Source organism: Moraxella sp. CTOTU47618 (assembly GCF_032017425.1).
Classification (GTDB): domain Bacteria; phylum Pseudomonadota; class Gammaproteobacteria; order Pseudomonadales; family Moraxellaceae; genus Faucicola; species Faucicola tetraodonis.
In genome coordinates, this window is the sequence record NZ_DALZPW010000002.1 from 173,015 (window position 1) to 230,685 (window position 57,671).

General features: G+C 46.3%; 45 protein-coding genes, 1 tRNA gene and 2 pseudogenes (1 of these 48 cut by a window edge). 22 read left to right on the forward strand and 26 right to left on the reverse strand.

Going from position 1 to position 57,671, the window contains the following annotated elements:
* Positions 1-90: 90 nt before the first annotated feature.
* The 13 genes and pseudogenes from urtC to RTS09_RS03065 all read right to left on the reverse strand — a co-directional run.
* Positions 91-1,137: pseudogene (gene urtC, locus RTS09_RS03005) on the reverse strand (urea ABC transporter permease subunit UrtC); the annotation flags it as partial.
* Positions 1,138-1,155: 18 nt separating this feature from the next.
* Positions 1,156-2,826: an urea ABC transporter permease subunit UrtB gene (urtB, locus tag RTS09_RS03010; RefSeq protein WP_409418368.1), complete on the reverse strand. Its 1,671-nt coding sequence runs from the start codon at positions 2,824-2,826 to the stop codon at positions 1,156-1,158.
* A gap of 308 nt (positions 2,827-3,134) precedes the next feature.
* Positions 3,135-4,388, reverse strand: coding sequence for an urea ABC transporter substrate-binding protein (gene urtA / locus RTS09_RS03015; RefSeq protein ID WP_050325667.1), 1,254 nt, complete (start codon positions 4,386-4,388; stop codon positions 3,135-3,137).
* Positions 4,389-4,937: 549 nt separating this feature from the next.
* Entirely contained in the window at positions 4,938-5,594 is a 657-nt protein-coding gene (locus RTS09_RS03020) for a HupE/UreJ family protein (protein WP_312534206.1), read from the reverse strand.
* 27 nt (positions 5,595-5,621) lie between these two features.
* Positions 5,622-6,323 (reverse strand): urease accessory protein UreG, encoded by a 702-nt coding sequence (gene ureG / locus RTS09_RS03025; protein ID WP_051500567.1) that lies wholly within the window; start codon positions 6,321-6,323, stop codon positions 5,622-5,624.
* A 36-nt stretch (positions 6,324-6,359) separates the two neighbouring features.
* The gene (locus RTS09_RS03030; protein WP_312534214.1) at positions 6,360-7,196 is read right to left on the reverse strand and encodes an urease accessory protein UreF; all 837 of its coding nucleotides are present in this window, start codon (positions 7,194-7,196) and stop codon (positions 6,360-6,362) included.
* Positions 7,193-7,753, reverse strand: a complete 561-nt coding sequence (gene ureE, locus RTS09_RS03035) for an urease accessory protein UreE (RefSeq protein ID WP_312534216.1) — start codon at positions 7,751-7,753, stop codon at positions 7,193-7,195. The genes RTS09_RS03030 and ureE overlap by 4 nt, the downstream gene beginning before the upstream one ends.
* A 238-nt stretch (positions 7,754-7,991) precedes the next feature.
* Positions 7,992-10,112 carry an urease subunit alpha gene (gene ureC / locus RTS09_RS03040; protein ID WP_312534218.1) on the reverse strand — a complete coding sequence of 707 codons (2,121 nt, stop codon included), beginning with the start codon at positions 10,110-10,112 and terminating at the stop codon, positions 7,992-7,994.
* A 24-nt stretch (positions 10,113-10,136) separates the two neighbouring features.
* On the reverse strand, positions 10,137-10,439 hold the full coding sequence (locus RTS09_RS03045) for an urease subunit gamma (RefSeq protein WP_036599279.1): 303 nt from the start codon (positions 10,437-10,439) through the stop codon (positions 10,137-10,139).
* A 50-nt stretch (positions 10,440-10,489) separates the two neighbouring features.
* Positions 10,490-11,443 carry an urease accessory protein UreD gene (locus RTS09_RS03050; RefSeq protein ID WP_312534224.1) on the reverse strand — a complete coding sequence of 318 codons (954 nt, stop codon included), beginning with the start codon at positions 11,441-11,443 and terminating at the stop codon, positions 10,490-10,492.
* 129 nt (positions 11,444-11,572) lie between these two features.
* Entirely contained in the window at positions 11,573-12,535 is a 963-nt protein-coding gene (locus tag RTS09_RS03055) for a DMT family transporter (protein WP_312534226.1), read from the reverse strand.
* A 162-nt stretch (positions 12,536-12,697) separates the two neighbouring features.
* Positions 12,698-14,005 carry an MFS transporter gene (locus RTS09_RS03060; RefSeq protein ID WP_312534389.1) on the reverse strand — a complete coding sequence of 436 codons (1,308 nt, stop codon included), beginning with the start codon at positions 14,003-14,005 and terminating at the stop codon, positions 12,698-12,700.
* Between the two features lie 77 nt (positions 14,006-14,082).
* Positions 14,083-15,345 carry an aminopeptidase P family protein gene (locus RTS09_RS03065; RefSeq protein WP_312534228.1) on the reverse strand — a complete coding sequence of 421 codons (1,263 nt, stop codon included), beginning with the start codon at positions 15,343-15,345 and terminating at the stop codon, positions 14,083-14,085.
* A gap of 151 nt (positions 15,346-15,496) precedes the next feature.
* Here RTS09_RS03065 and RTS09_RS03070 point away from each other — a divergent pair, with 151 nt between their 5' ends.
* Entirely contained in the window at positions 15,497-16,447 is a 951-nt protein-coding gene (locus tag RTS09_RS03070; RefSeq protein WP_284035023.1) for a GlxA family transcriptional regulator, read from the forward strand.
* A gap of 59 nt (positions 16,448-16,506) precedes the next feature.
* Here RTS09_RS03070 and RTS09_RS03075 read toward each other — a convergent pair whose 3' ends face one another.
* Positions 16,507-18,438, reverse strand: coding sequence for an acyl-CoA synthetase (locus RTS09_RS03075; RefSeq protein ID WP_312534230.1), 1,932 nt, complete (start codon positions 18,436-18,438; stop codon positions 16,507-16,509).
* A 151-nt stretch (positions 18,439-18,589) separates the two neighbouring features.
* Between RTS09_RS03075 and RTS09_RS03080 the strand changes: the two genes are divergently transcribed.
* Both RTS09_RS03080 and RTS09_RS03085 read left to right on the forward strand, forming a co-directional pair.
* Positions 18,590-18,802 carry a GntT/GntP/DsdX family permease gene (locus tag RTS09_RS03080; RefSeq protein WP_159676802.1) on the forward strand — a complete coding sequence of 71 codons (213 nt, stop codon included), beginning with the start codon at positions 18,590-18,592 and terminating at the stop codon, positions 18,800-18,802.
* Between the two features lie 38 nt (positions 18,803-18,840).
* Positions 18,841-19,983, forward strand: a complete 1,143-nt coding sequence (locus RTS09_RS03085; RefSeq protein ID WP_312534231.1) for a glycerate kinase — start codon at positions 18,841-18,843, stop codon at positions 19,981-19,983.
* Between the two features lie 25 nt (positions 19,984-20,008).
* On the opposite strand, the pseudogene RTS09_RS03090 reads toward RTS09_RS03085, so the two are convergent.
* Positions 20,009-21,553: pseudogene (locus tag RTS09_RS03090) on the reverse strand (ATP-dependent helicase); the annotation flags it as partial.
* 406 nt (positions 21,554-21,959) lie between these two features.
* Positions 21,960-22,035, reverse strand: a tRNA-Gly gene (locus RTS09_RS03095).
* Between the two features lie 377 nt (positions 22,036-22,412).
* Here RTS09_RS03095 and RTS09_RS03100 point away from each other — a divergent pair.
* The 11 genes from RTS09_RS03100 (at position 22,413) to RTS09_RS03150 (ending at position 34,456) form a co-directional block, all read left to right on the forward strand.
* Positions 22,413-23,216 carry a M48 family metallopeptidase gene (locus tag RTS09_RS03100; RefSeq protein WP_227522705.1) on the forward strand — a complete coding sequence of 268 codons (804 nt, stop codon included), beginning with the start codon at positions 22,413-22,415 and terminating at the stop codon, positions 23,214-23,216.
* 277 nt (positions 23,217-23,493) lie between these two features.
* Positions 23,494-23,949, forward strand: coding sequence for a DUF441 domain-containing protein (locus RTS09_RS03105; protein ID WP_007116215.1), 456 nt, complete (start codon positions 23,494-23,496; stop codon positions 23,947-23,949).
* A 203-nt stretch (positions 23,950-24,152) separates the two neighbouring features.
* On the forward strand, positions 24,153-24,488 hold the full coding sequence (locus tag RTS09_RS03110; RefSeq protein WP_284034896.1) for a BolA family protein: 336 nt from the start codon (positions 24,153-24,155) through the stop codon (positions 24,486-24,488).
* Positions 24,489-24,577: 89 nt separating this feature from the next.
* Positions 24,578-24,943: a SirB2 family protein gene (locus tag RTS09_RS03115; RefSeq protein ID WP_076775523.1), complete on the forward strand. Its 366-nt coding sequence runs from the start codon at positions 24,578-24,580 to the stop codon at positions 24,941-24,943.
* Positions 24,944-24,975: 32 nt separating this feature from the next.
* Positions 24,976-25,368, forward strand: a complete 393-nt coding sequence (locus RTS09_RS03120; protein WP_312534232.1) for a hypothetical protein — start codon at positions 24,976-24,978, stop codon at positions 25,366-25,368.
* A gap of 468 nt (positions 25,369-25,836) precedes the next feature.
* Entirely contained in the window at positions 25,837-27,537 is a 1,701-nt protein-coding gene (locus RTS09_RS03125; protein WP_312534392.1) for an AMP-binding protein, read from the forward strand.
* Between the two features lie 88 nt (positions 27,538-27,625).
* Complete coding sequence (locus RTS09_RS03130) at positions 27,626-29,242, forward strand: carboxyl transferase domain-containing protein (protein ID WP_312534234.1); 1,617 nt, start codon at positions 27,626-27,628, stop codon at positions 29,240-29,242.
* 103 nt (positions 29,243-29,345) lie between these two features.
* Complete coding sequence (locus RTS09_RS03135) at positions 29,346-30,140, forward strand: enoyl-CoA hydratase/isomerase family protein (RefSeq protein ID WP_007116221.1); 795 nt, start codon at positions 29,346-29,348, stop codon at positions 30,138-30,140.
* A gap of 110 nt (positions 30,141-30,250) precedes the next feature.
* Positions 30,251-32,335: an acetyl/propionyl/methylcrotonyl-CoA carboxylase subunit alpha gene (locus RTS09_RS03140; RefSeq protein WP_312534237.1), complete on the forward strand. Its 2,085-nt coding sequence runs from the start codon at positions 30,251-30,253 to the stop codon at positions 32,333-32,335.
* Entirely contained in the window at positions 32,332-33,264 is a 933-nt protein-coding gene (locus RTS09_RS03145) for a hydroxymethylglutaryl-CoA lyase (protein ID WP_312534239.1), read from the forward strand. Before RTS09_RS03140 ends, RTS09_RS03145 begins: the two co-directional genes overlap by 4 nt.
* Positions 33,265-33,280: 16 nt before the next feature.
* Entirely contained in the window at positions 33,281-34,456 is a 1,176-nt protein-coding gene (locus RTS09_RS03150) for an isovaleryl-CoA dehydrogenase (RefSeq protein WP_203171203.1), read from the forward strand.
* Positions 34,457-34,552: 96 nt separating this feature from the next.
* Here the strand turns inward: RTS09_RS03150 and RTS09_RS03155 are convergent, their stop codons facing one another.
* Complete coding sequence (locus tag RTS09_RS03155) at positions 34,553-35,566, reverse strand: adenosine kinase (protein WP_312534241.1); 1,014 nt, start codon at positions 35,564-35,566, stop codon at positions 34,553-34,555.
* Between the two features lie 293 nt (positions 35,567-35,859).
* Between RTS09_RS03155 and RTS09_RS03160 the strand changes: the two genes are divergently transcribed.
* Positions 35,860-38,826, forward strand: coding sequence for an insulinase family protein (locus RTS09_RS03160; protein ID WP_312534243.1), 2,967 nt, complete (start codon positions 35,860-35,862; stop codon positions 38,824-38,826).
* 81 nt (positions 38,827-38,907) lie between these two features.
* Here the strand turns inward: RTS09_RS03160 and RTS09_RS03165 are convergent, their stop codons facing one another.
* Genes RTS09_RS03165 through cysM form a run of 3 tightly spaced genes read right to left on the reverse strand, consistent with a single transcriptional unit; the run spans position 38,908 to position 41,447 of the window.
* Positions 38,908-39,612 (reverse strand): fumarylacetoacetate hydrolase family protein, encoded by a 705-nt coding sequence (locus RTS09_RS03165; RefSeq protein WP_312534245.1) that lies wholly within the window; start codon positions 39,610-39,612, stop codon positions 38,908-38,910.
* Positions 39,609-40,487: a 3'-5' exonuclease gene (locus tag RTS09_RS03170; protein WP_050325271.1), complete on the reverse strand. Its 879-nt coding sequence runs from the start codon at positions 40,485-40,487 to the stop codon at positions 39,609-39,611. The genes RTS09_RS03165 and RTS09_RS03170 overlap by 4 nt, the downstream gene beginning before the upstream one ends.
* A 36-nt stretch (positions 40,488-40,523) precedes the next feature.
* Entirely contained in the window at positions 40,524-41,447 is a 924-nt protein-coding gene (cysM, locus tag RTS09_RS03175; RefSeq protein WP_312534247.1) for a cysteine synthase CysM, read from the reverse strand.
* Between the two features lie 378 nt (positions 41,448-41,825).
* Here cysM and RTS09_RS03180 point away from each other — a divergent pair, with 378 nt between their 5' ends.
* From RTS09_RS03180 to RTS09_RS03190, 3 genes are all read left to right on the forward strand, one after another.
* Positions 41,826-45,122: an ATP-binding protein gene (locus RTS09_RS03180; RefSeq protein ID WP_312534248.1), complete on the forward strand. Its 3,297-nt coding sequence runs from the start codon at positions 41,826-41,828 to the stop codon at positions 45,120-45,122.
* A 191-nt stretch (positions 45,123-45,313) separates the two neighbouring features.
* Positions 45,314-46,219, forward strand: a complete 906-nt coding sequence (locus RTS09_RS03185; protein ID WP_312534250.1) for a crotonase/enoyl-CoA hydratase family protein — start codon at positions 45,314-45,316, stop codon at positions 46,217-46,219.
* 38 nt (positions 46,220-46,257) lie between these two features.
* Positions 46,258-47,916 (forward strand): phospholipase D family protein, encoded by a 1,659-nt coding sequence (locus RTS09_RS03190; RefSeq protein WP_312534251.1) that lies wholly within the window; start codon positions 46,258-46,260, stop codon positions 47,914-47,916.
* Positions 47,917-47,954: 38 nt separating this feature from the next.
* Here RTS09_RS03190 and RTS09_RS03195 read toward each other — a convergent pair whose 3' ends face one another.
* From RTS09_RS03195 to ubiG, 4 genes are all read right to left on the reverse strand, one after another.
* On the reverse strand, positions 47,955-48,221 hold the full coding sequence (locus RTS09_RS03195) for a DksA/TraR family C4-type zinc finger protein (protein ID WP_007116234.1): 267 nt from the start codon (positions 48,219-48,221) through the stop codon (positions 47,955-47,957).
* An 89-nt stretch (positions 48,222-48,310) separates the two neighbouring features.
* On the reverse strand, positions 48,311-49,081 hold the full coding sequence (locus RTS09_RS03200; RefSeq protein WP_309593240.1) for a YciK family oxidoreductase: 771 nt from the start codon (positions 49,079-49,081) through the stop codon (positions 48,311-48,313).
* Positions 49,082-49,193: 112 nt separating this feature from the next.
* Complete coding sequence (locus RTS09_RS03205; RefSeq protein WP_312534252.1) at positions 49,194-49,904, reverse strand: HAD family hydrolase; 711 nt, start codon at positions 49,902-49,904, stop codon at positions 49,194-49,196.
* A gap of 40 nt (positions 49,905-49,944) precedes the next feature.
* Positions 49,945-50,679, reverse strand: coding sequence for a bifunctional 2-polyprenyl-6-hydroxyphenol methylase/3-demethylubiquinol 3-O-methyltransferase UbiG (gene ubiG / locus RTS09_RS03210; RefSeq protein WP_312534253.1), 735 nt, complete (start codon positions 50,677-50,679; stop codon positions 49,945-49,947).
* Positions 50,680-51,201: 522 nt separating this feature from the next.
* Between ubiG and RTS09_RS03215 the strand changes: the two genes are divergently transcribed.
* A complete protein-coding gene (locus RTS09_RS03215; RefSeq protein WP_040403627.1) occupies positions 51,202-51,825 on the forward strand; it encodes a thiol:disulfide interchange protein DsbA/DsbL in 624 nt (207 codons plus the stop codon).
* 118 nt (positions 51,826-51,943) lie between these two features.
* On the opposite strand, the gene RTS09_RS03220 is transcribed toward RTS09_RS03215, so the two are convergent.
* Complete coding sequence (locus tag RTS09_RS03220; RefSeq protein WP_312534255.1) at positions 51,944-53,398, reverse strand: phosphohexomutase domain-containing protein; 1,455 nt, start codon at positions 53,396-53,398, stop codon at positions 51,944-51,946.
* A gap of 83 nt (positions 53,399-53,481) precedes the next feature.
* Positions 53,482-54,693 (reverse strand): nucleotide sugar dehydrogenase, encoded by a 1,212-nt coding sequence (locus tag RTS09_RS03225; RefSeq protein WP_312534256.1) that lies wholly within the window; start codon positions 54,691-54,693, stop codon positions 53,482-53,484.
* A 327-nt stretch (positions 54,694-55,020) separates the two neighbouring features.
* Here RTS09_RS03225 and mazG point away from each other — a divergent pair, with 327 nt between their 5' ends.
* From mazG to pcnB, 3 genes are all read left to right on the forward strand, one after another.
* Complete coding sequence (gene mazG / locus RTS09_RS03230) at positions 55,021-55,845, forward strand: nucleoside triphosphate pyrophosphohydrolase (protein ID WP_312534258.1); 825 nt, start codon at positions 55,021-55,023, stop codon at positions 55,843-55,845.
* A gap of 275 nt (positions 55,846-56,120) precedes the next feature.
* A complete protein-coding gene (locus RTS09_RS03235) occupies positions 56,121-56,444 on the forward strand; it encodes a ComEA family DNA-binding protein (RefSeq protein WP_312534260.1) in 324 nt (107 codons plus the stop codon).
* Between the two features lie 236 nt (positions 56,445-56,680).
* Positions 56,681-57,671, forward strand: partial view of a polynucleotide adenylyltransferase PcnB gene (gene pcnB / locus RTS09_RS03240; protein ID WP_312534261.1) — the 5' end (the start) only. 1,232 nt of this gene lie beyond the right edge of the window; the window shows 991 of its 2,223 coding nt (coding positions 1-991); the start codon lies at positions 56,681-56,683; its stop codon lies beyond the right edge, outside the window.

Genomic DNA, 57,671 nt, shown 5'->3' on the forward strand with positions numbered 1-57,671 from the left:
TGCTTCTACGTTTGTTTCAATGTTTGTTTGCATGGCTGTTTCCATATTTTTTACGCTTGGCTCGACCGTTTTTTTGCCATGCGTGATGTTGTCCAATAGACCAATAATGCCTTTGGGTAAAAACAAGGTGACGACCACAAACAACCCGCCCAAAATCAATAGCCAAGCTTCGGGATACGCCACGGTAAAGTAAGTTTTCACCGCATTGACCACACCTGCGCCCAATATCGCCCCAATCAGCGTGCCGCGTCCACCTGTGGCGACCCAGACCGCCATTTCAATCGAGTTGACAGGGTTCATCTCACTGGGGTTGATAATGCCCACTTGTGGCACATACAACGCGCCAGCAATCCCTGCGATAATCGCTGATAACACCCATGCAGATAGCTTGTACCATAGAGTACGATAGCCAAGGTATTGCAAACGGTTTTCGCTATCACGCACGGCGCCCAGTACGCGACCATACGGCTTGTGCATCAAATAACGTAAGCCAAGGTAGGCAAGCATCAGCACGAATGCGGTGGCAAAACATAGCAAGGTACGCGTCATGGGAGCAGCGATGTCCATGCCCAAGATGGTTTTAAACCCGGTAAAACCGTTGTTACCGCCAAACCCAGTTTCGTTACGGAAAAATAGGAGCGATGCGGCAAACACCATGGCTTGGGTGATAATCGAGAAATACACGTCTTTGATTTTTGAGCGAAAGGCAAAAAACCCAAATATAAAAGCCACCACTGCCGGCACTAACACGACCAATATCGCCGCCCAAGCAAAGTTATCTGTGCCTGCCCAAAACCAAGGCATTTTATCCCAGCTCAAAAACCGCATAAACTCCGGCAAGCTGTTGCCTGATGCTTGGCGCATCAAATACATACCCATTGCATACCCGCCAAGGGCAAAGTACAAGCCATGTCCAAGGCTTAAAATCCCCGCATATCCCCATACCAAGTCCAGTGCCAAAGCAACCATCGCCAGACACATGATTTTGCCAATCAAAGTGACCCAATAAGCGGATAAATGCAGCGCCGAATCAGCAGGCAGCAAGTGCAACCAAGGCAACACCATCAACACCGCAAAACAGCCCATAATTGCCAAGCGACTCACTGGTTTATCTGCAAATAATTGTAAAATACGCATTTTTTAACTCTCCAATGATTACTCGACAAAGCGACCTTTAAGGGCAAACAGACCTTGTGGGCGTTTTTGGATAAATAGCACCACCAGCACCAACAAAATAATTTTGGCAATCACCGCACCCATGCCAATCTCAAGCACGGTGCCACTCACGCCTAGACCCAAGGCGGCCAGTACTGCCCCCCAAATTTGACCGACACCGCCGACCACCACCACCAAGAAAGCATCGATGATGTAGTTTTGCCCCAAATCAGGACCGACGTTGCCCACTTGTGCCAAAGCGCAGCCTGCCAAACCTGCCAAGCCAGAACCAAGCCCAAACGCCATCATATCGACACGCGCCGAGCGAATACCCACCGCGCGCGCCATTTGCCGATTTTGGGTCACGGCACGTACAAACAGACCGAAACGGGTGTATTTGAGTAAAAACACCAATAATAACAATATGATAATAGTAAAACCGATAATGGCAATACGGTTGTATGGCAGCATCAAGCTTGGGGTCAAGGCGATAGCACCGCTTAGCCATGAAATATTGGAGACTTCGACGTTTTGTGCCCCAAAAATCATGCGAACTAACTGCATCAGAATCAAACTCACCCCAAACGTGGCAAGCAAGGTTTCTAGCTGTCTGCCATATAGCGGACGTATCACCACCCGCTCAATAATCATGCCAATGACGGCGCTCACCAAAAACGCCAGCGGAATCGCGGCAAGCATGTACCAATCGACATAGCCTGCCAAATGGCTTTTAAAAAAACTTTGCACCACATAGGTGGTATAGGCACCAATCATAATGAGCTCACCATGCGCCATGTTAATGACACCCAATAGACCGTAAGTAATGGCAAGTCCCAACGCCGCCAACAACAAAATACTGGCGGTGCTGAAGCCAGAAAACACGTGTCCTGCCCACTCACTGGCTTTGATACGCGATTTGACTTTGTCTTGGGTTGTTTGTAAGGCTTGTTTGAGCTCGGGTGAATGGTTGGTTTGTTTTGCCATCCCTTCGATATCCGCTAACACATCGGGACTGTTACTGGATGCCAAGGTTTTTAATGCCGCAATCTGGGTCATCTCATCGCCCGATTGCAAATCCATACGCGCTTGCAGTTGCGCCAATGCTGCTTTTACCGTACTGTCTTTTTCATTGGCATAAATATCGGCAACGGTTTTTTTATCGAGTGTGGCGATGTTGTTGGCTAAGATATCCACCGCTTTAAGACGCTCGCTGGCATCGTCGGATTTGAGTTTGGTTTTGGTTTGCCCTAGGGTCAACGCCGAACGCAGCGCGTTATTGAGCGTGACTTGGTTTAGGTCGCTTGGCCAATTGCTTACCAAGGTATGCGCAGGATAGCGGTAGAGTTGGTCGGTATTTTCTAAAGTATAGACATTGCCGGCATCATCACGGTACAGCTCGTCTTTATTAATCAGCTCGACCAGTTTGTCATAGGATTGGCTCGTGCCTGTCCAGTTGTTGAGCATGGCTTGACGCCCCGCAAAATCGGCGGCTACGAATTTTTGAATATCATCGCCTGCGCTGGCTGTGGATCTTGTAGCTGCCGTGCTGGTGTCTGAGGTGCTTGAGGCTGCTGTGGTTACTGTACTGGTTATCGTAGTGGCCGAAGCGATACTTGCCTGTGCATTACTCACGCTTGGCAACGCAATGCCCATCGTGGTCGCTAGCGACATGCTGAGCACAATTTTTTTACTTTTTTGCAAAAACTGCCCGAGAGAATGATTACCATTGAGCATGATGGTCGCTCCTTAGTTTGTATGATTAGTCTTTATGATTAGTCCATCTGTTTGGTGGTGTGACGGATCCATGTTTAAATCAATCAATGTTTAAATCAATAAAAGCTGAAATCGTAAAATTTTGGCAAAAAAATAAGCCATACCAGCTGGGGTATTGATAAGCGGTATGGCTGTCACAACATCGATTGTTAACTTCATTCAAGCTTATTGGAAAGGCTTATTTCGTCATACTTACTTTGGGATGCTCATTTTGGGATATAAGGACTCCAAGGTTCCGCTTTAATGGCATCTTTGGTTTTGTAAACCACATCAAACTGACCATCGGCACGGATTTGCCCAATCATCACAGGTTTATGTAAGTGGTGATTCTCGGCATCCATGGTTAGCGTGTAGCCCGATGGCGCGGCAAAGCTTTGACCTGCCATGGCAGCGCGGACTTTATCCACGTCGGTAGAGCCCGCTTTTTCAACCGCTTGCTTCCACATATTGATACCCACATAGGTGGCTTCCATGGGGTCATTGGTCACTACTTTATCGGCATTTGGCAGTTTGTGATCAATGGCGTATTTTTTATAAGCGTTCACAAACTTGATGTTCACAGGGTTTTTGACCGATTCAAAGTAGTTCCATGCTGCCAAGTGTCCGACTAATGGGGTGGTGTCGATACCGCGAAGTTCTTCTTCGCCCACAGAGAACGCCATCACAGGAATATCCGCCGCTTTGATGCCTTGGTTACCAAGCTCACGATAGAAGGGGACGTTTGAGTCACCATTGATGGTGGAGATAACCGCGGTCTTTTTACCCGCTGAGAATTTTTTGATATTACCCACGATGGTTTGGTAGTTATTAAAGCCAAATGGGGTATATTCTTCCATGATGTCGCTATCTGCCACGCCTTTAGACTTTAAGAACGCCCGTAAAATCTTATTGGTGGTACGGGGATACACATAGTCAGTACCCAGTAAGACGAAGCGTTTGGCACCGCCGCCTTCTGGTGACATCAAGTACTCAACCGCAGGAATGGCTTGCTGGTTGGGCGCGGCGCCGGTATAAAAGATGTTTTTGGACTGCTCTTGTCCTTCGTACTGCACAGGGTAGAACAATAAGCCGTTTAATTCTTCAACCACAGGCAACACAGATTTACGAGAAACCGATGTCCAGCAACCAAAGATAACCGCGACTTTGTCTTGTGTTAGTAGTTGGCGCGTTTTTTCGGCGAACAATGGCCAGTCTGAGGCAGGGTCGACAACCACAGGCTCAAGTTTTTTGCCCATCACCCCACCTTTGGCATTGATTTCGTCAATCGCCATCAACGCGGTGTTTTTGAGCGATGTTTCAGAGATTGCCATGGTACCTGAGAGTGAATGCAAGATACCCACTTTGATGGTATCACCATTGCTAGGGGCAGGCGCGCTACCGGTGGCAGCGGTGGTTGACGTGCCACTGGCTGGTTTGGCGTCACTTGATGATTGCGGTTTTGAACAACCTGTCAACATCATACTGCCCGTTACCGCTAGGGCAACCAAGGATCTGCCAAATGCACGACGGCTTAATTGACGCTCAGTCGTGGTTAGCTCGGTGGTTTTTTTGTCTAACATGTGTCACTCCTAAAATAGATGGATTGCCGTTTTAAGGTAGAGCGTAACGGATAGGCTTTGGCTATCAGTTGCTGGTTGTCTTAACTGACAATAATGACAATTCAATTAGTGTGCCAATCTGCCTGTTAAAAGCTATTTTTGAAAATTTTATCAATTAAATCAAAGGTTTGAATTACTACACTTAAAAAAATTTATTTTAAACAATCGCCTATTGGATAAATGATGTTCCTTGGTAAAAAATGGGCAAACTTTGGCAACCTTAGCGATTTCACCAATCTGATGAGCTGGAATGGTTTTTTGCACTATTACCATTCATCTAGCATTAATTGTCGCTAAACAACGCTTTATCGCCAATTTCTTTATGACATTACCCCATTTGTTGCATAAAAAAAGTGCAAGCCAGACAGCTTGCACTTTTTATCAAAAACGTTGTTAACTCCTAGTTAATCCCTAGTTAGCCAAGACCAGTGCCATGCCCAATGCCGCCATGATTGAAGGTAGCCAAGACAGCTTGGGATGGGCATGGGATTGTGCTTTTACCCAATTCATCACCCCTGCACCCACAGCAAACAAGGCGGACATCGCGGTTATCATGCCTAAGCCAAAGCCTTGACTCACGCTACTGACTGGCATCTCCACGGCATGCGCCATACCATGAAATAGCGTTAAACCAAATAAGCTAATCGCCATCATGAGCGAAAAGCTTTTTTGATTGGCTTGTGCTATCTTGGTGCGCTGCGCCAAAACTGCGAACGCTGTCAACACCACCGATAGCAAAATCGCATCTTCAATAATCGATGAGCCAATCGCCACATGAGATAGTTGCACCAAAGCAAAGCCTAACAGTAAGCTCGTCACCAACAAGCCTAAACCCAGTTTTTTGTGACGGGCAAACACCATGCCCATGCCAACCGCAAGCACCACGTGGTCAAGACCTGAGATAGGGTGCATGAGCCCTGCAGTGACGGCAGCCATTAAATCCACCGAACTTGCACCTGCATGATGGGTTAAACCATGACCGACATGCGCCACTGCCACACTTGAAAGGCTAAAAAGCGCGGTTGCCAACGCCGTTTTTTGGGTTGTTTTTTGGGTTAAAGTTTTCATTATGTCTCCTTGATTTTATCGCATTTTTTACATATTTTCGCTTGAGCTTGGTAAATGTTGTACCGGCTGTGACGGAATCTCTAGCGCTCTTAGCATGCCCTGTTGTTGGATAAATTTGATAATGTCATCCAAACCGTCTTGAGTTTTCATGTTGCTAAACACAAACGGCTTATCGCCGCGCATTTTTTTGGCGTCTTTGTCCATAATCGACAAATCCGCGCCCACGAGTGGCGCAAGGTCGGTTTTATTGATAATGAGCAAATCTGATTTGGTAATCCCGGGTCCACCTTTGCGGGGGATTTTGTCGCCTGCACTCACATCAATCACATAAATAGTTAAATCCGACAACTCTGGGCTAAAGGTCGCCGCCAAGTTATCACCGCCCGATTCAATGATAATCAGCTCAAGACCGTCAAAGCGATTTTGCAAGGTGGCCACGGCATTAAGATTAATCGACGCATCTTCACGAATCGCCGTGTGCGGACAACCGCCCGTTTCCACCCCAATAATCCGCTCAGCGGGCATGGCATCGTGGCGGGTCAAAAACTCAGAATCTTCTTTGGTATAAATATCGTTGGTAATCACCGCCATGTTGTACACATCTTTGAGACGGCGACACAGACTCAAGGTCAAAGCGGTTTTGCCAGAGCCAACAGGCCCGCCAATGCCAAGACGTAACGGGGATAAGCGAGGCTCTTGGGTTGGGGTTTTTTGGGTAAAGCCAGTCATGGGGTTTCCTTGTGAATGATATTAAAGACAGGGGTTTTAGGAACGAAACAGACGACTATATTGTTGTTCATGATGACAGGATAATTCTGCCAACGACGGTACAGACGCTGATAGTTGCAAGTGGTTGATTAAAATCAGTAATGTTTGGGCATGCTGCTGTGCTTGTAAAAATTGTGGCGCAATGTCTTGTAGCTTACCCATAACCGCTTGCCGATGATGGATGGCTGTCAATGCCGTTTTGACTTTGCTGGCTTGCGTTTGGCAAAGCTTGGCAATCGGTTCATCCATCGCTTGCCCCAATTGCCAAATAATACGTTGCCCCGCCATTTGTCCCAGCGGCAAGGTTTTGACAATCGCCAAGGTCAGATTCTCCATTTGAGCAAACGCATAGGTCGTCAGGCTATCGGCTATCGGCAGTTGCCAAAAATACGCCAAGCGGGCAAATAACGGTAAATAGCCTTGCGCTATCCAATCTTGTGGCATCGCAAGGTCGAGCACGCCATCGAGCCAGGCACAAAATGCCTGCGCCAATTGTTGACTCTCTAATAAAAACTCATGGCTATCACGGCTTGCTCCATAAAAATTGGCTAGACTATCCACCAAGCTGTGGTGATTTTTTTGCGCTGACAGCTGCATCATACTTGCCATCAGCGGCAATTCAAAATTGAGTAAGACCTCTTGCTGATACGCCTGCAAAAACGCCAAACTACTGGCTTCATCATGGATAAAGCCTTGCTCAATGGCAGACTCCACGCCTTGGGAATAGGTATAACTACCAATCGGCAAATTGCTCGACGCTAGCATCATCAGCTTAAGCAATTGTTGTGGCGGCGCCGTGTGTGTGAGGTGCGATATTGTTGTCATCGTTTTCATGAAAAAAACGTGGCTTTGGTTAAATCGCCGACGATTGCACTTTGCGTGTCGGCATGGCTTAACCGATTATCATGCCCATGTGAATGCCCGCCATGCCCATATGCCCCTGTTTCGGGTTCAAAGGCGTGCTCGACTTCGCTCACGGTTAAGCCCAATTTCACCAGCATATCGGCAAGCACATAATCAGGCTCAAAATACAGGGCATAATCATTGTCATGCTGAACCAACATCAAAGGCACATGACGGTTGCCCAAATGATAGGCCCCCCGCATCAGTTCAAAAGCATTGTCGGCGGTGACTTTGGTGAGGGTTTGTGGTTTGGCAAAAATTTGTATGATGTCGCCTGACGCATTTTGTACCACATCCCCATCTTTGAGCGTACCTGTGCGTGGCAGGTCGATACCGACCGCTTCACCATTTTGCAGGGTTGCACGAAAGCGTGACCGCTGGCGTGTGTCAAAGTCGAGCTGCAAAAACTGCCCGTTTGCTTGTTGGTTGACCAAATCGGCTTGCTGTTGGTCAGTTAACTGTTGCACCCGCTGATTATAAATTTTCATTACTATCCTTTGTTAAATTTTCTAGCTACTCAGAAGTTTGCCCATGACAACCGAATTGTTGACAGCGACCCTCTTTAAATTGATGTTCACAGTTGTTAAGCCCGTACAGCCAATGCGAACAGTTTGGGCAAAGATTTTGCATTGGCGATACACTGTTAAAAAACTCACTGCCACATTCATCACAGATGAGATTGTTCGGTTCTAGTCATCACATTGGCATTCATGGCTAAAATCACATTTAAAATAAGAAATACCGCTGTGCCATTGGCAACACAGCCGACGGCTCGCAAGTGAGAAGCTGACCATCCGCCCGCACTTCATAGGTTTCTGGGTTGATCGACATCTCGGGGCAATAGCTATTAAACCGCATATCTTTTTTGCGAATTTTCCGAATACCCTGCACAGGGCGAATCACTTTTTGCAAACCAAGTTTGTGTTGGATATTGTTGTCAAAGGCGATTTTGGATACAAAGGTGATACTGGTTTGGTGGGTGGCTTTGCCAAGGCTTGCGAACATTGGACGATAATGCACCGGCTGCGGGGTTGGGATGGAGGCATTGATATCACCCATCGGATAAGCGGCGATGCTACCACCTTTTAAAATCGTGTCAGGTTTCACCCCAAAGAATTTGGGCGACCATAGCACCAAATCCGCCCATTTACCGACTTCTACCGAACCGACTTCATCAGCAATACCGTGGGTAATGGCGGGATTAATGGTGTATTTGGCGATATAGCGTTTGATGCGAAAATTGTCATTTTCTGTCACTGTATCTTCTCTCACTGTATCTTCGGTCACTGGGTCGATGTCATGAAGCTCACTGTTAGACGCATTTTGGCTCACTGTGTCGGGTGCTAAAAATCCGCGTTGGCGTTTCATTTTATCCGCCGTTTGCCAAGTGCGGATAATCACCTCGCCCACCCGTCCCATCGCTTGCGAATCGCTACTCATCATCGAGATTGCCCCCAAATCGTGCAAAATATCTTCAGCGGCGATGGTTTCTTGGCGGATACGGCTCTCAGCAAAGGCAATATCTTCGGCAATCGCAGGGCTCAAATGGTGACACACCATCAGCATGTCGAGATGCTCATCAATGGTGTTGATAGTAAACGGACGTGTGGGGTTGGTCGAAGACGGCAACACATGCGGCTCGCCAATCGCCCGCAAAATATCAGGGGCGTGCCCGCCGCCTGCGCCTTCGGTGTGAAAGGTGTGAATACAGCGGTCTTTAAAGGCATTTAGCGTGCTTTCTAGATAGCCACTTTCGTTGAGCGTATCGGTGTGAATCGCCACTTGCACATCATACTCTTCGGCAACGCTCAAGCAGTTATCAATCGCTTGCGGCGTGGTGCCCCAGTCTTCATGCAGTTTTAGCCCGACCACGCCTGCTTCGATTTGCTCGACAATCGGCTGCGGCAAGCTGACATTGCCTTTGCCTAGTAGCCCAATGTTCATGGGCATATCATCAAGGGCTTTGAGCATGGTTTCGATATGGTATTTGCCGTTGGTGCATGTGGTGGCAAGCGTGCCTTGGGCAGGCCCTGAACCACCGCCAATCATGGTGGTTACCCCAGACATCAAGGCAACCTCCGCTTGCTGTGGCGCGATAAAGTGAATATGGGTGTCAATCCCGCCCGCGGTCAAAATTTTGCCTTCACCTGCAATAATCTCAGTGCTTGCGCCAATAGCAATGGTGACATTGGGCTGAATATCGGGGTTGCCCGCCTTGCCAATCGCCCAAATTCGGCTGTCTTTTATCGCCACATCGGCTTTATAAATCCCGGTATAATCCAAAATAAGCGCGTTGGTAATCACGGTGTCAGCCACTTCGGCAAACGGGCGTTGCCCTTGCCCCATGCCATCACGAATCACTTTGCCACCACCAAATTTGACCTCTTCACCATAGCTGGTAAAGTCTTTTTCCACTTCCAGCCACAGCTCGGTATCAGCAAGACGCAGTTTATCGCCCACGGTTAAGCCAAAATGCTCGGCATACATTTGGCGAGGTACGGTTTTTTGTGATTTTGGTAAACTTGCGGTATCCACAGATGCGGTGGCTTGCCCCATCACCCGCCCAGCAAACCCAAAAATCGCCTTATTGCCACCAAACTCGACCAGTTCGACTGATCGCGCTTGCCCTGGCTCAAAACGCACTGCTGTACCCGATAAGATATTTAAGCGAAACCCAAGCGCCTTGTCACGGTCAAATGCCAGTGCGTCATTGGCTTCGGCAAAATGGTAGTGAGAGCCGATTTGAATCGGTCTATCGCCGGTGTTTTTGACCAAAATAGTTTGGACAGCGCGCCCTTCATTAAGGATAATGGCTTGGTCTTTTAGCTTATATTCGCCAACTTTCATGGTTTACCCCTTATACTGTTTAAATTACACAATCGGTTGGTGAATGGTCACCAGTTTGGTACCATCTGGAAAGGTGGCTTCCACTTGCACATCGTCAATCATCTCGGCGATGCCATCCATCACATCCTCACCCGTTAGCCACGTGGTGCCTTCGCCCATCAACTGTGCCACTGTTTTGCCCTCTCTTGCGCCTTCGAGCACCAACATACTGATATAGGCTATTGCTTCTGGATAGTTAAGTTTTAAGCCACGTTGTTTGCGGCGCTCGGCAACCAGTCCTGCGGTAAAAATAAGTAATTTATCTTTTTCGGCGGGGGTTAAATGCATGGGTTACTCCAATTATTTTTTTAGTGTTAAAAATTAGACCGTCACTGCTATTAGGTTGCCCAAATTCGGGGCAAATGACTGGCTTGTTGCCACATTAAAGTGCGAATTTCATCACGAACTGCACCAAAACTGTCAAAACATTGGCGGACATCATCCCCCAAATAGCGAATAATCATCACCTCCCCTGTCTGGGTGCAAGAGACAGGCAAGCTATGATGGTCGATAAATAATCGTAATTGCTTGACCCAGTCAATCAGCTGTTTTTGCGCATCAACACTTGGCACAACCCATAAGCTGGCAAAGACGGTATGGTTATTTAGACCCACGGGTGAGCCAAACCAATCGTGTTCGGCACAGTGATGTAAGGTATCAGCAAGCAGCAATTTGGGCTGCTCATCCACGCGCCAAAATAGGTTTGATAACCGCATCTCGCCTGTACTGTAGCGCTCGCCATGATGCTCTCGCCCTAACAGGTTAATTTCCCAAGCGATAACACTGGCAGCTGGGCTGATAAAAAACTGATTGGTGGCATGGGCAAAACTTGCGTTATAAAAACAGTTTTCTTGCGGTAGCCATTCAAAACGGCTGTCATCTTGCAGATAAACCGTGACATTTTGTACAGCATAACTATTTGAATTCTCTTGAGTTTCTTGGTTTTTTTTGGTTTCTTGGGTTTTTCTGGCTGATGGGCTATCATCGGTTTGCTTGTTAGCGGTGTAACTTGGTAAATTGCCGTACCATTTATTTGCCCCGGGCGTGGTAATCACGGCGTGGGCGTGATGTTTTACGCCAATGTCAATATCGAGTTTATCGCCTAAGGCGATGCCAGCAGGCGGATACAGCATGATGACATGACAAATACCTTGTTGTTCACCGCTTTCAGGATACAAGGCTTTTTGTACCCGCAAGGCGCCTTGGTGATGGCGTTGTACCAAATTGGTGCGCGCATGCTCACCCGCATGTTGGGCGTCAAAAGCTAAGGTAAGGACTGAGTGCCAAGCCATATCTATCTAACTATATGAAAAATATATGGTTTTATAGAATGCAAGGGCTGTGCCACATTGCGGCAGTGAGCCTTGATACCAGCATGGTAAAGCCCAAATTAGGGATATTTACAGAGTGTTGGGCTATTATTAGACTTGAGCGTCGACTTCTGTCAGTTGCCGATGACGCTGCATGGGCAATTTGATAGAGTTTAGGAGGGTGGCTAAAAGAATTAATATCATCCCTGAGTACTGCATGCCATTGAGCGATTGGTGCAGTAATACGATCGACAATACAATTGCGGTAAACGGCTCAAACACGGTGAATACCGAGGCTTTAGTCGCAGGGAGTTTGTGCAGGGCTGACATATACAAGAAAAACGGAATCACGGTACCCACTAGGCTGAGCCCCATCACCCACAACCAAGTGATGACAGGCATGCTGAATGCTTTGGCATAGGTTTGATAGGTCATCGGTAGGAATAATAAAGCCATGGCACTAATCACCACCGAACTAAAAAACACCAAGGTCGGTGGATAGTGTTTGTGTAAGGCTTTTTTTCCTAAAATGCCATACAGTGAATAGCACACCCCAGATAATAGACCAAACACAATCCCCCAACTCAATGTAAAATTTTCACTCAGCGTTGTCAGTGCCACGCCTAATACCGCGATGCAAGCTAAGGTAAAGGATTTTTTTGTTATGGGTTCTTTTAATAAAAAAAATGCCAATACCAAACTAAAAATCGGCGCCGTATATAGTAGCGATACCGCAATGCCCGCGCCCACAAAATTGACCGCGATAAAATAGCAAACCGTCATGCCTAACACGCCAATCAACGATTGCAGGCTCAACTGTAATATCTCGCCGACTGATAACTGCCTAATAGACGTCCACAACGATGGCAATAACATCAGTAGCATCATAGCAGCCGTCACCACTCTTAAAATGGCAATTTGCACACTATCAAAACCCAGTTGATGTAGATAGGTAGTAAAAATACCCAGCGTGCCCCAACAGATAGCCGCTACAATGACTTGCAAGCCACCCATCGTCGCATTATTGAGCGTGTTAGGGGATTGGTCGGTAGCGAAAGCGGGTTTACGAGTCACTGGCAATTCCTAAAAAATGGGGGATAAAAAAAGTGATTCTAGCAAACAAGGTTGGCTAAAACCACTTTGGGAAAAAACTTAAATTAACTTCATGGGGTTATTGATAACCGTGGTTAATCAATTATTTTTCTAACATTTTTTTAACGTTTTTCTAACGTCTTTCTAACCTTTTTCTAAAATAGACACACTGTCGGATTTTTTATACATCACCGTTGCTACCAGCGCAATTACGCTTGCTATCATCAATAACCAAGCTGGCGCGATTTGACTGCCTGTTTTGCTCATTAACCAAGTTGCCATCAATGGGGTTGTGCCACCAAGTAGGGCATTGGCTGAGTTAAAGGTGAAAGCAAAACCTGAATAACGTACCTCGACTGGGAAAATCTCACTTAAAAACGCCGGTAGTGTACCGTCATTGACGGATAATAACAGCGAGAACACCAGTTGAATCAACACAATGGTTAAAAACCCACCCATGCTTAGCATATGAAACAAAGGCACTGTCAACGCGATAAACAATACAGATGCGATGATCAGCATGGTTTTGCGACCGTATTTGTCTGACAGTTTACCCATGGTAAAAATCATACCGATATAAGCAACTAATGAAATGGAGGCAGCTAGCAGCGACTGCGTTTCATTGATGTGCATTTGGGTCGATAAATAAGTCGGCATATAGCTTAGGATTAAGTAAAAAGCCACCGCATTCAAACTACATAACATAAACGCAATGCACAAGGTTTTTTTATGGTTGGCAAACAAATTTTTGATTGGCACCGGTTTTTCAATGGTGCTTTCTTCAAACGCCTTAAAAGCCGGGGTTTTTTCAAGATTCAACCGCATATATCGACCTACCAAGCCCAGCGGTGCAGCCAATAAAAACGGAATACGCCATCCCCAAGTTTGTACAAAGTCAGCATCCATAAAGGCGGTCATAGCTGCCGCAATCAGTGAGCCCAGTAATAGACCGGCCGATGTACTGGCAGGTACGATACTGGTATAAAACCCTTTTTTGTCGGGCGGCGCATACTCTGCCATAAATGCTGATGCCCCTGCATACTCTCCCGAGGCTGAAAAACCTTGAATCATGCGTAACAATAACAACAACACAGGCGCTAAGATACCCACGGTGGCATAGCTTGGCAACAATCCGATTAAGAAAGTAGCACCCGACATAATCAAAATCGACCAAGATAAAGCCGCTTTTCGACCGTATTTATCGCCAATATGTCTCCAAAAAATACCCCCAAACGGACGGACAATAAAAGATAGCGCAAAAATTGCATAAGTTGACATCAATGCGACGGTTGCATCGGTTTTAGCAAAAAATACGCTGGCGATGACAGTGGCAAAATAGCCATACGATGCGTAATCAAACCACTCGACAAAGTTACCAATAAAACTGGCTTTGGCGGCTTTTTTGAGTAACACAGGATCTTTAACATATGGCTCAGCAGCTGGTTGTTGCATTGCTACGGCAGTGGGTGAAAGTGCAAAAGTTGTCATTTAGTTTCCCCTTGGTTGGTAGTAAGTCATGCTAAAGTAAGCTAACTGATAATGTTATGCGCAGGACCATAGGCGAAGCCTGTGATGTTGTCAGCGCCTGTTTCAGTTAAAACCAAAATATCATGTTCACGATAACCGCCTGCCCCTGCCATGCCTTCTGGAATCATAATCATCGGTTCCATTGAAATGACCATATTTGGTTCAAGTACCGTATCAATGTCTTCACGCAGCTCTAACCCTGCTTCACGACCATAATAGTGTGACAACACGCCAAATGAGTGCCCATACCCAAAGGTGCGGCGGTCTAAAATGCCATATTCGGCATAGATTTTGTTGAGCTCTAAGGCGATATCACAGCAACGAACGCCAGGTTTGATGAGTTTTATGCCTTCTTCATGCACTTTGCAGTTAATTTCCCAATAGTTGAGCGTTGCCGCATCAGGCTCACCAAAATACAGCGTACGCTCCAGCGCCACATAGTAGCCTGCAATCATCGAAAAGCAGTTTAAGCTTAAAATATCATTGCGCTGCACTTTGCGATTGGTCACAGGATTGTGCGCGCCATCGGTGTTGATACCTGATTGAAACCACGTCCAAGTATCCATGAGCTCGACATGCTCAAAGCGTTGCCCGATTTCTCGTACCATCGCTTGCGTAGAGGCTAACGCTACCTCATACTCAGGAACCCCTTCATGCACGGCGTTGACGAGCGCTGCCCCACCAATGTCACAAACCTGTGCACCTTGCTTGATAAGGGCAATTTCCTCGACTGATTTCACCATCCGCATTTTCATGCAAGCTTGGCTGATATCGACAAATTCGACGTTGGACAAGGCGTTTTGTAGTTTTTTCAAACGTTCAATGGGTAAGTGATCGTATTCAATCCCTACTCTGCCTTTATTTTTGATTTGACTTACCACGGCTTTAAAGTAATTATCACGTTGCCAGTCGGTATAGACGATATTGTCATCGCCCATGGTACGTCGCCAAGGCTGTCCACCGTCGATATTGGCGGAGATAGTCACTACTTTGTCTTGGTCGATGACCAGACCATAGAAGCGTCCAAATGAGCAATATAAGAAGTCTGCATAGTAGTTGATATTGTGATAGGAGGTGAATAACACGCTATCAATGTCGCTTTTTGCCATATAGGCTTTAAGCTTTTGTTGGCGGTTTTGGTATTCTTGGGCGCTAAAAGTCGGCTTGACCTTCTCGCCATTTTTGATTTGGATTAAGCTTGGCATGCTAAGTGCAGTATCCAGGCTAGCCGCTTTATTTATCATATGTTCAACTGACTGATTCATTGTTTGCGCCTCACGAGGTTTAGGTTGGTGTTAAGAAAATCTTTGCTCTCCACATCCCTCATCATACGTAAATTTAAAAAATCAGTTTTTCACAAGACGACATTTTTTTGACTAATTACGACAACACGGCTTGTCCATTCATACTTTATTTATGACAGCGAATATTAAAAAAATTGGTTTTTTATTGATTGATGGCTTTACCATGATGGCTTTTAGCAATGTCATCGAGCCGTTACGAATGGCAAACTATGTCAGTAGCCAACCACTATATAGCTGGATTATTAGTGGTTTTGCAGGTCATCAGACCAGTGCCAGTAATGGGGTACAAGTCACTCATACCGCTGAAATCAAACATCTATTTGATTGTGAACTCGTGTTTATTTGCGGGGGCTATGAAGCCGAAAATTTAATGACAGACGCGCTAAAGGGGATTGTGGAGCGTTTAGCCGTTCGGGATATTGCGTTAGGCGGGCTTTGTACGGGGGCAATAGCGCTTGCGAATGCAGGGTTGTTAGCCAATCAATCAGCCTCGCTGCATTGGGAAAATGTTACGCTGGCTCAGGAACAATTTGGCAATGTAAAATTCTTAAACCATATTTTTACCATTGGTGATCGGCTCTACACCTGCTCTGGCGGGGTATGTGCGCTTGATATGACCCTGCACATCATCAAGCAGCACTTTGGGCGAGAAATCGTTGAAAAAATTCAAGACATGTTTGTCATCACGGCTATCCGAGAGCCAGCGAGCATCCAGCATTTACCCAAACCAAAGAGCCTCAGTCATAGCTATGCCCATGTCATCGATGCTATCACGTTAATGAAAACCAATATCGAAGAACCGCTCACGCTAGCGGACATTGCTAAATACGTCGGCATTTCTGAAAGACAACTACAGCGGCAATTTGCCAAACAGCTAGGGGTCTCACCCCAACAGTATTATCTTAATTTACGATTAGACCATGCTAAAAATCTACTCCAACATACCACCATGCCAGTGACCACCATTTCAATGGCAACTGGCTTTTTTAATTTGGCATCTTTTTCCAGAGCCTTTCAACAGCAGTTTAATATGTCAGCCAGTGATTTTCGAAAAACGCTATAAGGGTTAATGCGTTTTGTACCACCGCTTAATTTAGTAGTTGCCTTAATTATTTAAAAAACTTATTCAGCCCACTGCCAATGAATCGCCAATTGATCCAGCACGGTTTGGGCTTGTGGTTGATGTGACGCATCGCCATCTAGCTTGACTAGCACAACAAACCCATAAGTAGGGTCGTCTTTGCTGCTGACGGTAGCATTGATCTGATGGTGTTGCAGTAATTCACTGACAGCCATCACGGTCGCTTGACGTTTTAGTGCAGGTTTAAATACTTTACCCACTGCCGTTAAAGGTAATGCATCAATCACGTAGATGGCTTTAGGAATCGCCGCTTTTTCACCAATGTTTTGTTGGCAAAATTGCATGAGTTTGTCAGTGTCTAAGCTGACACCCGGCTTAGGGGCAACGAATAAAACAGGTAACTCGCCTGTATAGCTATCAGGCTTACCAATGGCAGCACAGCCGACTACCCCGTCATATTGATAAACCACCTCTTCTATCATTTTTGGGTCAATATTGTGTCCCCCACGGATAATTAACTCTTTTTTTCTACCCGTCAAGAAAAAGTAGCCGTCTGCATCTTGATAGCCCAAATCGCCTGAATTAAACCAAGTTTGATTGTCCGTGTCAGTTACCCAAATTCCTTGATTTTGCTGCGCCAAATAATAGCCGACAAACATATTATCGCCGCGAATACAAATATTGCCCACCTCTTCTGTGTTGGCAACTCGCACAAACTTGCCATTATCATCAAGCATCATCACTTGCATAGGCTGATACGGGAAACGTAGCCCCATTGAACCAATTTTCTTCTCCCCAAATCTTGGATTGGCTGAACTACCACAATTACCTTCAGTCATACCGTACGCTTCAATGATTTGTACCCCTGTTTGTTTTTCAAATTGTTTAAATACTTCTATCGGCATCGGGGCTGCGCCACACAAACAATGCTTTAAACTCGCAATATCATGGTCGCCAACGGGTAGATTTAATAATCCAGCAAACAGCGTGGGCACACCACTAAAAAAACTCACGCGATAATGCGCAATAATCGCCCAAAAATTTGCCATCACCCCATCGCCGCGATAGCCCTCTGGCGAAACCAGCAAAATTTCACCACCCATCGATAACGGTAATAATCCTGTAACCATGACGGCATTGACGTGAAATAAGGGTAGTCCGCACAGCACGACATTGCCCTGATTTAGCATGTCATCACCAAACAATGCGCGTGCCTGTAAGACATTGGCGACTTCATTTTTATGATTACGCATGGCGATTTTGGGCATGCCAGTTGTACCACCGGTTCCAAAGAATGAAGATAGCTCCTCAGGCGCAATCGTACGGGGGTTAATTAATCTATCTTTGGGCTGGTTTGCAATTCCCGTGTAAAAGTCATGATAGGTGATGGTCTCTGGTAATTGCTGTACAAATTCTCTACTTGCATCTGGCAAGGTTATATTAAGTTGATGGGCGAAATGATGAGCCATCGTCACCCCAATGATATGCTGCAAACTTGGGGTAAGCTTGGCAACCGCGACCGCCTTGTCCCAAAGCTGTGGCTTATTATCTTGATTGGGTAATGGCGCAAGCGTGATGAGTAGCGTGGCTTTGACTTCATTTAATAAGCCGGCAATCACAGAAGGTTCAAGCAATGGGTTAATGGGAAAAATAATACCCATTGTCTCACCGCCCCAGATACAAAAATGGGTTTCGGGTAAATTTGGCAATAAAATCGCAATGACCGTATTTTTATCCGCGCCCAATGAATAAAGCATATTGGCGGTTTGACGTATATATGCCAATAAATCCCCATAGCTATAGCTTGTGCTGTTTTGATACTGCGTAGCATTTAACACAAAGGTAAGGGCTTTTTTATCGCTAAACTGAGCTTCGCTATCACATAACATCTGATAGGTGCTGCTAGGCAGGTTTAAAGGAAAATTTTGTTCATACTGTTTAAGGTCGTGCTGATTTTTTATTTGCTGGTTCATCGTATCAAAGTCCTTTTTACGGTTAAATTAAGTATCGCAATACTTTGAAATCATCTCTAGAAATAATACGGTATGTCAGTCAAAAGTTCTGATATTATTTCGTACATATTTGCTACAGTTAGCTGATGTGATGGATAAACTCAGTTAACTCATGAAACTACGGGAAAAAGGATGTTCCGATGATTGTACTATTGGGGCAGGCGCGATGACCGTATCACATGCCAACGATAGCTATTTTTGGGTTGTCAGTCAGTTTAGTCGTATGAGTGTACCACAAGCCTATAAAGCACATACTGTCGCTACAGGTATCCAAGGGGTCGTCAGTATGGTGTTTATCTGGTTATTATCGATTATTCTACTTTAAGTCATACCCTGTCATAAAATAACTTTAGGAAAAGCACCGTGAAAATTGTCATTGCCCCAGATTCATTTAAAGAAAGTCTCACTGCCAGTGAAGTATGTGATGCCATTGAGACAGGATTTGCCACTGTTTTTAAAGAGGCTGACCTCATTAAAATCCCAATGGCAGATGGTGGTGAAGGCACGGCTGCCGCGCTTAAAGAAACGCTGTCTGGCGAATGGCAACGTATCATTGCACATGACCCTTTGATGCGCGCGATTGAGGCAAGCTATGTGCTACTGCCCAATCAAACCGCCATTATCGAGATGGCAAGCTGTGCTGGCTTGCACCTGCTGACACAGTCAGAGCGAGACCCAAGTATCGCTACGACTTATGGCGTGGGTGAAATGCTACTTGATGCGATTGATAAAGGCGCAAAACATATTATCCTGGGTATCGGTGGCAGTGCCACCAATGATGCAGGTACAGGTATGCTAAAGGCCTTGGGTTATCGTTTCTTGGATGCACAGCATCATGAGCTTGCGCAAGGCGGTAAAGCATTAGCGGCATTAGCGTTCATTGATAACCATGCAGTTAACGATAAAATCGCTGATATTAGTATTACTGTCGCCTGTGATGTGACTAATCCATTATGTGGCAAACTCGGTGCTAGCCATGTGTATGCCCCGCAAAAAGGGGCGACGCTAGACGATATCGTTATTTTAGATAATGCCCTTAGCCATTTTGCCAATATTGCCAGCCGTCAAAATTTCCCCGATAATCGTAATGAAGCAGGCGCAGGTGCCGCAGGCGGTTTGGGTTTTGCGTTAATGACGTTTTTATCGGCAACACTGACTGGCGGATTTCAGCTGGTAAGTGAATTTAGTAATCTTAAGCAAATGATTCAGCAAGCAGATTTGGTCATCACCGGTGAAGGGAAGATGGATTTTCAAACCTCCATGGGCAAAGTGGCATCAGGCGTGCTATCACTTGCCAAAGCAGTTAATGTGCCCGTTATCGCCATTTGTGGCGTGGTCGATGACCCACACCGCCATTGGAAAGACGATGGTTTTACAATCGCGATTCCCAGTATTCAAACTTTAGGCTCGCTTGATGAGGCACTTGCTTTAGCAAAACAGAATGTTGAAAAAACTGCCTATAATATCGCGATGGCGATGCACTTGGGTCAACAATTAAACCGTTAATATTTAGCCACATAGTGATAAACCCCGACTTTTGCAATTGGTCACTTAACGCATCAAAGGCGATATCAATGCTTTTTTCAGGTAGTTCTTGCAGGTCTGACAGTTCTCTAAGCGCGTCAAGCGCAGGTTTTGGTACTTTGCTTTTCTTATCAAGCACCTCAATGCAAGCATTCAAGTCTGGTAAGGTTAAAAACTCATTAACGAGCTTCCCTGCCCCAGCATCGCCAATGCCATCCCAAAGCGTTAAAAAGCGAATCCAAGCGAGTTCATCAAGATGGTTGACCGTCACTCTAAGCATACTGATGAGATCTTTAACATGCGCCGCTTCAAGCAATTTGGTACCGCCAATAAACACATACGGGATATTTGCAGCAATGAGTGCGCTTTCCACTTGGCGACCAGAAAACGCAGAACGCAGCAAAATCATATGATGATGCCACGGTGCCCCTTTGTCATAACGTTTTTTTAAGTCACTGACGATAAAGCGAGCTTCATCAAATTCATTTCCAAAGCTGTGTAAAACTGGCTTAATGCCTTCACCGCGATGTGCGGTAAGCCGTTTTTTATAATCAAGCTCGCTTCGATCCAGTAGCCAGTTGGATAAATCCAAGATTTCTTGAGTTGAGCGATAGTTTAAATCGAGTGTGAGCACTTCGGTATCAGGCACGCGCTGTTTAAAGCTATGAATATTTTCAAAGTCTGCTCCACGAAAGCCATAAATCGACTGGGCATCATCCCCAACACAAAATAGCTGCGTGCGTCCAATAAAAGGCTGCAGTAGTAACCATTGCAATGGATTGGTATCTTGCATCTCATCGACGAGCAGATACTTGGTATTTTCAGTGACCCGTTCAAGGAGCCAATCATCGGCATTTAAGTAGCGTGCGACATACTCCAAGATATCATCATAGTCGAGATAATGACGTTCTTGCTTTTGCGCTTCATAGCCTTTCATAACTACTTTGATTTCATCATACGCAGGCTGAAAATCTGGCAGCTGCTTGTATAGCGCGTCTTTAAGTGAGATTTGGGTATTACGCGAGTAGGAATATAAATCAACAAGCTCTTTAGGCTTGGGTAATATCTCACTGATAGTTGGCACAGCTTTGCTGCGTTGGAAGGTGACGGTTTTGCCTGTGGATGTTTGATTAGCCTTAGCCGCTGCCTCTTTAGCACGTTTATCTTCGAGCTTACCGCGTAGCAGTTTGAAGATCATGATTTGATCATCACGGTCGATGACGTTAAAACCTTTTAAGTCAAACACTTTAGGGTAACGACGTAAGATACTTAGACAAAAGGTATGGAAGGTGGAAGCGCGCAGTCCTTCTGCTTGCAATCCTAAATGACTTTCGACACGGGCAACAATCTCGCTAGCCGCACGACGGGTAAAGGTGACGATTTGGATTTCGTTGGCAGGCACACCTTTATCAATCAAATAGGCAGCGCGAGCGACAATGGTCTTGGTTTTACCACTGCCTGCTCCTGCCAACACCAAAGTGTTTTGAGCATTGGTGGTGGCAGCTTTGCGCTGGGCGGGGTTAAGTTCTTCAAGCAAGTTATTGATGGTCATAGTAAAGGAAATTGGCTAATAAGCATTGGTTTAGGCTAGCAAACTATATAGATGTTGTCTAATTATATTCTTAAGGTGTTAGATTAATAAATGACAGTTGAAGGCTTATTCGTATTGGATTTTTGTTCTACTTAATAAATATGTGTTATTTATATTTATTTAAAAAAATATTGAATTTCATTAAATATCCAAATTCACGGTCGGGGTCAGTTTAAAAATTTGTAAAAAATGCGTGGTCACAAAATGGTCACGTTTTGGTCACGGTCTAAATTTTTACAAAAAATTGATTAGTTAAATTAACAAAGCATTTTTAGTAAAAAAATGGGCACAAAGCTTGAAAGCCTTGATACAGGCTGATTTATAGACAATAAAAAAGCCTAACTATTAAGTTAGGCTTTCTTGAATTTGGAGCGGGAAACGAGATTCGAACTCGCGACCCCGACCTTGGCAAGGTCGTGCTCTACCAACTGAGCTATTCCCGCATTAGGTAGTCAACTAGCAATTTTGAATGTTTGTTGCGTTGTTGTGGATGCGTATTATAAGGATTTTTGACACCGCGTCAAGCGTTTTTGCAAAAAAAATTTAAAAAAATACGTTTTTTTAATTTTAACTATTTTTTTATTGCAAAGTAGCTTTTTTATCTGTCTATTCTCTATTAATTTTTTCCTTTCTATCCATAGTTATTAGCTTGTTTTATCACACTCTGAAACACACCACGTATCTATCGTTACGCAATTACTGCAAATCTCAGCAGATTGTTTTTTAATGACTTCGCTATAATGCGTTTAAACTTCCTATTTCTCTTGGTCCTTTTGCTGTATTTGGAGATAACGATAAGATGAAAATTTCACAAAAACTCATGAGGTCAAGTTTGGCGGCATCGGTCATTGCGGTAGGTGCCACCGGTTGCTCGACCACCACTGATACGGGTGCAATTGGCGTCGACCGTAATCAGTTGTTGGTAGTATCCGATCAGCAGGTGCAACAACTTTCCAAACAAGCTTTTCAACAAGAAATTGCCGCCGCCCGTGCCAAAGGGCTGCTTGATACCAATCCGGCACAGTTGGCGCGTTTACAGAAAATTTCTCAGCGTCTGATTGCGCAGACAGGTGCCTATCGCAGCGATGCAAGACAATGGTCTTGGGAAGTGCATGTCATTAAAAGTAATGAGCTCAATGCACACGTATTACCCGGCGGTAAAATTGTCTTTTACTCAGGTATTATCGATCGCTTGAATCTAACCGATGCTGAGATTGCTGCGATTATGGGTCATGAGATGGCGCATGCATTGCGTGAGCATACCCGTGAGCGTCTATCGCGTGACGTGGCGACCCAAACAGGGATTGGTATTGCCGCAAGTGTATTAGGTTTATCTCAAGGTCAGGCGCAGTTAGCAGGCTTAGCTGGGGATTTGGGTATTTCCCGTCCCAATAGCCGTACTCAAGAAACGGAAGCTGATTTGATGGGGCTAGAGTTGATGGCACGGGCAGGTTACGACCCTAATGCAGCAGTTAGCCTATGGCGTAAAATGCAGAGTGCGGGCGGTCGCGGCGAGCCACCTCAGTTTTTAAGTACCCACCCGGTGAGCTCAACACGTATTGCCACTATTCAATCATTATTGCCACGTGTGATGCCGTTGTACCAACAAAGCCGTTACCGTTAATTTTAACTTCGTAAGTCATAAGCCAATATCTAGCTGATATTGGCTTTTTTAGTGAGCAAATTTAGTGATCAAAACCTGGGGTTGATTAAAAATTTGCTTATCCACAATAATCCATTGCCCATCAATTTACTCAACAATTTACCTACCCATCAATTTATCTAGCAAGCCTAACAAGTTGTCAAAAAACCGATTGATTGAAGTTTTTTAAATATCTCAACAGCACAGCGGCATTGTCAGTGGCATAATAAGCGTTTGGTCACAGCTATAGGGTAAATCCATGAATCAGCTTGATATTAATTTGCTAGTCTTGTTCGTCATTTTGGGCTGCGGTATTTTTGTGCACAATCCCACGATTTGGGTCAGTGCGACTGCGCTAATTATCATCAAATTTTTACCCAACAACCAACCTATCTTTTCTTATATTCAACAATATGGACTCAACTTGGGTATTTTGCTGCTCACCATTGCGGTCATTGCGCCTATCGCCTCCGAGCAAGTCAGTAGCAAAGCCTTGATGACCTCTTTTGCCAGTTGGCGCTCATTATTGGCCATCGCTGTGGGATTGCTAGTGACTTGGCTGGGCGCAAGAGGGGTGAATTTAATGAAAGTTGACCCCAATGTGGTCACTGGGCTGATGATTGGCACAGTAGCAGGGGTGGTATTGTTTCGCGGGGTGGCGGTGGGTCCGTTAATTGCCGCCGGGATTTTATCCTTGCTATATTGGTCCAAGTGAGCCATAGCAGCTAGTGAGTCATCAAACATAGAGAAAATTTGAGCGGTATTAACACAAGATTATTTTTGCCAGTCGCACCAATTTGATAGATTAGGCTACCTTAAAACTGTGCTAAAATGGCTAAAATGCGGTAAGTGGTGACCAATTAGGTTTGTCATTGACTTCCCATTTTCGATAAATAAAATCAGTGAACCGAGGACGACATGAGTCAACTTGCTACCCCGATTGCCGATGCCGTGACGGCGCGTTTGCAGACGTTACAGCCCAGTGTCTATCAGCTAGAAAACGAGTCGATGCGCCATGCTGGCTATTTTGAAGGCAAAGAAACCCATTTTAAACTGACCATTGTCAGTGAGGCATTTGCAGGCAAACGCTTGTTACAGCGTCATCAGTTGGTATATGGACTTATCCATGCGTTACTGTCACAAGGCGGTGGGCAAATTCACGCGTTTTCAATTCATGCTTATACACAAGCAGAATGGCAAGCGGTTGGACAATCTCCCGAAAGTCCCAATTGCGCAGGACAAAACGCAGGGTAATATACAGATAAAAAAGAGTGTCAACATAAGCTAAAACCACAGACCTCTTGAGTTAATTTACGCTATATTATTATAAAAAAGGTTGATGTATGAAACACGCACATATGCTGATGGCATTGATTTTAATTGCCTTATTCTTGTGGCAAGCCGTGTTGGTATTTACCGCACCAAAAGGACAAGGCTTGCCAAAATCTGCCAAAATCGGCGCACACCTGATGTATGCCTTGGTGATTTTAACAGGCGCGGTGACGGCGATGCCATTGTTTGGCGCAGGTATAGTGCCGCACTGGTTGATTGCCAAGATGGTATTACTCATTGTTGCCATTTCGGCGACTGTCAAAGCCACGCGCCAGACGACTACGCCCAATCAAGCCAAAATAGGTATGTTGATTGCTTTTATTGCCTATATGGGTATTTTGACGCTGGCGTTTGTTAAACCGCTCAACCTATTTTAAGGCTAAAGCAGTGAACATAAGGGAGTAGGATAATGAAAAAATTAGCTATCTCAATACTTTTAGCGACGGCCGCCACGGCAGGTTTGACAGGGTGTATGACCACGCCTACCCCTGAATACGTATCCGCCAACAATTACCAAAGCTATGACTGTGTTGCGCTTGCCAATGAATACACGCGCCTCAATCAATACATTGATGCCAATGCCAACCAGCGCACAGGCTTGCAAGCTTCAGGCATTGGGATTGGCGTATCGGGCAATCGCCATGGTATTTATCCTACCGTGAGTGTCGGCTTAGGCTCAATCAATGGCGGCAACCGTCATAATCTATCGATTGCTATGGGACAACGTGATGCGATGGTACAAGCCGCTCGGTTGAAACAATGCCCCTTTGCTACCGGCATCAAACTCTATAGCGAAAAATAATTTATCCCATTTTACCCTGTTGAGTATAGAACCCATCTTTCATAGTGAGATGGGTTTTTTTATGGTGAGCCAAATCAGTGGCTGGATTAGGGGTAGTAAGTGTCATTGAATACTTATTGAATATTTTTTTAGCCCAAAGATAATTTTTATTTCGATAAAGATTGTCTCGTTTTAGATTGACAAGTCCATAATTTTTTGATTAATATGTCACATATTGATGGTTCAACACGGTAAAAATTTTAAAAAAATGAATTAAAATGCGTGTGAGAACAATACTTTAAGTCAAGGAATACTTGGGTATTAATCAGTGGGTAAAAATTTTTACTCAGGTAAGCACGAAGTTTTCACTAGCTTTCGTCAATACCTTTAGTAAACACCCCCAAAAAATTGATAGAAAGACACGATAAAAAACACGATAGTAAGGATGCTACTATGACCAAAGACGTGCTAACCCTGCCACGCATTGTAATGGGTGCGAAGTCTGCCAACGCCCCACTCACCCAAAGCTATGATAAAGGACCGGTCACACCACTGATAGAACTGACCATTGGTGATTTTTTCGATCAGATGGTGGAACAAAACCCCGATAAAGAAGCCTTAGTTTCCGCGCACCAAAACATTCGTCTCACCTACCGCGAACTACAGCGTAAAGTCAATCAGCTAGCCAGCAGCATGATTCGTATGGGTCTGCAAAAAGGCGATCGCGTGGGTATTTGGTCACACAACAACGTTGAATGGGTCATCATGCAATTGGCGACTGCCAAAGCCGGTATTATACTGGTCAACATTAACCCCGCTTATCGTATCTTTGAGCTTGAATACGCCATCAACAAAGTCGACTGCCAAGTGCTGGTATTGATGCGCCACTTCAGATCTAGCGACTATGCGGTGATGCTTCAAGAGCTTGCACCTGAAGCGCGTCACCAAAGCTACCAAAATTTAGAGCTCGTGCAATTACCCAATCTCAAACGGGTCATTTGGATTGATAGCCCAGAGTCTACTGAGGATTTTAGCTATATGCAAAAATTCTCAGCGTGGATTGCCGAAGGCGATGCCGATGATCCGGCAGTGGCGGAACGTGCCAAAAAGCTCAACCCCAATAACCCCATCAACATCCAATTTACCAGTGGCACCACAGGCACGCCCAAAGGCGCGACGCTTACCCACCACAATATTTTGAACAACGGTTATTTTATCGGTGAAGCCATGAGCCTCACTGCCGATGACCGTTTGTGTATCCCTGTCCCGCTCTACCATTGTTTTGGCATGGTACTGGGCAACCTTGCCATCTTGACTCACGGTGGCACGATTGTGTATCCCAATGATGGCTTTGACCCCATCAGCGTACTCGAAACCGTGCAAAAAGAACAATGTACAGGTCTGCATGGGGTACCGACCATGTTTATCGCCGAGCTTGACCACCCAGACTTTGCCAATTATGACTTATCGACTTTGCGTACCGGCATCATGGCAGGCTCAAGCTGTCCGATTGAGGTCATGCGCCGCGTGATTGACCAAATGCACATGAAAGAACTCACCATTGCCTATGGCATGACCGAAACATCGCCGGTATCTTGTCAAACCAACCAGCACACGCCACTTGACAAACAAGTCTCAACCGTAGGTCTGGTACAGCCTAACCTAGAAGTCAAAATCGTCAACCCAGAAACGGGTGAAACGCTTGGCATCGGTGAGACAGGTGAGCTGTGTACCAAAGGTTACTCAATCATGCTCGGCTATTGGAATGACACCAATAAAACGGCGGAAGCCATTGTCGATGGCTGGATGTATACCGGTGACTTGGCAACCATGGACGAAGAAGGCTATGTCAAAATCGTCGGACGTAGTAAAGACATGGTGATTCGTGGTGGTGAAAACATTTACCCTGTTGAAATCGAAAACTACCTATATCGCCACCCAAAAATCCGTGACGTCCAAATCGTGGGCGTACCCGACAAAAAATTTGGTGAAGTCCTCGCCGCTTGGATTATCCCCAAAAAAGACAGCAACTTAACCGAACAAGACATCCGTGATTTCTGTAAAGATCACATTGCACACTATAAAGTACCGACTTACATCAAGTTTGTCGACGAGTTCCCAATGACCGTCACGGGTAAAATTCAAAAATTCAAAATCGTGGAAGCGATGAAACAAGAATTGGGACTCTAAATTTTCAACTTCAGCAAAAACTTAACATAAATACAAAGGGTATCTGATAGCAATTTAGCTGCACCCTTTGACAGAATTAGGATTTACAATGACGGTTATCCAAAGTAAATTAAGCCCAAATGGCGCGGAGTTTCAAGCCAATGCCGCTGCCATGCAAACTATCGTTGATGACCTCAAAGCCAAGCTTGCGGTCATTGCTCAGGGCGGTTCAGCGGCTGCACGCGCCAAACATGTGGCTCGGGGTAAGCTATTGCCGCGTGAACGTGTCGAGCGCTTGCTAGATGCCGGTACGCCATTTTTGGAAGTCTCACCGATGGCAGCGTATGGCATGTATGATGCCGATATCCCTGCCGCAGGCGTGATTGCTGGCATTGGTCGTGTCGCTGGCATTGATTGTATGATTGTGTGTAACGATGCCACCGTCAAAGGCGGCACTTACTATCCGATGACGGTCAAAAAACATTTACGGGCGCAAGAAATCGCGCGAGAAAACCGCTTGCCATGTATCTATTTGGTCGACTCTGGCGGCGCGAACTTACCCAACCAAGATGAAGTATTCCCAGATAAAGATCACTTTGGTCGCATCTTCTTTAACCAAGCCAATATGAGCGCCGAAGGCATTCCCCAAATCGCCGTCGTGATGGGTAGCTGTACTGCAGGTGGTGCCTATGTACCCGCCATGAGTGACGAGTCGATTATCGTCAAAGATCAAGGGACGATTTTTTTGGGTGGACCGCCGCTGGTCAAAGCTGCCACAGGTGAAGAAGTGACCGCGGAAGACTTAGGCGGTGGCGATGTGCATACCCGTCTGTCAGGCGTGGTTGACCACCTTGCCCAAAACGATTTGCACGCGTTATCACTGGCGCGCAACATCATCGGCAATTTAAACCAACAAAAAACACCCATCCACCACGCTACCGCGCAAAAAACCCCGCGTCCACCCAAATACGACGCCAAAGAATTGTACGGCATCATCCCAACTGACACCCGTAAGCCCTTTGATATCCGTGAAATCATCGCGCGTATCGTCGATGGCAGTGAGTTTGATGAGTTTAAAGCCCGTTTTGGCACGACGCTGGTGTGTGGTTTTGCGCATATTGAAGGTATGCCAGTGGGTATTATCGCTAACAACGGTATTTTATTTAGCGAATCAGCCCAAAAAGCCACCCATTTTATCGAGCTATGCTGCAAACGTAAAATTCCGCTTGTGTTTCTACAAAATATCACAGGCTTTATGGTGGGGCGCAAATACGAAAATGAAGGGATTGCCCGTCATGGTGCCAAAATGGTGATGGCGGTTGCCAATGCCAAAGTGCCGAAGTTTACTGTGATTGTCGGCGGTTCATTCGGCGCGGGTAACTACGGTATGTGTGGTCGTGCGTACAGTCCACGTTTCTTGTGGATGTGGCCTAATGCACGTATCTCGGTGATGGGTGGCGAGCAAGCGGCGTCGGTATTAGCAACGGTCAAACGCAGCCAGTACCATGCCAAAGGTGAGCACTGGTCAAGCGAGGACGAAGAAGCGTTCAAAGCGCCAGTGCGTCAGCAATTTGATGAGCAAGGTCATCCGTATTATGCCTCGGCTAGACTGTGGGATGATGGCGTGATTGACCCAGCCGATACCCGTCAAGTATTGGCACTCGGCTTAAGTGCGGCCTACAACGCACCGATTGAACACACCACCTTTGGTGTATTTAGAATGTAATTTTCAGCGTGTAAAATCGGAAGTCTTGGTTGGTTGTTCTATCACCATTGAGCAAGCATCAAAAACGCTTCAACTTTACCCAACAAGAAAAAGGAAAAACACGATGAAATTACCGACTTATGACAGCCTACTGTTAGACATTGACCAGCACGTAGCGACCATTACCCTCAATCGCCCAGACAAACGCAATGCCTTTAATGACGATGTCATCCAAGAACTGACCGATGTGTTTCAATTTTGCGCTGCGCAAGACGAAGTGCGTGTGGTGGTATTGACTGCCAATGGCAAAGCCTTTTGTGCCGGGGCAGACCTAAACTGGATGCGCGCGATGGCGGATTATAGCCACGATGAAAACTTGGCAGACGCTGGCAAGCTTGCGCAAATGCTAGCCACCATCTACCACTGTCCAAAACCCACGGTTGCCGCTATTCAAGGCGATGTGTATGCCGGTGGTATGGGTCTAGTCGCCGCTTGTGATATCGCCATTAGCGTCAAAAACGCCAATTTTTGCTTAAGCGAGGTCAAACTTGGCTTGATTCCTGCGACCATTAGCCCGTATGTGATTCGTGCGATGGGTGCACGAGCCGCGCATCGGTACTTCTTAACCGCTGAAGTATTTGATGCCAAAGAAGCCAAAAAAATCGGTTTTATCCATGAGCGGGTGGATGAAGAAGAGTTTACACAAAGCCTTGATAATTTGGTCAAACACTTGGTTAATGCTAGCCCAAACGCTGTTAAAGTGTGTAAAAAACTGGTGCAAGATGTGGCATTTGCGGAGATTGACGAGCAGTTAATCAAAAATACCGTTGCAGGCATTGCTGATATCCGCGCATCTGATGAAGGTAAAGAAGGCGTACAGTCATTTTTGCAAAAACGTAAACCAAGCTGGCTTGAATGACGCAGGTAAAATAACTGAGGTAAAAAGCTGGATTTTATAAGCCAAATTTTATAAGTATGCCAAGTTAGATTCGCGGTGATGCGGTCTTGAAAAAATAAAAAGGGACGATTATGTTTTCAAAAATCTTAATAGCCAACCGGGGTGAGATTGCTTGCCGCGTGGCAGCCACCGCCAAAAAACTGGGCGTGCGTACCGTTGCGGTATATTCAGACGCTGACCGCTTTGCCAAGCACGTAGCCGTGTGTGATGAAGCCATTTATATAGGCGGTTCTGCGCCCAAAGACAGCTACCTGCGTTGGGAGCGCATTTTGGAGGCTGCCAAACAAACAGGCGCACAAGCGATTCACCCTGGCTATGGGTTTTTGAGTGAAAACGACGAATTTGCCCAAGCGTGCGTGGATGCGGGTTTGGTGTTTATCGGTCCCCCTGCGTCTGCCATCACCGCCATGGGTCTTAAAGCCGAGTCCAAACGCTTGATGGAAGCGGCCAATGTACCACTCATTCCAGGGTATCATGGCACCAACCAAGACCCTGATTTTTTACATAGCGAGGCCGACAAAATTGGCTACCCTGTGCTAATCAAAGCCAGCTCTGGTGGCGGCGGCAAAGGGATGCGGTTAGTTGAAAAAACCGAAGATTTTATTGATGCCTTAGGCTCATGTCAACGTGAAGCCATTAGCAGCTTTGGCAATGACAGCGTATTGATTGAAAAATACGCCCTACGTCCCCGCCATATTGAAATTCAAGTCTTTGGCGACAGCCACGGCAACTATGTGTATTTATTTGAGCGTGATTGCTCGGTACAGCGCCGCCATCAAAAAGTGCTCGAAGAAGCCCCTGCCCCCGATGTCAGCGTGGCAATGCGGGAGGCGATGGGCGCAGCGGCGATAGCGGCGGCAAAAGCGGTCAATTATGTGGGGGCGGGTACGGTTGAATTTATCGTAGAGCAACGTGAGTGTTCACCCGAAGATAAATTTGGCGGCATGAATTTCTACTTTATGGAAATGAATACCCGCCTGCAAGTAGAACATCCTGTCACCGAGGCGATTACTGGTACTGACCTTGTCGAGTGGCAACTGCGTATTGCTAGCGGCGAGCCGTTACCAAAACAGCAAGCAGACTTGACCATTAACGGTCATGCGATTGAAGCACGTATCAATGCTGAAAACCCAGACAACAACTTCTTGCCCGCCACAGGTACGCTAAACGTTTACCGCACGCCAACTCACAGCGAGTTTAGGGTGTCAGATGTGCGTATAGATGATGGGGTACGCGAAGGCGATGTCATCAGTCCTTACTATGACTCGATGATTGCCAAACTCATCGTCCATGCGCCAACCCGTGAGCAGGCGCTTGCCAAACTAGACAAAGCCTTATCAGAAACCCGTATTGTCGGTTTGCCAAACAACGTGGCGTTTTTGCGTCACGTGGTGCAATCAGATTCGTTCAAATATGCCAATCTTGATACTGCATTGATTGAACGTGAAAAAGACGTACTGTTTGGGCAGCAGCGTGGTGAGCTACCTTGGCTGGTAGCCACCGCGATTGTCAAAGAGCTTGCCCAAGAAGCGCAAATCCAAAACCACGACCCCTTTAGCAAAACCGATGCATGGCGCGCGTATAGCCAGTATGAGCGTCCGTTTGATTTGGTGTATCACGATAAGCCATTGCGGGCGGTTATCAGCCAAATTAACGAGCAAGCATTTCATCTAACGATTAACACCATTGCCAAAGCGGAAAAACAAGGCGAGGACGTTGTCACGCCCATCTATCAAGGCGATGTTCGTTATTTGCCCACTGCCGATGATACCTTCACGCTATGGCTAAATGACGGAGAAACAGCCGGCAAGCGCCAACAGATGCAGGCATGGCGACATAATGAGCAAGTATATGTGTTCTCAAATCATGCCAGTGATGTCATCACCTTGGTGGATAGCATGGCGCATGTGGGCGAGGAAGCCCAAGATGGCGGTAGCCTCAAATCACCCATGCCAGGTCAAGTGGTGGCGTTTCGGGTCAATGTGGGCGATGAAGTAAAAAAAGGTCAAGCCTTGGCAGTGATTGAAGCGATGAAAATTGAGCATACCATCAATGCCCCTAGTGATGGTACGGTGGCAGAGTTGCTGTTTAAAGCAGGGGATTTGGTATCCGATGGCGATGAGCTATTAAAACTTGATACGGGCAGCCAATCATGAACTATCCAAATTTTGTCAAAATCATCGACGTGGGCGCAAGAGACGGACTACAAAACGAAAAACAAACTGTGCCAAGCGACGTCAAAATCGAGTTGATTAACGGCTTGATTGATGCAGGGGTGCGCAAGCTTGAAGCCACCAGTTTTGTGTCGCCAAAGTGGGTACCACAAATGGCGGACAATGATGCCGTATTAAACGGCATTAGCAAACGCGATGACGTGGTATATTCGGTGCTGACACCCAATATGAAAGGCTTTGATGCCGCCCTTGCCCATCGTGACCAATTTGCCAATTATGAGGTGGTGATTTTTGGCTCAGCGAGTGAAGCTTTTAGCCAAAAAAATATCAACTGTAGCATCGCTGAGAGTATCGAGCGTTTTGCCTCGGTGGCTTACGCCGCCAAAGCGCATGGTATCAAAGTGCGCGGCGTCATCTCTTGTACCGTGGGCTGCCCGTATGAAGGCGATATTTCAGCCGATAAAGTCGCCTATGTGACAGAAAAACTCGTTGCCATTGGCGCTGAACATATTGGTATTGCTGACACCATCGGCGTGGGCACACCTATCATGGTGCAAAAAGCGTTGGATGCTGCCTTGCGTTATATTGACATTGACAATATCTCTGGGCATTTTCACGACACCTATGGTCAAGCGCTTAGCAATACTTTAGCGGCATTACAAATGGGTGTTTGGCAGTTTGATACCTCGGTAGCAGGGCTTGGCGGTTGTCCGTATGCCAAAGGCGCAACCGGCAATGTTGCCACTGAAGATGTGGTATATCTGCTACATGGCATGGGCATTGAAACGGGCATTGACCTCGACAAACTGGTCGATGTCGGACAAAAAATCAGCGCGTTTTTGGGCAGACAAAACGGCTCAAAGGTGGCAACAGCGATTTTAAATAAACGTAAATCTTTAACAGTCAGTTAATAAACAAGGAATGACTATGAACCTAGGACTCGATTACCAACTTGGCGATGACATCAACGCCCTACGCGAAACCGTCAGAGCCTTTGCTGATGCTGAAATCGCCCCACGCGCTGCCGAGCTTGACCGCACCGACCAATTCCCGATGGACTTGTGGCAAAAAATGGGTGAGCTTGGGCTGCATGGCATCACCGTACCCGAAACTTACGGCGGCGTGGACATGGGCTATGTGGCGCACATGGTCGCCATGGAAGAAATCAGCCGCGCATCAGGCTCAGTGGCGCTAAGCTATGGGGCACACTCCAACTTATGTATCAACCAAATCAAACGCAACGGCACAGAAGCCCAAAAACAAAAATACTTGCCAAAACTCATCAGCGGTGAATTCATTGGTGCCTTGGCGATGAGTGAGCCCGGTGCCGGCTCAGACGTGACCAGCATGAAACTACGTGCCGAAGACAAAGGTGGCGTATATGTATTAAACGGCTCAAAAATGTGGATTACCAATGGACCGGATGCCGATGTGATGGTGGTGTATGCCAAAACCAACCCAGAGCTTGGGGCAAAAGGTATCACCGCGTTTTTGGTAGAAAAAGGCATGAAAGGCTTTTATACTGCGCAAAAACTTGACAAACTCGGTATGCGCGGCAGCCACACAGGCGAGATGGTGTTTGACAATGTCGAAGTCCCAAGCGACAACATTTTGGGTGGTCTTAACAACGGCGTTAAAGTATTGATGAGTGGCTTGGACTACGAGCGTGCGGTACTTGCCGCAGGTCCTATCGGGCTGATGCAAGCGGTGATGGACAATGTCATTCCCTACATCCACGACCGCAAGCAATTTGGTCAAGCCATCGGTGAATTCCAGTTGATTCAAGGTAAAGTGGCGGACATGTACACCACCTTACAGGCAGGACGCAGCTTTCTTTACACCGTGGGCAAAAACTTGGATATGCTAGGCTCAGACCATGTGCGCCAAGTACGTAAAGACTGCGCCAGCGTAATTTTGTGGACAGCGGAAAAAGCCACTTGGATGGCAGGAGAAGGTATCCAAATCTTCGGCGGCAATGGCTATACCAACGAGTACCCACTAGGGCGTATTTGGCGTGATGCCAAGCTATATGAGATTGGCGCAGGTACTAGCGAGGTACGGCGTATGCTGATTGGTCGTGAGCTGTTCAACGAAACCGCTTAATTGATTAGCTTTGTCAGCACCAGCCCTAGCTAAAACTAGGGCTTTTTTATTATATTGTCAAAATAGGTTGTCAAAATCCGCCTGATCAGCTGTGCGCTATGTTAAGGTTGATTGTAAAATCGCTTGGTATTGCGCCGGTTTGAGACGGGGTCCGAACTGCTGAATGATTTGGCTTGCAACGCTACTGGCTAATTTGCCACAATCTGCCAACGCATGACCGTGCGATAGCGCGTATAAAAAACTGCCCGCAAAATTATCCCCTGCGCCATTGGTATCTAGCACTTGATCAACGGCTAGCGATGCCACATCAATCAGTTTTGTTTCACGTGAAACATCGTCTCGCACGGCAATGATTGACCCTGCTGCACCATTAGTCACCACTGCCATATTGGCAACTGACAATAACGCTGATGCCGCTTGTGAGTGACTGCTTTGGTTGGTAAATAGCTGCGCTTCATCGCAGTTACAAAACACCGCATCCACGCCACCTTCTAGCATGACATCAAGTCCTTCGCGACCAAACTTGACCACGGCAGGGTCGGCAAAACTGACCGCGATTTTAGCGCCTTTGGCTTTGGCTTGTTGTTTTAGCTGAGCAATCGCCTGTTGTGCTGAGGGTGACATGGCAAGATAACCTTCAAGATACAACCAATCAGCATCATTGAGCGCATCAAAGTCAATATCGGTTTCACTGATTTCTGCTGAAGTGCCCAAATGTGTTTGCATGGTGCGCTCGCCATCTGGGGTCACCATCACCATACAGCTACCTGTGGTACCATCAGCAAATGACTTGGTAGATGTCTTGATACCTGCGGCATTTAAATCAGCCAAATAAAAACGCCCTGCCTCGTCTTCGCCTACTCGGCAAGCGTAAAAAGTATCGCTACCGAGGCTTGCAGCGGCATAGATACTGTTGGCAGCCGAGCCGCCACCGGCTTGTTTAGTCGCGGTGATATTTTGCGTGGTGAGCGAGGCGATGAGGTCAGCTTGCTCACTGTGACTGGCTAGGGTCATGTTGCCTTTGGTCAAGCCTGTGGCGTGAAGCTGTGCATCAGTGACGACAAATTCACTGTCGACTAACGCATTGCCGATGGCGACGATTTTTGCCATTGTGGTTCCTTTTTAACGATTTTGGAAAAAATAGATGAGTTAAATTCAACGTGGTGTCATTGTAAATTAAAACTGTCAAAGTTAATATCTGAAAATTGGCTAACACGGGCAAATGAGTGGCGCTGTATTATCTGTAGTATCTGTAGTATCTGTGTTTTTTTGCCTTTATAAAGCAGGTTTTGACCCCATTTAACTCAAAATAAATCCGACAAAACTGCTATACTTTCTGTTTTTTTACAGTTGGTTTTGCTGATAAATTCTGACAAATATTATGATGACACACAGGTAACTTCATGCCCGCAACTTCTCACGACTCTACTTTAGATTTGACCCTGCACCCTGCTTTTACCCTACGCTCTCATGAGCGCATCGATGCGCTATCGCTTGATGTGCTGGTGAGCGAGCATAACGCCACTGGGTTGATTCATTATCACCTCGCCCACCCGAGTGATGAAAATGCCTTTATGATTGGCTTTCGCACCCAGCCGATGACCGACCGCGGTGAGGCGCATATTTTGGAGCATACCAGTCTATGTGGCTCTGAAAAATATCCCGTGCGCGACCCGTTTTTTAGCATGATTAAGCGGTCGCTCAATACGTTTATGAATGCGTTTACCGCGGCAGATTGGACGGCGTATCCGTTTGCCACCCAAAACCGTCAAGATTATTTTAACTTGTTGTCGGTGTACCTAGATGCGACATTTTTCCCAAGTTTAAATCCGCTCGATTTTGCCCAAGAAGGGATTCGTGTGGAGCTTGATGATGACGGCAAACCACAGTATAAAGGCATTGTATTTAATGAAATGAAAGGCGCGATGAGTGGCGAGATTGACCAGTTGTATCATACGCTGGCGCGTCATTTATTCCCCACAACCACTTATCACTACAATTCTGGCGGTGAGCCCGCTGCCATTACCGAGCTGACTCATGCTGATTTGGTCAAGTTTCATCAAAGTCACTATCACCCAAGCAATGCGGTGGTGATGAGCTTTGGCAATATCCCTGTGGCAGAGACCCAAGCCCGTATCCATGAGGATGCATTGGCGGTGTCAGGCAAAGCGTTTGCTAAAGGGCAAAAACACGCCTCACGACTCGAAGAATCATTGACCGCGCCAATCAGCGTGACGGACACTTACAGTGTCGATACGGTGAAACCCAAACAAACCCATCACGTCATGGCATGGTTATTACCATCGATTTTAGACGGTAAACAGCGCCTGGCTATGCGATTACTTGAAGGCGTATTGGTTGAACATGCAGGTTCGCCGCTGCGGGCGTATCTTGATAGCCATCCGCTGGCATCTGCCCCAACGCCGCTACTGGGCTTGGATGACAGCCATTATCAGATGGTGTTTTATGCCGGGGTTCGTGGCTCTGAGCCTGAGCATGGCGATGCCATTGAGCAAGGAATTTTGGACTTACTCAAACAAGTGGCGGACCAGCCTGTGGACAGTGAAGCGATTGAAACCATTTTGCACCAAATCGAAATCGACCAACGTCATATCGGTGGCGATAGTATGCCATATGGTCTAAATTTGATGCTTGAAGGCTTTAGTACTGCTATCCACGACGGTGACCCCATGCATGTGTGGGACATCGATGAAAACCTAAACTGGCTACGTGAACAAGTACAAAATCCTGATTTTATCGCCGATTTGATTCGCAGCTTTTTGCTCGACAATCCGCATCGCGTGCGTTTGACACTCATCCCTGATGCGAGCAAATCTGAGCAACAAGCCAAGGATGAGCAAGCCAAACTTGACACCATCGCAGCGGCACTGACCGATGACACGCGTAATGCGCTCATCAGCCAAGCCAAAGCCCTTGCCGAACGCCAAGCTACGCCTGATGATGTGGATTTGCTACCCAAAGTGGGATTGGTGGATATTCCTGCCCAAATTCAATTTAAAACAGGTACAAAACGCGATATCACTTTAAGTGGTGTGCCAAGTACGTTGTATGAATATGAAGCAGGCACCAATGGTCTGTACTATTATCAAGTGATTATGCCCCTAGAGGGTCATGAAGCGCTCATCAATCACTCAGATTTACCAACGTATCTGAGCTTGATCAGCGAAGTGGGCACGTGCAAACACGATGCCTTGGCATTTCAAGCGCGGCAAGCACGCCATTCAAGCGGTGTGACGGTCAGAATCAGCCAGCGCACGTCACCTGACAATCCCGAAAAAATGGATAGCTTCTTGGTGGTCGCTACCCGCTCATTGTCACGTAAATTTGAAGCGATTGAGCTGCTTAAAGAAGTACTCAACGACACTATTTTTACCGAATATGCGCGGATGGAAGAGCTACTGACCCAAAAACAAATGGGCTGGCAATCGCGCCTTGCCAATGCAGGTCATGCGTATGCCATGCAAACAGCGAGCCGTAACACCAGTAAAATCGCCCGTCTTGAATATGTACGCGGTGGTTTGCCTGCATTAAATAGCTTAACTGAATTTTTGCAGCAAGCGGAGCAAGATAGCAGTGCGTGGCAAAAGCTGGGAGAGCGCTTAGCCAATTTACATCGCTACATCAAAGCCCTGCCAAAACAAGCACTTATCATCGCCGAAGCAGAGGTATTACCGACGCTGCAGCAAGCAATTAGCGAGAGCTGGCAAACGCCTGTTGAAGAGCCTACCGCTACCTTAATCGAATCGCCCATTACCACTGACGGTAGCGATATCGCGTGGCTTGCGCAAACCAATGTATTTCATCATGCGCTTGTCTTTGATGCGGTGCCGACCAACCATCCCGATGCCCCTGCCTTGATGGTGCTGTCAAGCGTGCTACGCAACAACTATCTGCATCGTACCATTCGTGAGCAAGGCGGCGCGTATGGCGGCGGCGCCAGCTATGATAGTAACGCTTGCTCTTTCAAGTTTTATAGCTACCGTGACCCGCGTGACCAAGCCACGTTTGATGATTTTTTGGGTAGTATTGATTGGTTACTCGCGCAAACTACAGGCGAAAAAACCGATGCTTGGATTGAAGAAGCGATTTTAGGATTGATGGCAGGCATGGATAAGCCCGCAAGCCCGGCGGGTGAAGCGGTCAAGGCGCTGTTTGCTGAGTTACATGGTCGCGGCAAAGACTGGCAACAAGCAATGCGTGCCAAAATCTTGGCGGTCAGCCTTGATGACTTACAGCGGGTGACAACCACCTACCTCAAAGACAAGCCTTACACACGCGCAAGCCTTGCACCGTTTGATAAAGCTGAACTCATGCAAAAAATGGGTTTTCAGATTGAAAAAGTGCTATAACAAACGTAATAATAAAATTAATCATCTTAATAAAAAAGGCGCTATTATTAGCGCCTTTTTTCATCTTTTACACTACCTGTTTTACACAACCAGCAACTCAATTTTACCCAGTCCATCAATTTGCGCGAGGATGGTATCGCCTTTCACCACCGCACCGACGCCCGCTGGCGTGCCTGTAAAAATCAAATCCCCTGCTTTGAGCTCAAAAAACTCAGATAAATTGGCAATGGTCTCTGCCACATTCCAGATTAACTGATTGATATTGCCTTGTTGTTTGGGCGCGCCATTCACCGCTAGTGAAATATTCGCTTGTTGTATCTCAGCAACGCTAGCAACGGGATAAATTTCGCCAATGGGTGCCGAATAGTCAAACGCCTTGCCAATCTCCCACGGGCGACCGTTTTTCTTCATGGCGTTTTGCAAGTCGCGGCGCGTCATGTCGAGCCCCACGGCATAGCCAAAAATCAGCTCATGTGCCTGTGCTACACTCACATTGGCGCCATCTTTGCCAATCGCAACCACCAATTCTACTTCATAATGTAGCGCTTGCGTTTTAGTCGGATAAGGCAATTGGGCAACGCTATCGGGTCGAACCGCAATAATCGACTCGCTGTCACTGGCTTTACAAAAGAAAAATGGCGGCTCACGGTCTGGGTCACTGCCCATTTCTCGGGCGTGGTCGGCATAGTTGCGCCCCACGCAATACACGCGGCGGACAGGAAAGGTTTGTTCAGATTGATGGATGGGCAGTGCCACCACTGGCCTGGGTGGAAAAATGGTATTCATGGTGATTCTACTTGGGTGGTTGGGGTATCAGATGGCGGCTGGGTGATGGCAATATCAGTGACATGAGTGACATGTTGGTCAGCGGCTAAATTGCTAGCAGGTTGCCACGCTTGCAAAAACTTATCATGCCGCAGGCTATTGTCTTGATTGGTGAACGATTGCAGATAGTCTCGGGTGGTGGACTCCCATTGCTCACTTTGTTCAACTGAAAATTGTCCCGTCAATCGTTGGTAGCGCAAAAAAATCAGCCAAGTATTGAGCACATCACTTTCACAATAGGTGGTGAGCTTATCCCATGCTTCTGCTTGCACCATAGGCACCACATCATAGCCGTCCAACGTTTGCTTGCCTGCAAAGCCGCATAAGGATGCCACGACATCGAGTTTTTGCGACGTGCTATTCATGGCAAGCTTTACCATCAAATCGGTATGACGGTCATGATAGCGGTTGATATAGTTGTTGTATCTCATCTCACCGCTTTGGCTAAACAGCTTGGGCGCGGTTAGACCATGCTGTAACGCCCGATATACCATAACAGGTATATCAAAGCCCTTGCCATTCCAGCTCACCAACAACGGATTTTTTTCGATGGCATTAAAAAAAGTTTGAATCATTTGCGCTTCGCTATGCTCAGCCAGCGACAGCGATTTGAGTGTCATTTTGCCGCCCGCCACCCACAACACCGAAAGACAAGCGATTCGGTGCAAAGGCAGTGGCATAAAAGGATGCCCAACATCTTGCTCACGCAGTGCCATAAGCTTGGTCATGGCATCGTTATCCGATAACCCAGCCAACTCAGGGTATAGCCGCTTGCCTGTGGCAACATCGGGTATGGTTTCGATATCAAATACTAAAATCGGCGCTGGCGTAGCCATAATACTTCCTTGTTAGTTTCTTTAGGTTATTGGGTATTAAGCGTCATCTTTAACACCAAACAACCCTGTTGATAGATAACGATCGCCACGGTCACAGACGATAAATGCAATCACCGCATCCGGGTGTTCTTTAGCGATTTGGTACGCTGCCCACGCCGCACCACCGGATGATACCCCCGCAAAAATCCCTTCTTCGCGGGCAAGCTTACGCATAAACACTTCCGCATCGTGCTGATCGATGTCCATCACCCTATCCACCAAACTTGGCTCAAAAATCTTTGGCAAATAAGCGGCTGGCCATCTACGAATTCCTGCGATATTAGCACCTTCAGCGGGCTGTAAACCGATAATTTGCACGTTTGGGTTTTGTTCTTTTAGGTATTTGGACACGCCCATGATGGTGCCTGTGGTCCCCATTGAGCTAATAAAGTGGGTAATCGTGCCATTGGTTTGCTGCCAAATCTCAGGACCTGTGGTCAGATAATGCGCTTGTTTGTTGTCAGGGTTGTTAAACTGATCGAGTACGATGCCTTTGCCTTCTGCCTGCATTTGCTGAGCAAGGTCGCGTGCCGATTCCATGTTATCGACTTCAATCAATGTCGCCCCATATGCTGCCATCGCGTCTTTACGCTCTTGGGTAGAGTTGCTAGGCATAATCAGCGTCATGGCATAGCCGCGCATTGCCGCGACCATGGCAAGGGCGATGCCCGTATTGCCACTGGTGGCCTCAATGATGGTGTCGCCTGGCTTGATAGTGCCACGCCTTTCCGCTTGATAAAACATATTGTATGCAGGGCGGTCTTTCACTGAGCCCGCTGGGTTGTTGCCTTCAAGTTTGGCAAGCAGGGTGGCTGTGCCTTGGTCGGTTTGCGGTGCAAATCGCGCTAGCTTAACCAGTGGCGTATGTCCAATGCAGTCATTGAGCGTGGTGGTTTCAGTGATAAAATTATTATGGGTCATAAGACAACCTTAGTTTTTGGCCATGAACTTTTGATAATACGAGTTTTGCGCAGACGCATTTAGTCTAGCTTATAGATTAGTTAGCGTTGATTAGTTTTTTTAACAGTAATTTTTTTGAATTGCGCGCGTAGTTTAGCAAAATTCGTATCACCCGTCAGTTGCGAATCATGATTATTGTGCCAGTCATTTTTCAACCGCTATCCCATCTGATTTTATCTCGATTTTTTGCTAGGGTATAGACTTGTCAAAAATTTACTTGCGACAAAAACCCCAGCGACACAAGCAAAATTGGCTAAAATCCTATAAAATGAAACGCTATACCCCAAAACCCTGATAAAAAATCTGATGCCTAAATTAGGCTGATGCAAGGCTAGCAATGTGAGCAAACGATTTCACTTGGATTTTTCCACCGCTTATGGACAGTTGATACTGTTGGTGTTTTTGCCGATTAGCGCACTCGCGTTGACGGGTGGTTTTTTGGTGTTATCGGATACCAGTCGTGCTGCGCGTACCATTCAGCAATCAACCGCCGATAATTTGCTGGTGACTCTGCAGCCAGTCGCCGCTTCCATGCAGACGAATCTGATTAAAATCAACCAAGCACTATCTACAACTAGCACTCAGACTAATGACTTAAACAAAGACAGTGCAAATAAAGCTGAGCTGTCACCCAAAGAACTGGCGGCGCTACAAGCCAGTGTGAAATTTGCCCTACAAAATGCCATCAACGACAAACACTTGCAAGGCGTGGCGATTGTCAACGAACAAAGCAACGTGTTGGTCAGTTTTGGTGATTTGTCACAACAGCCCAATCCGCGCTTGTTGCCTTTTTTGGGACGCCACCTTGAGGCGCAAAGCAATACACAGCAAACTTATTTGCTCACGCAGCTCAACACCCAATCCAACAGCCTATTTAATAGCAAGGATAGTAGTTTATTTGGTCGAAAATTGGTATTAAGCCCGCCCGTCAATGCGACTGCCCCACTACCGACCTTGTGGCTTATTGTCAATATTGATAATGAGCCGCTACAAGTGGCTCGCTATCAAGTGATGTTGGCGTTAGCGATTACCGGACTCTTTACTATTTTACTGCTGCTATTGACCACCCACATATATGCCAGACGCTGGATTGCGCCGATTTATGAGATGCGGTTACATTTGCAGCGCACCAACGCCAACAACCTGTATAAACCGATGACCATCAACGCCAGTGGTGAAATCAACCAGCTGCAACAGGACTTGGTCAAGACCTTAAGACGTCTGCATAAAAGTTTCCAAGAACTCAAAAATCACGCCGAACAGACCGAAGATGATTTGCGATTGGCTTTTGACGAGATGGAAATGCAAAACATCTCCATTCGCAATGCGCGTGATGCGGCGGTTTCAGCCAGTCAAACCAAATCAGCATTTTTAGCCAATATCAGTCACGAATTACGCACCCCACTTAACAGTATTGACGGCTTTATCAACCTATTATCCCGTCATGGCGGCTTAAATGCCGAGCAAGACTTGTACGTGCAAACGATTCGTAAGTCTTCAGCGCACCTATTAGCACTGGTCAATGACGTGCTTGATTTTTCTAAGATTGAAGCCGGCAAACTGGTACTGGATAGTCATGAATTTGACCTGTATGCCAGTATCTACGATGTGGTGGATATGCTATCGCCACTCGCGGCAGAGAAAGATTTACGGCTGGCGGTGTTCTTCTATGACGATGTGCCGCATTATCTAGTAGGGGATGCGTTACGTACCAAGCAAGTGTTGACCAATCTTGTTAACAACGCCATCAAATTTACCGATGATGGCGAGGTTATTGTGCGGGTCAGTCTGGATGATGACATCGATGATTTAATTCATATCAGTGTGCAAGATACAGGGCGCGGGATTTCGCCTGAGCATCAAAAAGTGCTGTTCCAAAGTTTTTCGCAAGGCGATCCTTCGATTACTCGCCAGTACGGCGGTACGGGGTTGGGGTTGGTGATTTCAAAACAGCTTACCTATCTGATGGGCGGCAATATTGGTTTTTATGACAACGCCACTGAGCAAGCGGGTGATGCGAGCCAATCGCACAAAATCAAAGGCACGACGTTTTGGTTTACCTTGCCGATGAGCATCAGTAACCAAGAGCAGCAGCGGCTGCTTATCCATGACCCCATTTGGCAGTTACCCGCCATCGTCCCGCCAAAAACCGATGCCGGTTATGTGGCGGCTGATACCACTGCTGCGGTAAATATCTTGGTATGGATTGACCATCCTGCAAGCTTACAAGTGTTAAAAGGCTCGCTGCGTGACTTGCCGATTGCCATTACTACCGCAAGTACGCTAGCCAGCCTACTTGAATCGCTCAAAGAAACAGGCAATCATTGGGATTGGGTCATCGTGGACAATGGTACCACTGAGGACACCACGTCGCTGCTCAAACAAGTACGCTTACATTATGCCGGTAAATTGCTACTATTTGGCTATCAGGTCAATCTTGAGCCAGAATTGTTGTCGCGTTACCAAGCACAAGCCTTGTATCAGCCGCTCGATCGTCGCCAGCTTTACCAGCTGCTCGATAGCAATTCTGCCAGCAGCCAAGAGCCCACACTGCCGCAGTGGCATGGCTTTACTGTGCTTGCCGTGGATGACCATCTGCCCAATTTGTTGGTACTAGAAGCGTTATTGGCTGAGCTGAGCATTAATGTGGTGACGGTTAATAGTGGGTTTGACGCCATTGAATACATCACCACCCACCAGTCACAAAGCGATACCGCCGTGGATTTGATTTTTATGGACATTCAAATGCCAAGAATGTCAGGCAGTGAAGCCGCCATCCAAATCCGTAAGGTTGAAACGCAAGCAGGACATCAACATATTCCGATTATTGCACTGACCGCGCATAGTCTATCGGATGAACGCGATACATTATTGGCATCTGGGATTGATGACTATGTGGGCAAACCAATTAGTCAAGCCCAGTTATTGCAAATCCTGCAACGTTGGTTGGGTAAACACAGCACGTCCGTGTCCGCTGATGTGACTTTTGACTCAACCGCTGATGTGGCTTCTGACAAATCTGCTATCAACTCACCTAGCTCGGCGCGCTCGATAGCGCCTATAGCGTCTGGGGCAAATAACCTGCGTACTGCACCTGCAACCCCCAAAGAGAGTGCCGTATTTGCTCATACGCCATTAGCCGCCTCAGCGACTACCACCGATGACAACGCTAATCTACCAAGCCTACCATCGGTCAGCAGTCAGCATAGCGCTGAGTCACTAGCAAGTCTTGCGGTCATTGATTGGGATGATGCGGTGATGCGGGTAGCAGGTAAGCCTGATTTGGCAGCCAATTTAATTACCCTGCTGATTGAATCGATTGAGCAGGAAAAAAGTGACTTGCAGCAAGCTTGGCAGCGCCACGACAGGCAAGCCTTGTCCCACGCGGCGCATCGCATTTTAGGGGCGAGTCGTTATACGGGCGTACCACAGCTACGTCAAGCTAGCCAAAATCTTGAAGACAAGTGCTTGCTAAATATCAACAATAGCTCACCTGCGCAATTTGCCATTTTGGCACCTTATTATGAGCAAATGCTACAAGCGCTTGATAACTTGGCACAGGCTGATTTGAGTCAATTCCCTGCACTCAAATATGCCCAGCTCAAAGAAAACGATATGACTTGGAAGATGATTTGATACCCATCACCACAATGCCGCCTAGGTTTAGCACACTTGCCATTTCACGTTACCTTTCTTAAACGTATCGTCTGATATCGCCTCTTGTGCCCAACCAACAAAATCAGTAAAGTGAGATTAATGATTGCAAATCATTGCGTTTTCGCAACATTTTTTAAGTGTATTGGGTTGGTCAAATTTTAAGGATGCGTATGTCAGTTTTGTCGGTATCGAAAGTATTGCCGGGTGTAGGGTTTTTGCCATTTTTTCAGCGTGCTACTGCTTCATCTTTAGCGCAGCGTATCAAAGCGGCAAACGATAACCTTGCGCCCGATGTGCGTTTGGAACTTAGCGGTGATGATAGCGTCATTGTTTGGCTGACACGGATTGACAAGCGCAATGCGTTAAGTTTTGCGTTGATGGATAAACTCATTGATTTAGCCCACCTGCTCACCACATGGACGGACGTGCGGGCGGTGATTTTGGCAGGTGAAGGTAAAAGCTTTTCTACCGGCATTGATTTGGCGGATTTAAACAACCCAAAAAATCTAAAACAAGTCGCTTGGGAGCTTATCAAACCGTTTCAAAGTAAATTTCAAAAAGTGTGCCTTGTGTGGCGAGAACTGCCGATGCCTGTCATCAGTATATTGCATGGACATTGCCTTGGCGCAGGACTACAGTTGGCACTGGCGACCGATATTCGTATCGCCACAGCGGATTGCCAATTTGCCATTATGGAGGCCAAATGGGGACTGGTAGCGGATATGGGACTGACCCGGTCTGCGATGGGGGTGCTACGCGCCGATATCGTCAAGGAATTAGCGATGACGGCACGGATTTTTGACGGTCAGCAAGCCTTTGACTACGGTGTGGTCAGCCATCTAAGCGACACACCGATGGAAGTTGCGAAGATTTTGGTCACAGAATTAAGCAGTCGCTCCCCAGATGCCGTGCTGGCGAGCAAACGCATCATCAATGCCATGTATCACACGCCTGCAACAACCTTGTATCAAGAAAAACTGTGGCAAATCAAATTACTGCTGGGACAAAACCGCAAGCTTGCCGTCAAAAAAGCCAAGGATGAAACCGTCAAATTTATTGGGCGTCAATTTAACTAATTTAACCCATGGCTTAATTGACCTTGGTGGGTGCCATCATGCTAAGACCCCTGTTCAAACGTCGTCTTATTTTTTTAGCCAGCCTGTTTTTGGTGTGTATGGCGATTTTGTTTTTTATCGCATGGTGGGGTCGTCTGCCTGTCAACACGGGCAAATCCAGCACCTATCAAACTGCCGTCATTACCAAAGACCATCAAAAAACGGTGGCAACGGATATGCCACCTGATGAGCCCTCCAGCCGTTTTCGCCAATTTGGCTCGCAAAGCATGGCCGATGGCATCGCAGAGTTGGTTAAAAGCAATCCACAAAAAACGGGCGTTTATCCCTTGCCTGATGGCATGGATGCGTTTGCCGCACGTATGCTGCTCATTAGCACCGCAGAGAAAACGCTAGATGTGCAGTATTATATTTGGAATAACGATATCACTGGCAATCTAATGTTTCAAGCCATCAAAGAAGCGGCAGAGCGCGGTGTGCGCGTGCGATTATTGATAGATGACAACAATACCCGTGGTCTCGACCCAACACTGTGGGTACTCAATGAACACCCCAATATTGAAGTGAGATTGATGAACCCCAATCGTTTTCGCTCGTGGCGCTGGCTAGGGTTTGTGGGCGATTTTGAGCGGCTCAATCATCGTATGCACAATAAATCCATCACCGCCGATAGCCAAATCACCATCACAGGCGGGCGCAATATCGGGGATGAGTATTTTTCTTTAAACCAAGAGATGGTATTTTCTGACCTAGATGTGCTGATGGTTGGGCATATTGTGCCGCAGATGTCACAAGCGTTTGACCAATATTGGAACCATAAACTGGCTTTTCCTATCACCGATTTGGTCAAAAAACCTGAGCCATCCGCCCTAAACCAAGTGTTTACCCCAAAAACCCAAAAAGCTGATAAACCTGCGTCGCAACAACTCGACCCTGTGCTAAAGCTGAAAAACGACTATCTAAAGCGCTTGGTGGCAATCGACTTTGTCAACCAAATCAAACAACAAAAATTGCCGCTCTACTGGGCAAGCGTCCAGCTATTGACGGACAATCCTGACAAACTCGGCAGCAAAGCTAACACCCAAGGATTAAATATCAACCAAAGCTTAGGTAAAATCAGCCGTGAACTCAATTTAATCTCTGCGTATTTTGTACCCACGGAGCAAGGCAAAGACTATTTTATCAACCTTGCAAAAAAAGGCGTAGCGGTGAATATTTTGACCAATGCCATGAGCGCCACCGATGTCAAGCTTGTGCATTCTGGCTATGCCAAACACCGCAAAGACTTACTCAAAGCTGGCGTCAAGCTATATGAACTAAAACCCAATGCCATTAAAGACAATCTGCGTGATTCATACTTGACGGGAAGCTCTGCAACCAGCTTGCATGCCAAAACGTTTGAAAGCGATGGTGAAAAGGTGTATATCGGCTCATTCAACTTTGATCCGCGTTCAGCCTTGACCAATACCGAACTTGGCGTTGCCATCGCCCACCCTGTACTTGCCAACAAAATCCGCAATGAATTTTTGCAGGCCTTGCCAACAACCAGCTACACCTTGTCGCTCAAAGATGACAGTATTCAGTGGTCAACGCTCGAGAACGGTCAAATCGTCACGTATGATGAAGAGCCACAAACTAAGGCTTGGCAGCGTACGCTAGTATGGATGCTATCGCACCTGCCGCTTGAAAAATTTTTATAAGCTGTCATTGTTATGAACTACAGCATTCGCCAATACGCTTAGCGCAATTGGCTATCCTTACTACCACGGCGATTAAACAGCTCGACTTTTTGCTGATGCTGTTCTAGCGATTGTTGACAACGCACGCACAAGCGCACCCCAGGCATCGCAAGACGCCGTGCTTCGGGGATTGGGGCATCGCACTCCTCACAATGAGTTAGGCTCTCGCCCTGTGGCAATGCCCGTTTTGCCCGTTCAATCGCATCATTAATAGTCGCTTCAATTTGCTCGTTTTCTGCGCCATCCGCAGCCCAACCACTTGCCATATTTTTCCTTAGGTTTTAATAGGTTAACCATAATATGGTAGTGGTTTTGTCAAATTTCAATAGCGTATTAAAGCCGTCATCGCGCCATTTTATTGTGGCTGTAAATCAATTACCTGACCTTTGATACCTGCCGCCTCATCACTCATCAAGGCAACATACGCACTCATCAAGTCTTCGGGCGCAAGCAAGGTGTTGGGGTTTTCGCTCGGATAGGCAGCAGCACGCATTTGGGTACGCGTGGCACCGGGATTGATGCAGTTAAAACGCAGGGTGGTGGTTTTTTGGGTTTCTTGGGTGAAAATATCGCTCATCCCTTCTACCGCCAATTTTGACAGCGCATACGCTCCCCAAAACGCGCGTGGACGGCTGCCGACACTGCTAGAGGTAAACACCACTGAGCCACTTTGCGCAGATTTGAGTAGCGGTAGCAAAGCTTGGGTAAGGGTAAAGGTGGCATTAAAATTGACTTTCATCACCTGCTCAAAAATAATCGGGTCATACATTTCAAGTGGGGTTAATACACCGAGCAACCCTGCATTGTGTAAAACACCGTCCAAATGCCCGACTTCACGCTCAATCAAAATTGCCAATTGCTGCATTTCTGTGTAGCTTGCGCTCTCTAGATTCATTGGCAACAACGCAGGCTGTGCACCGCCTTCTGCTTCAATTAGGTCATACACAGCTTCAAGCTTGCTCGCGGTTTTGCCAAGTAGTAGCAGGGTCGCGCCATATTTTGCATAGCTTAGCGCTGCTGCTTTACCGATGCCATCACCTGCCCCTGTGACCAAAATATTTTTACCTTTTAGACAATCGGCAGGTGGAATAAAGTTACGGATATCATCATGCGTTGCTAAAGTCATAGTTTCCTCAAAATTTTTCTCAAAAGCTTGCTAAAAAATTCCCTAAAAATCGGTCAAATTGTTAACACCTTGTCTATGAAACAAGCGCCTAGTCACTTGTTCAAGTGTCCGCTCAAGCATCCGTCCAATCGCGAAGCAAAGCGGTCAATTCAGCGACGCTATGGATGATGTTATCTGCGCCCCAACTGCCCAAATCCGCTTGGTCTTCAGGGGGAATGTAGCCATAAGCTGCCAAAATCGTGTGCATATTCGCCGCATTGCCCGCTTGAATGTCACGAATATGGTCACCGACATACACACAATCTTCAGGCTGTAACTGACGCCCGAGTTGTTCATTCAAACGCGCTACTGCCAAATACATGGGCTCTGGGTCAGGTTTGGTGTGTTTGACATCATCAGGGCATACCAGTACCGCACAGCGCTCAGTTAGCTCAAGTTTCTCTAACAAATTTTCCGCCAAATAACGCGGTTTATTGGTGACAATGCCCCATACAATGCCACGTGATTCCAAGTGTGTTAACAGCGAATCAAGTCCATCAAACAAGCGGCTATCGACACAGATATCGGCCTCATAGGTGTCCAAAAACTCTTGCCGATAAGCCAGCAAAGTTGAGTCATCCTCAGTCACATTGGCAAGCTCGCCAAACATCAGCTTGACCATCGCTCTGGCGCCCGCAGAAACTTGCTCGCGAATGGCGGTATCACTGGGCGCTGGGTGTTGGTGTTTGGCGCACATCACCTTAATAATCCGAATAAAATCAGGCGCTGTATCAATCAAGGTACCATCAAGGTCAAACAATACAGCTTGGCATTTTTCAGTCATTTTTTGCTCAAATCAACGATTAATATTTAAGTAAAGTCAACTACTGAGGTTTGTAGACTGCCATCATGTAGTTAACGTCAACATTTTGTGCCAGCCAATAGTGCTTGATCAGGGGATTGTAATGTAAGCCAATTAAATCTTGACGCTTGCAGCCTGCACGCTGAGCAAAACGATCTAGCTCGGCTGGGGTGATGAATTTTTCATAATCATGTGTGCCGCGTGGCAGCAAGCGTAATAGGTATTCAGCGCCAATCACCGCAAACAGGTAGGATTTTGGGTTGCGATTGATGGTCGATAGTACCAATACGCCATTGGGTTTGAGCAGGGTAAAACAAGCATTGATAATAGACTGCGGGTCTGGCACGTGCTCGAGCATTTCCATACAAGTCACCACATCAAACTCACCAGCGTGCGCTTTGGCAAAATCTTCTACAGCAACACAAGCAAAATTAATCGCTTGGCTAGTTTGCTCGGCATGGATTTGTGCTGCCTTGATATTGGCTTCTCCCAAATCAATACCCGTCACCGTGGCGCCGCGCACTGCCATGCTATGTGACAAAATACCACCACCACAGCCGACATCTAACACTTTTTTGCCTGTTAAACCTGATTGCTGGCGGGCGATGGTTTGCTGTTCAATCCAGTTTAAGCGTAGCGGATTGATTTGGTGCAAGGTGGCAAACGCACCTGATTTGTCCCACCATTCATTGGCAAGGTCGGTAAATTTTTGTACTTCTTGTAAGTCGACGTTTTGCTTTAGATTCGGTTGTGTCATGATGATAGTTCCGTTTGATTTTTACTTCGCTATTTTTTTAATTCGATACTTTTTACTTTAATAGCGTTACTTCAATAGCGTGTTATCGCGTTTTTTGAAATGCGGTTGCTTGCTAACCACAATTGCCATCAAAAATAGCCTTATTCTAACAGTTTTTAGCCCGTGCGCTGTAGAATTTATGTGGCAGGCTGATAGCGTAAAACTGTAGGATAAATTTGTGGGGTAAAATAGCTTATTACTGCATAATCCCATACCTGTCCAACTTTAAATATGACTGATAAATTAAACTTAAAAAATATTATTTTTACTTTAGAAAATTTAACTAACATATTGCTTATGTTTTTCGCCAGTGTAGTTTTTTTTAGTTTACAAAGTATTACACTTAGGCACGTCCTCAATTTATGATAGTATAACGCGCAGGTATTTTCGTATTTTGAGCCCTACTAGCAAGCGATTTTCTATAAGATACTATAAGATATGAGCCGTGCTAGACCCTATGATTTGACTGTTAATGAGGCAACCATGAAAAAATTAGCAATGACCGCAATCGCCGCCGCTATCGGCTTAACCAGTTTATCCACCCAAGCTGCAGATTTTGTAGCGGGTCAAGACTATAAGGTGCTTGCAAACCCAGAAAAAATTGAAGGCAATAAAATCATTGTTCGCGAATTTTTTTGGTACGGTTGCCCTCACTGCTACAAATTAGAACCTTACATGGCACAGTGGTCAAAAAAATTGCCAGCTGATGTGGTGTTTATGCAGACCCCAGCTGCGATGAACCCTGTGTGGGAACAAAACGCGCGCGGTTTTTATGCCGCACAGTTGTTAGGTTATCAAGGCAAAACCCACCAAGCGATGTTTGACGCGATTCAAAAAGACCGCCAAAAATTGTTTGACCAAGCCTCTATCGGTCAATGGTACGCATCAAAAGGCGTGGATATCAATAAATTTAACAGCATGTACAATTCTTTTGCGGTGAATACCCGTATCGCGCGTTCAAAAGATGCGGCGCAGCGCTTCCAACTGTCAGGGGTGCCTGCGGTTGTCGTTGATGGCAAATACGTTGTGGAGGGTGAGGATGGTAAAGTGCCACAAGTAGTTAACTATCTCATCAATAAAGCCCGTGCTGAGCGTGGTGGTAAATAATCCGACAGCCATTTGCTGAAGATTAATAGTTTTAGCCCAGATGGTTTTAGCTTAAATAGTAAAAAGCCGTTTCAATGAATTAACGTTGAAACGGCTTTTTTATGGTAGTTAATAAAACCTAGTGGTCGGCTGGCGTGCCGCCTTGTGCCACAATCCAATTTTCTAGCTGTTTGGTTTTTTCATCCAATAGCATTTTATCACCGCTTGCTTCGACATTGAGACGAATCAGTGGCTCAGTGTTGGAAGCGCGGACATTAAAGCGCCAGCGTGGAAAATTGACCGACAAGCCATCGAGTTTATCAAGGGTCGCCGTTTGGCTATCAAATTGTGGGTAGCTATCTTCAAGTTTTGCCAACACCGCAGGCGCAGTGATACCGTCTAATTTAAAGTTAATCTCACCTGAGATAGGAAAAGCGGCAATCATCTCATCAACCAGTTGCGACAGTTTTTTTGGCGCCTCTGTTTTACCTGATTTTGATAGCAGCTCAATCACCAATAACCAAGGAATCATGCCACTATCGCAGTAGTTAAAATCGCGAAAATAATGATGCGCAGACATCTCACCGCCATACACTGCGTTGTTTTCACGCATGACTTGTTTGATAAAAGAATGCCCTGACTTACTGATGGTCGCTTTGCCACCGGCCGCCGCGATGACGCTTTCGGTATTTAAGATATTGCGCGGGTCATAGACAATCGCCTCGGCAGGATTTTTATCCAAGAAAGCTTTGGCAAGCACCCCCACTACATAAGTGCCCTCCAAAAATCGGGCGTTTTCATCAAAGAAAAAACAGCGGTCAAAATCGCCATCAAACGCAATCGCTAAGTCCGCTTTCTCTGCCAACAGCGTGTCTGCCGTCACTTTACGGTTGGCAATAATCATGGGGTTGGGAATACCATTGGGAAAACTGCCGTCAGGCGCATGATTGATTTTGATAAAATTAATAGGCGCGTTGGCAGCTTGTAGACGCTGCTCAAGCAAATCAATCGTTGGCGCAGCACTACCATTACCACAGTTAACAACCACTGTCAAAGGTCGTAACGCGTTGACGTCAATATAGCTTATCAGGTGGTCGATATAGGCGGTTTTGTCTTCTTTTAACTGATACTCGCCTTTACTGGCTGCCGCTTTGAACGCGCCTTTTTCTGCGATTTGTTGAATGTCTGCCAAGCCGGTATCCGCGCTAATGGGTTTTGACTGTTCACGCACCAATTTTAGCCCGTTATAATTGATGGGGTTGTGACTGGCGGTTACTTCAATACCACCAATCGCGCCATAGTGGCTGGTGGCAAAATACACCTCTTCAGTGCCTGTCATGCCCAAATCAATCACATCGATGCCCGCATCTAATATGCCTTGAATGGTGGCTTTTTTAAGGGCTTCACTACTGGGCCGAATGTCACAGCCAACCACAATCGCTGATTTTTGCTGATTTGATAGCGGTTCACTTAAAAATTGGGCGAAAGCACGTCCGATACGGTAGGCGATGTTCTCGTCAAGGTTGTTACCGAGTTCGCCGCGGATGTCATAGGCTTTAAAAGACGAAATTGTGATGGGAGAAAAATCATTCATATACGTGGCTCATGGGATTAAGAATTAAGAATGTCATTCAATTAACTGTTAATTATTCACAATCAGTTATTCACTGGCAATGATCAGCTATCACCAAACACATCGCGGCTATACACTTTTGTCTTGACGTGCGCTAATTCGGGATGTAATCGGTTCGCGACAATCACATCGCTCGTTTCCAAAAAACTCGCTAAATCATTGACTACGGGACAATCCATAAACTGCGGTGACGACAGACTGGGCTCATAGATTTTTACATCAATGGCATGTTGTTTGAGCAGTTCAATAATGTCCAAAATTGCAGAATCTCTAAAGTTATCGGCATCTTTTTTCATGCTCAAGCGGTACACACCCACGGTATTAGGCTGCTTGGCGATAATTTGACGGGCAACAAAGCGTTTGCGGGTATTGTTGGCATCCACCACCGCATGAATCACATTGGCAGGAATCCCTTCATAATTGGCTTTGAGCTGTTGAGTATCTTTGGGTAGACAATAGCCACCATAGCCAAATGATGGGTTGTTGTAATGCATGCCAATCCGCGGGTCTAAGCTCACACCGGTGATAATCGACTCACTATCAAGCCCCATGCTTTCGGCAAAGCTATCTAACTCGTTAAAAAATGCAATACGTGTGGCAAGGTAGCTATTGGCAAATAGTTTGACCGCCTCCGCCTCGGTGGGCGGCATAATTTGGCTTGGTGTTTGGCTTAGCGTGTCAGTTTGTTCGCTGGCAGTTTGGTATTGGACGATTAGTTGGTGGCAAACATCTTGCAGCGCTGGCACATGGTTTATATCACAGCCAACGATAATACGTGACGGATGCAGGTTGTCATATAACGCTTTGCCCTCCCGCAAAAACTCCGGCATAAACAAAATACGCGTATCAAATTTTGCCTGCATGTCAACGGTAAATCCAATCGGCACAGTCGATTTGATCACAATCGGCACTTGTACGTTGTGAGCGCGTACCGTTTGGATACTGGCTTCCACCGATGAGGTATCGAATTTGCCAGTGGCGACATCGTAGTTGGTCGGTGTGGCAATAATCACCAAATCTGCGGTTGAAAAATCCGCCTCACTTACCAACTGCGCCGCTAAATTCAAGGACTGGGTTGCCAAGAACTGCGCAATCAACGCATCGTCAATCGGCGACGCTTGCTGTTGTAATTGGGCAATCTTTTGGGCGTCGATATCGACCAAGGTGACTTGGTTAGCAAGTTTAGGCTGGGCTAATAAGACAGCATTGGACAGACCGACATAGCCTGCCCCAATGACAAAAATAGTTGTAATCATGGGTGATGGAACCTTACGAATCGCAGCAAAAATTAGCGACACCGTCGCTTATTTTCAGCATTGATATTTCTTATATTTTTAAATTAGGTAAGTTTTTGCCAATATCACTATAGTTTGACAAAATGGCATAGCGATGACAACGATTATTTTGCAGCCTCTGTGTTTTAGGTATTTGTATTTAAAGCCTCTGTATTTTAGGCATCTAGACTGTCAAGGCAAATACTTACCAATGGACTTAGATTGCCATGTCAAATGCGCTAAAATAGCTAGGTCAATTATATTGTGAATTTTTCATCATTTACTATCAATCACCCTTTAGAGATAACGATGCAACCAACTTCCAATTTTGCCGACCTCATTGCCTTAATGGCACGACTGCGCCAAGACTGCCCTTGGGATAAAAAACAAACCAACGACAGCCTCATTCCTTACGCCCTAGAAGAAACCTATGAGCTTGTCGAAGCCATACAATCGGGCGACATTGACGACATCAAGGGTGAGCTTGGCGATGTGCTGCTACAAGTGGTTTTTCACGCTTGTCTATATGAAGAACAGCAGCAGTTTGATATCAGTGAGGTGATTTTCACCTTACAACAAAAACTCATTCGCCGTCACCCGCATGTATTTGACAAAGAAAATCTAAAAACCGATGAAGATGTCAAAAAACGCTGGGATGAAATCAAAGCCTTGGAAAATGCCGAAAAAGCCAAACAGGGTAAACTGGCAAACCATCGCCGCACCCTTGATGCGGTCAAGGCAGGCTCAGCGTTGATGCAAGCGCAACAACTACAAAAAACTGCCAATAAAGTCGGTTTTGATTGGGACGTGGTGTCGGGTGCGGTGGACAAATTGGATGAAGAAGTGGCAGAGCTCAAAGAAATCTTACCAATCGATGGTCAAAAACCGACGCCTGAGCAAAAAGCGCTGCTAGAAAAAGAACTGGGGGATTGTTTTTTTGCCCTAGTCAATATTGCCCGCAAACTGGGCATTGATAGCGAAAAAGCGACTTTGACCACCGTGCATAAATTTCGCTCTCGTTTTGGCTTTATTGAAGATGAGCTCGCTAAAATCGGTAAAACCCCTGAAACTGCTAGCTTAGAGGAAATGGATAACTTGTGGGATTTGGCAAAACAGCATGAAAAATTTGCATGAGGGGTTTAAGCACGGGCTAGGTTTTAGGGTCTAGTATTATTGACAGCTAATACCCTGTTTACATGCCGTGTACATTTTTTTGCTAAAACAGCTTTTTAGCTAAGTTTGTACTAAGTTTGGCTTTTTTATTGCCCAAGATTGATTGTTCCAAAAGTCTGGGCAAGGTATACTGAGTTAACAGGGATTTGACCGTTAAAGCAATGATTTTTCGATTATTAGTTGGCTCAATTTTTGCCATTTTAGTTCTAGCCATTTTAGTTCTAAGTGTATGGGCAATGCCCGCACAGGCGCAAGTATGTACCCCAACCTTGACGCCCGAGCAGGCTTTTTTGGCCGTGACAAATTTGACGGGGACTAACGGTAATACCAAAAAATCCTCTGCAAATCTCCTTGCCAATTCACCCAAAGTGATTAATATCAATACCGCCAGTGAAGCACAGCTTACACAGCTTGATGGTATCGGCGCCAAAAAAGCCCAGCAAATTATTTTATACCGGCAAATGATAGCGCCGTTTGCCACAGCGGATGACCTAGCCAACGTCAAAGGTATCGGCAAAGCGACTGTCGATAAAAATCGCCACCGCATTACCACCCAATAGTGATAGCAAATCATGGGCAATCATCACCAGCCTATTCTTATTTTATACACTGTGTACTAGCAAGCAAACCGCCTCATCCTGTAGCGCTCACGTCCTACAAATAATCAATCAGTAGACAATATTTTTTGTTCACTGGATTTTTTGTAACCGTGAATTAATATCCCTAGTTAGGCAGAAATTTGGTACACTAACCGCTAATAAATTTCTGCCGTTTTCATGGATTTTGGTTACTATACATGGCAAAAAAAACTCGCAAATCACCTAGCACGGCAACCGCTGCTGGCAATACCGCAACCGATTATGTTTTAGATAGACAGTCGGCTCGCCGGGATGCCAAAAAACTGGGCTTAAACAAAGCTGATTTACCCAACTCCATCAAAGAAGTGATTAGCACACTGACGCAGGCGGGTTTTGAAGCCTACATCGTCGGTGGTGGGGTGCGTGATGCCTTGTTAGGCTTAAAGCCCAAAGACTTTGATGCTGTGACCAACGCCACCCCAAACCAAATCAAAGAAGTATTTGGCAAACGCTGCCGCATCATCGGACGGCGTTTTCAGCTGTGTCATGTGTATTCTGGTCGCGATATGATTGAAGTTGCGACCTTTCGCGCGCCGCCTAAGGACAACAATCATCTCACCGAAGACGGCATGATTATGCGTGACAATGTGTGGGGTGATATCTATCAAGATGTGGTGCGCCGCGATTTTAGTATCAATGCCCTGTACTATCAGCCATTTGACGATATCGTTTATGATTTTTGTGGGGGGCTAAAAGATGTTGAAAACCGCACCATCCGTCTGCTCGGAGACACCCAAAAACGGGTGGAAGAAGACCCTGTACGTCTACTTCGTGCGCTGCGTTTTAAAGCAAAATTGCAGTTTGATTTTGACAATGCCTTAAATCAACAATTCAACGCGCAAAACTGGGCATTATTGGCGCAAGTATCCCCTCACCGCTTGTACGATGAGACGCAAAAAATGTTCACAGGCGGCTACTTGGTGCCGATGTTACCACTGCTATTTGATTATGGTGCGTTTTCTCAGTTGTTGTTTTATCCACCAACAACCGTGACACCACTACTCAATCAAGTCACCATAAATACCGATAGGCGCATAGGTAGTGGTAAAAGCATTAATCCTGCGTTTTTTTATGCAACTATTTTGTGGGAAAACTATCTGTATTTATTGGATAAGTTTAAAAAGAACACACCGTTTAGCGACGCGCAAA

Coding starts and splice junctions, on each gene's coding strand:
- RTS09_RS03110 (WP_284034896.1), top strand. CDS start 24,153: ATGAGTCAACTTGCTACCCCGATTGCCGATGCCGTGACGGCGCGTTTG.
- RTS09_RS03185 (WP_312534250.1), top strand. CDS start 45,314: ATGTCAGTTTTGTCGGTATCGAAAGTATTGCCGGGTGTAGGGTTTTTG.
- ureG (WP_051500567.1), bottom strand. CDS start 6,323: ATGACTGGCTTTACCCAAAAAACCCCAACCCAAGAGCCTCGCTTATCC.
- RTS09_RS03020 (WP_312534206.1), bottom strand. CDS start 5,594: ATGAAAACTTTAACCCAAAAAACAACCCAAAAAACGGCGTTGGCAACC.
- RTS09_RS03105 (WP_007116215.1), top strand. CDS start 23,494: ATGAATCAGCTTGATATTAATTTGCTAGTCTTGTTCGTCATTTTGGGC.
- RTS09_RS03220 (WP_312534255.1), bottom strand. CDS start 53,398: ATGAATGATTTTTCTCCCATCACAATTTCGTCTTTTAAAGCCTATGAC.
- RTS09_RS03130 (WP_312534234.1), top strand. CDS start 27,626: ATGACGGTTATCCAAAGTAAATTAAGCCCAAATGGCGCGGAGTTTCAA.
- RTS09_RS03070 (WP_284035023.1), top strand. CDS start 15,497: ATGACAGCGAATATTAAAAAAATTGGTTTTTTATTGATTGATGGCTTT.
- cysM (WP_312534247.1), bottom strand. CDS start 41,447: ATGACCCATAATAATTTTATCACTGAAACCACCACGCTCAATGACTGC.
- RTS09_RS03120 (WP_312534232.1), top strand. CDS start 24,976: ATGAAAAAATTAGCTATCTCAATACTTTTAGCGACGGCCGCCACGGCA.
- urtB (WP_409418368.1), bottom strand. CDS start 2,826: ATGTCGCTAGCGACCACGATGGGCATTGCGTTGCCAAGCGTGAGTAAT.
- RTS09_RS03140 (WP_312534237.1), top strand. CDS start 30,251: ATGTTTTCAAAAATCTTAATAGCCAACCGGGGTGAGATTGCTTGCCGC.
- RTS09_RS03100 (WP_227522705.1), top strand. CDS start 22,413: ATGAGGTCAAGTTTGGCGGCATCGGTCATTGCGGTAGGTGCCACCGGT.
- RTS09_RS03215 (WP_040403627.1), top strand. CDS start 51,202: ATGAAAAAATTAGCAATGACCGCAATCGCCGCCGCTATCGGCTTAACC.
- RTS09_RS03125 (WP_312534392.1), top strand. CDS start 25,837: ATGGGTGCGAAGTCTGCCAACGCCCCACTCACCCAAAGCTATGATAAA.
- RTS09_RS03045 (WP_036599279.1), bottom strand. CDS start 10,439: ATGCATTTAACCCCCGCCGAAAAAGATAAATTACTTATTTTTACCGCA.
- RTS09_RS03080 (WP_159676802.1), top strand. CDS start 18,590: ATGAAACTACGGGAAAAAGGATGTTCCGATGATTGTACTATTGGGGCA.
- RTS09_RS03060 (WP_312534389.1), bottom strand. CDS start 14,005: ATGCAACAACCAGCTGCTGAGCCATATGTTAAAGATCCTGTGTTACTC.
- mazG (WP_312534258.1), top strand. CDS start 55,021: ATGCAACCAACTTCCAATTTTGCCGACCTCATTGCCTTAATGGCACGA.
- ureC (WP_312534218.1), bottom strand. CDS start 10,112: ATGAAAGTTGGCGAATATAAGCTAAAAGACCAAGCCATTATCCTTAAT.
- RTS09_RS03170 (WP_050325271.1), bottom strand. CDS start 40,487: ATGGCTACGCCAGCGCCGATTTTAGTATTTGATATCGAAACCATACCC.
- RTS09_RS03155 (WP_312534241.1), bottom strand. CDS start 35,566: ATGGCAAAAATCGTCGCCATCGGCAATGCGTTAGTCGACAGTGAATTT.
- RTS09_RS03235 (WP_312534260.1), top strand. CDS start 56,121: ATGCCCGCACAGGCGCAAGTATGTACCCCAACCTTGACGCCCGAGCAG.
- urtA (WP_050325667.1), bottom strand. CDS start 4,388: ATGATGTTGACAGGTTGTTCAAAACCGCAATCATCAAGTGACGCCAAA.
- ubiG (WP_312534253.1), bottom strand. CDS start 50,679: ATGACACAACCGAATCTAAAGCAAAACGTCGACTTACAAGAAGTACAA.
- RTS09_RS03050 (WP_312534224.1), bottom strand. CDS start 11,443: ATGGCTTGGCACTCAGTCCTTACCTTAGCTTTTGACGCCCAACATGCG.
- RTS09_RS03190 (WP_312534251.1), top strand. CDS start 46,258: ATGCTAAGACCCCTGTTCAAACGTCGTCTTATTTTTTTAGCCAGCCTG.
- RTS09_RS03205 (WP_312534252.1), bottom strand. CDS start 49,904: ATGACTGAAAAATGCCAAGCTGTATTGTTTGACCTTGATGGTACCTTG.
- RTS09_RS03195 (WP_007116234.1), bottom strand. CDS start 48,221: ATGGCAAGTGGTTGGGCTGCGGATGGCGCAGAAAACGAGCAAATTGAA.
- RTS09_RS03145 (WP_312534239.1), top strand. CDS start 32,332: ATGAACTATCCAAATTTTGTCAAAATCATCGACGTGGGCGCAAGAGAC.
- ureE (WP_312534216.1), bottom strand. CDS start 7,753: ATGAAAATTTATAATCAGCGGGTGCAACAGTTAACTGACCAACAGCAA.
- RTS09_RS03165 (WP_312534245.1), bottom strand. CDS start 39,612: ATGAATACCATTTTTCCACCCAGGCCAGTGGTGGCACTGCCCATCCAT.
- RTS09_RS03135 (WP_007116221.1), top strand. CDS start 29,346: ATGAAATTACCGACTTATGACAGCCTACTGTTAGACATTGACCAGCAC.
- RTS09_RS03075 (WP_312534230.1), bottom strand. CDS start 18,438: ATGAACCAGCAAATAAAAAATCAGCACGACCTTAAACAGTATGAACAA.
- RTS09_RS03115 (WP_076775523.1), top strand. CDS start 24,578: ATGAAACACGCACATATGCTGATGGCATTGATTTTAATTGCCTTATTC.
- RTS09_RS03160 (WP_312534243.1), top strand. CDS start 35,860: ATGCCCGCAACTTCTCACGACTCTACTTTAGATTTGACCCTGCACCCT.
- RTS09_RS03225 (WP_312534256.1), bottom strand. CDS start 54,693: ATGATTACAACTATTTTTGTCATTGGGGCAGGCTATGTCGGTCTGTCC.
- RTS09_RS03200 (WP_309593240.1), bottom strand. CDS start 49,081: ATGACTTTAGCAACGCATGATGATATCCGTAACTTTATTCCACCTGCC.
- RTS09_RS03150 (WP_203171203.1), top strand. CDS start 33,281: ATGAACCTAGGACTCGATTACCAACTTGGCGATGACATCAACGCCCTA.
- RTS09_RS03030 (WP_312534214.1), bottom strand. CDS start 7,196: ATGAAAACGATGACAACAATATCGCACCTCACACACACGGCGCCGCCA.
- RTS09_RS03065 (WP_312534228.1), bottom strand. CDS start 15,345: ATGAATCAGTCAGTTGAACATATGATAAATAAAGCGGCTAGCCTGGAT.